General features: G+C 72.2%; 51 protein-coding genes, 1 tRNA gene and 2 pseudogenes. 27 read left to right on the top strand and 27 right to left on the bottom strand.

What is annotated here, in order from left to right; genetic code table 11:
- Positions 1-2 precede the first annotated feature (2 nt).
- Positions 3-533, bottom strand: coding sequence for a peptidylprolyl isomerase (locus tag PKC53_RS09990; RefSeq protein WP_324428341.1), 531 nt, complete (start codon positions 531-533; stop codon positions 3-5).
- A gap of 145 nt (positions 534-678) precedes the next feature.
- Between PKC53_RS09990 and cysS the strand changes: the two genes are divergently transcribed.
- The 6 genes from cysS (at position 679) to PKC53_RS09960 (ending at position 6,515) form a co-directional block, all read left to right on the top strand.
- Entirely contained in the window at positions 679-2,058 is a 1,380-nt protein-coding gene (cysS, locus tag PKC53_RS09985; RefSeq protein ID WP_324428330.1) for a cysteine--tRNA ligase, read from the top strand.
- A 10-nt stretch (positions 2,059-2,068) separates the two neighbouring features.
- Entirely contained in the window at positions 2,069-2,722 is a 654-nt protein-coding gene (locus tag PKC53_RS09980; protein ID WP_324428329.1) for a DNA-3-methyladenine glycosylase, read from the top strand.
- A gap of 19 nt (positions 2,723-2,741) precedes the next feature.
- Positions 2,742-3,713 (top strand): acetyl-CoA carboxylase carboxyltransferase subunit alpha, encoded by a 972-nt coding sequence (locus PKC53_RS09975; protein ID WP_324428328.1) that lies wholly within the window; start codon positions 2,742-2,744, stop codon positions 3,711-3,713.
- Positions 3,682-5,043 carry a tRNA lysidine(34) synthetase TilS gene (gene tilS, locus PKC53_RS09970; protein ID WP_324428327.1) on the top strand — a complete coding sequence of 454 codons (1,362 nt, stop codon included), beginning with the start codon at positions 3,682-3,684 and terminating at the stop codon, positions 5,041-5,043. The genes PKC53_RS09975 and tilS overlap by 32 nt, the downstream gene beginning before the upstream one ends.
- A 58-nt stretch (positions 5,044-5,101) precedes the next feature.
- Positions 5,102-6,376, top strand: a complete 1,275-nt coding sequence (locus PKC53_RS09965) for an aspartate kinase (RefSeq protein ID WP_324428326.1) — start codon at positions 5,102-5,104, stop codon at positions 6,374-6,376.
- Between the two features lie 46 nt (positions 6,377-6,422).
- Positions 6,423-6,515 (top strand) — tRNA-Ser (locus PKC53_RS09960).
- A gap of 49 nt (positions 6,516-6,564) precedes the next feature.
- On the opposite strand, the gene PKC53_RS09955 is transcribed toward PKC53_RS09960, so the two are convergent.
- From PKC53_RS09955 to PKC53_RS09925, 7 genes are all read right to left on the bottom strand, one after another.
- A complete protein-coding gene (locus tag PKC53_RS09955) occupies positions 6,565-7,362 on the bottom strand; it encodes a hypothetical protein (RefSeq protein WP_324428325.1) in 798 nt (265 codons plus the stop codon).
- A gap of 249 nt (positions 7,363-7,611) precedes the next feature.
- The gene (locus PKC53_RS09950) at positions 7,612-8,766 is read right to left on the bottom strand and encodes a hypothetical protein (RefSeq protein ID WP_324428324.1); all 1,155 of its coding nucleotides are present in this window, start codon (positions 8,764-8,766) and stop codon (positions 7,612-7,614) included.
- An 8-nt stretch (positions 8,767-8,774) separates the two neighbouring features.
- The gene (locus PKC53_RS09945) at positions 8,775-9,179 is read right to left on the bottom strand and encodes a hypothetical protein (protein ID WP_324428323.1); all 405 of its coding nucleotides are present in this window, start codon (positions 9,177-9,179) and stop codon (positions 8,775-8,777) included.
- Entirely contained in the window at positions 9,176-9,394 is a 219-nt protein-coding gene (locus tag PKC53_RS09940; protein ID WP_324428322.1) for an AlpA family phage regulatory protein, read from the bottom strand. The genes PKC53_RS09945 and PKC53_RS09940 overlap by 4 nt, the downstream gene beginning before the upstream one ends.
- A 112-nt stretch (positions 9,395-9,506) precedes the next feature.
- Entirely contained in the window at positions 9,507-10,022 is a 516-nt protein-coding gene (locus tag PKC53_RS09935) for a hypothetical protein (protein ID WP_324428321.1), read from the bottom strand.
- A gap of 101 nt (positions 10,023-10,123) precedes the next feature.
- Complete coding sequence (locus tag PKC53_RS09930) at positions 10,124-10,315, bottom strand: hypothetical protein (protein WP_324428320.1); 192 nt, start codon at positions 10,313-10,315, stop codon at positions 10,124-10,126.
- A gap of 37 nt (positions 10,316-10,352) precedes the next feature.
- Complete coding sequence (locus PKC53_RS09925) at positions 10,353-11,621, bottom strand: integrase arm-type DNA-binding domain-containing protein (protein WP_324428319.1); 1,269 nt, start codon at positions 11,619-11,621, stop codon at positions 10,353-10,355.
- A gap of 357 nt (positions 11,622-11,978) precedes the next feature.
- Between PKC53_RS09925 and PKC53_RS09920 the strand changes: the two genes are divergently transcribed.
- A complete protein-coding gene (locus PKC53_RS09920; RefSeq protein WP_324428318.1) occupies positions 11,979-13,265 on the top strand; it encodes an O-acetylhomoserine aminocarboxypropyltransferase/cysteine synthase family protein in 1,287 nt (428 codons plus the stop codon).
- Positions 13,266-13,290: 25 nt separating this feature from the next.
- Here the strand turns inward: PKC53_RS09920 and PKC53_RS09915 are convergent, their stop codons facing one another.
- The 7 genes from PKC53_RS09915 to PKC53_RS09885 all read right to left on the bottom strand — a co-directional run bounded on the left by PKC53_RS09915 (position 13,291) and on the right by PKC53_RS09885 (position 18,473).
- Positions 13,291-13,587, bottom strand: a complete 297-nt coding sequence (locus tag PKC53_RS09915; protein WP_324428317.1) for a hypothetical protein — start codon at positions 13,585-13,587, stop codon at positions 13,291-13,293.
- Between the two features lie 65 nt (positions 13,588-13,652).
- Entirely contained in the window at positions 13,653-14,300 is a 648-nt protein-coding gene (locus tag PKC53_RS09910; RefSeq protein WP_324428340.1) for an ankyrin repeat domain-containing protein, read from the bottom strand.
- A gap of 128 nt (positions 14,301-14,428) precedes the next feature.
- The gene (locus PKC53_RS09905) at positions 14,429-14,923 is read right to left on the bottom strand and encodes a heme-binding protein (protein ID WP_324428316.1); all 495 of its coding nucleotides are present in this window, start codon (positions 14,921-14,923) and stop codon (positions 14,429-14,431) included.
- A gap of 106 nt (positions 14,924-15,029) precedes the next feature.
- On the bottom strand, positions 15,030-15,656 hold the full coding sequence (locus PKC53_RS09900) for a response regulator (RefSeq protein ID WP_324428315.1): 627 nt from the start codon (positions 15,654-15,656) through the stop codon (positions 15,030-15,032).
- A gap of 10 nt (positions 15,657-15,666) precedes the next feature.
- On the bottom strand, positions 15,667-17,169 hold the full coding sequence (locus tag PKC53_RS09895) for an ATP-binding protein (RefSeq protein ID WP_324428314.1): 1,503 nt from the start codon (positions 17,167-17,169) through the stop codon (positions 15,667-15,669).
- Between the two features lie 38 nt (positions 17,170-17,207).
- A complete protein-coding gene (locus PKC53_RS09890; RefSeq protein ID WP_324428313.1) occupies positions 17,208-17,870 on the bottom strand; it encodes a lysoplasmalogenase in 663 nt (220 codons plus the stop codon).
- An 84-nt stretch (positions 17,871-17,954) separates the two neighbouring features.
- The gene (locus PKC53_RS09885) at positions 17,955-18,473 is read right to left on the bottom strand and encodes a peptidylprolyl isomerase (RefSeq protein WP_324428312.1); all 519 of its coding nucleotides are present in this window, start codon (positions 18,471-18,473) and stop codon (positions 17,955-17,957) included.
- Positions 18,474-18,511: 38 nt separating this feature from the next.
- Between PKC53_RS09885 and PKC53_RS09880 the strand changes: the two genes are divergently transcribed.
- The 3 genes from PKC53_RS09880 to PKC53_RS09870 all read left to right on the top strand — a co-directional run bounded on the left by PKC53_RS09880 (position 18,512) and on the right by PKC53_RS09870 (position 20,603).
- Entirely contained in the window at positions 18,512-19,669 is a 1,158-nt protein-coding gene (locus PKC53_RS09880; RefSeq protein ID WP_324428311.1) for a cupin domain-containing protein, read from the top strand.
- Positions 19,666-20,157: a hypothetical protein gene (locus PKC53_RS09875; RefSeq protein WP_324428310.1), complete on the top strand. Its 492-nt coding sequence runs from the start codon at positions 19,666-19,668 to the stop codon at positions 20,155-20,157. The genes PKC53_RS09880 and PKC53_RS09875 overlap by 4 nt, the downstream gene beginning before the upstream one ends.
- A 122-nt stretch (positions 20,158-20,279) precedes the next feature.
- On the top strand, positions 20,280-20,603 hold the full coding sequence (locus tag PKC53_RS09870; protein ID WP_324428309.1) for a hypothetical protein: 324 nt from the start codon (positions 20,280-20,282) through the stop codon (positions 20,601-20,603).
- Between the two features lie 120 nt (positions 20,604-20,723).
- On the opposite strand, the gene PKC53_RS09865 is transcribed toward PKC53_RS09870, so the two are convergent.
- The 6 genes from PKC53_RS09865 to PKC53_RS09840 form a co-directional block, all read right to left on the bottom strand.
- Entirely contained in the window at positions 20,724-21,500 is a 777-nt protein-coding gene (locus tag PKC53_RS09865) for an MBL fold metallo-hydrolase (RefSeq protein WP_324428308.1), read from the bottom strand.
- Between the two features lie 96 nt (positions 21,501-21,596).
- Positions 21,597-22,754, bottom strand: a complete 1,158-nt coding sequence (bamC, locus tag PKC53_RS09860; protein ID WP_324428307.1) for an outer membrane protein assembly factor BamC — start codon at positions 22,752-22,754, stop codon at positions 21,597-21,599.
- Between the two features lie 86 nt (positions 22,755-22,840).
- Complete coding sequence (gene dapA, locus PKC53_RS09855) at positions 22,841-23,722, bottom strand: 4-hydroxy-tetrahydrodipicolinate synthase (RefSeq protein WP_324428306.1); 882 nt, start codon at positions 23,720-23,722, stop codon at positions 22,841-22,843.
- A gap of 63 nt (positions 23,723-23,785) precedes the next feature.
- Positions 23,786-24,337 carry a class I SAM-dependent methyltransferase gene (locus tag PKC53_RS09850; RefSeq protein WP_324428305.1) on the bottom strand — a complete coding sequence of 184 codons (552 nt, stop codon included), beginning with the start codon at positions 24,335-24,337 and terminating at the stop codon, positions 23,786-23,788.
- 138 nt (positions 24,338-24,475) lie between these two features.
- Entirely contained in the window at positions 24,476-24,598 is a 123-nt protein-coding gene (locus PKC53_RS09845) for a hypothetical protein (RefSeq protein WP_324428304.1), read from the bottom strand.
- Positions 24,599-24,601: 3 nt separating this feature from the next.
- Positions 24,602-25,831, bottom strand: a complete 1,230-nt coding sequence (locus PKC53_RS09840; RefSeq protein WP_324428303.1) for an MFS transporter — start codon at positions 25,829-25,831, stop codon at positions 24,602-24,604.
- A gap of 53 nt (positions 25,832-25,884) precedes the next feature.
- Between PKC53_RS09840 and PKC53_RS09835 the strand changes: the two genes are divergently transcribed.
- From PKC53_RS09835 to parC, 3 genes are all read left to right on the top strand, one after another.
- Positions 25,885-27,870, top strand: a complete 1,986-nt coding sequence (locus PKC53_RS09835; RefSeq protein WP_324428302.1) for a DNA topoisomerase IV subunit B — start codon at positions 25,885-25,887, stop codon at positions 27,868-27,870.
- On the top strand, positions 27,863-28,402 hold the full coding sequence (locus PKC53_RS09830) for a GNAT family protein (RefSeq protein WP_324428301.1): 540 nt from the start codon (positions 27,863-27,865) through the stop codon (positions 28,400-28,402). Before PKC53_RS09835 ends, PKC53_RS09830 begins: the two co-directional genes overlap by 8 nt.
- A 76-nt stretch (positions 28,403-28,478) precedes the next feature.
- Positions 28,479-30,773, top strand: coding sequence for a DNA topoisomerase IV subunit A (parC, locus tag PKC53_RS09825; RefSeq protein WP_324428300.1), 2,295 nt, complete (start codon positions 28,479-28,481; stop codon positions 30,771-30,773).
- Between the two features lie 34 nt (positions 30,774-30,807).
- Here the strand turns inward: parC and PKC53_RS09820 are convergent, their stop codons facing one another.
- Positions 30,808-31,278, bottom strand: a complete 471-nt coding sequence (locus PKC53_RS09820; RefSeq protein ID WP_324428299.1) for a disulfide bond formation protein B — start codon at positions 31,276-31,278, stop codon at positions 30,808-30,810.
- A 5-nt stretch (positions 31,279-31,283) separates the two neighbouring features.
- Positions 31,284-31,763, bottom strand: coding sequence for a RidA family protein (locus PKC53_RS09815; protein ID WP_324428298.1), 480 nt, complete (start codon positions 31,761-31,763; stop codon positions 31,284-31,286).
- A 57-nt stretch (positions 31,764-31,820) separates the two neighbouring features.
- Between PKC53_RS09815 and PKC53_RS09810 the strand changes: the two genes are divergently transcribed.
- The 5 genes and pseudogenes from PKC53_RS09810 (at position 31,821) to PKC53_RS09790 (ending at position 41,570) form a co-directional block, all read left to right on the top strand.
- A complete protein-coding gene (locus PKC53_RS09810) occupies positions 31,821-34,238 on the top strand; it encodes a DNA internalization-related competence protein ComEC/Rec2 (RefSeq protein WP_324428297.1) in 2,418 nt (805 codons plus the stop codon).
- A 138-nt stretch (positions 34,239-34,376) separates the two neighbouring features.
- A pseudogene (locus tag PKC53_RS09805) lies at positions 34,377-37,395 on the top strand (transglutaminase family protein).
- Positions 37,396-37,431: 36 nt separating this feature from the next.
- On the top strand, positions 37,432-39,141 hold the full coding sequence (locus PKC53_RS09800; protein WP_324428296.1) for a circularly permuted type 2 ATP-grasp protein: 1,710 nt from the start codon (positions 37,432-37,434) through the stop codon (positions 39,139-39,141).
- Between the two features lie 28 nt (positions 39,142-39,169).
- Positions 39,170-40,606: a circularly permuted type 2 ATP-grasp protein gene (locus PKC53_RS09795; RefSeq protein WP_324428295.1), complete on the top strand. Its 1,437-nt coding sequence runs from the start codon at positions 39,170-39,172 to the stop codon at positions 40,604-40,606.
- A 1-nt stretch (position 40,607) separates the two neighbouring features.
- Positions 40,608-41,570 carry an alpha-E domain-containing protein gene (locus tag PKC53_RS09790; RefSeq protein ID WP_324428294.1) on the top strand — a complete coding sequence of 321 codons (963 nt, stop codon included), beginning with the start codon at positions 40,608-40,610 and terminating at the stop codon, positions 41,568-41,570.
- Positions 41,571-41,573: 3 nt separating this feature from the next.
- Here the strand turns inward: PKC53_RS09790 and PKC53_RS09785 are convergent, their stop codons facing one another.
- The gene (locus PKC53_RS09785) at positions 41,574-43,802 is read right to left on the bottom strand and encodes an ATP-binding protein (RefSeq protein ID WP_324428293.1); all 2,229 of its coding nucleotides are present in this window, start codon (positions 43,800-43,802) and stop codon (positions 41,574-41,576) included.
- Positions 43,803-43,842: 40 nt separating this feature from the next.
- Complete coding sequence (locus tag PKC53_RS09780; protein WP_324428292.1) at positions 43,843-44,577, bottom strand: response regulator transcription factor; 735 nt, start codon at positions 44,575-44,577, stop codon at positions 43,843-43,845.
- A 444-nt stretch (positions 44,578-45,021) separates the two neighbouring features.
- Between PKC53_RS09780 and PKC53_RS09775 the strand changes: the two genes are divergently transcribed.
- Positions 45,022-45,981, top strand: coding sequence for a PEP-CTERM sorting domain-containing protein (locus PKC53_RS09775; protein WP_324428291.1), 960 nt, complete (start codon positions 45,022-45,024; stop codon positions 45,979-45,981).
- 531 nt (positions 45,982-46,512) lie between these two features.
- Here the strand turns inward: PKC53_RS09775 and PKC53_RS09770 are convergent.
- Positions 46,513-47,490 (bottom strand): NADPH:quinone oxidoreductase family protein, encoded by a 978-nt coding sequence (locus PKC53_RS09770; RefSeq protein ID WP_324428290.1) that lies wholly within the window; start codon positions 47,488-47,490, stop codon positions 46,513-46,515.
- Between the two features lie 94 nt (positions 47,491-47,584).
- On the opposite strand from PKC53_RS09770, the gene surE reads away from it, so the two are divergent.
- Genes surE through rlmD form a run of 5 tightly spaced genes read left to right on the top strand, consistent with a single transcriptional unit; the run spans position 47,585 to position 52,502 of the window.
- Complete coding sequence (gene surE, locus PKC53_RS09765) at positions 47,585-48,337, top strand: 5'/3'-nucleotidase SurE (protein ID WP_324428289.1); 753 nt, start codon at positions 47,585-47,587, stop codon at positions 48,335-48,337.
- On the top strand, positions 48,334-49,113 hold the full coding sequence (locus PKC53_RS09760; RefSeq protein ID WP_324428288.1) for a protein-L-isoaspartate(D-aspartate) O-methyltransferase: 780 nt from the start codon (positions 48,334-48,336) through the stop codon (positions 49,111-49,113). Before surE ends, PKC53_RS09760 begins: the two co-directional genes overlap by 4 nt.
- A 19-nt stretch (positions 49,114-49,132) precedes the next feature.
- Complete coding sequence (locus PKC53_RS09755) at positions 49,133-50,083, top strand: peptidoglycan DD-metalloendopeptidase family protein (protein ID WP_324428287.1); 951 nt, start codon at positions 49,133-49,135, stop codon at positions 50,081-50,083.
- Positions 50,084-50,113: 30 nt separating this feature from the next.
- Positions 50,114-51,106: an RNA polymerase sigma factor RpoS gene (rpoS, locus tag PKC53_RS09750; RefSeq protein ID WP_324428286.1), complete on the top strand. Its 993-nt coding sequence runs from the start codon at positions 50,114-50,116 to the stop codon at positions 51,104-51,106.
- Between the two features lie 34 nt (positions 51,107-51,140).
- Positions 51,141-52,502 carry a 23S rRNA (uracil(1939)-C(5))-methyltransferase RlmD gene (gene rlmD / locus PKC53_RS09745; RefSeq protein WP_324428285.1) on the top strand — a complete coding sequence of 454 codons (1,362 nt, stop codon included), beginning with the start codon at positions 51,141-51,143 and terminating at the stop codon, positions 52,500-52,502.
- A 48-nt stretch (positions 52,503-52,550) separates the two neighbouring features.
- Here rlmD and PKC53_RS09740 read toward each other — a convergent pair whose 3' ends face one another.
- Positions 52,551-53,249, bottom strand: a complete 699-nt coding sequence (locus tag PKC53_RS09740) for a Bax inhibitor-1/YccA family protein (protein ID WP_324428284.1) — start codon at positions 53,247-53,249, stop codon at positions 52,551-52,553.
- A gap of 163 nt (positions 53,250-53,412) precedes the next feature.
- Here PKC53_RS09740 and PKC53_RS09735 point away from each other — a divergent pair, with 163 nt between their 5' ends.
- The 3 genes and pseudogenes from PKC53_RS09735 to carB form a co-directional block, all read left to right on the top strand.
- Positions 53,413-53,817, top strand: coding sequence for a heme-binding protein (locus tag PKC53_RS09735; RefSeq protein WP_324428283.1), 405 nt, complete (start codon positions 53,413-53,415; stop codon positions 53,815-53,817).
- 168 nt (positions 53,818-53,985) lie between these two features.
- Positions 53,986-55,137: a glutamine-hydrolyzing carbamoyl-phosphate synthase small subunit gene (carA, locus tag PKC53_RS09730; RefSeq protein ID WP_324428282.1), complete on the top strand. Its 1,152-nt coding sequence runs from the start codon at positions 53,986-53,988 to the stop codon at positions 55,135-55,137.
- A 1-nt stretch (position 55,138) separates the two neighbouring features.
- Positions 55,139-55,704, top strand: a pseudogene (carB, locus tag PKC53_RS09725) (carbamoyl phosphate synthase large subunit); the annotation flags it as partial.

Genomic DNA, 55,704 nt, shown 5'->3' with positions numbered 1-55,704 from the left:
CTTCAGTTCTCCAGGGTGGCCTTCGTGATGACCACGGGTTGCACGGGAACGTTCTGGTGCGGCCCCTTGCTTCCGGTGGGCACGCCCTTGATCCTGTCGACCACGTCCATGCCCTCGACGACCTTGCCGAACACCGCGTAGCCATGCCCGTCGCGCGCGTTGGGCTGGTCGAGGAACGCGTTGTCGACGACGTTGACGAAGAATTGCGCGGTCGCCGAGTCGGGCACGCCGGTGCGCGCCATCGCCACGGTGCCGCGCGCGTTGGACAGGCCGTTGCGGCTCTCGAGCGGGATCGCCGCGCGCGTGGGCTTCTGCACCATGTCGGGAGTGAAGCCGCCGCCCTGGACCATGAAGTTGGGGATCACGCGATGGAACACCGTGCCGTCGTAGTGCCCCGCCTTGACGTACTGCAAGAAGTTGTCCACCGTCTTCGGCGCCTTCGCCGCGTCGAGCTCGAGCACGACGTCGCCCATCGATGTCTGCAGGCGCACCTTCTGCTGCGCCCATGCCGGAGTGCTTGCCAGCGCCGCCATGAGCGCCACGATCGTCATTGCGTGTTTCATCGAAATCGAACTCCCAACCGGCGCGGAGCCGCCGCTATACTGAATCGATTCTACCGAGCGGCCTCCGACACACCCGGGTTCTGGAGGCCGCTGTCTTTCCCCCGTCCGAACCACGATGCTGCGCATCCACAACTCGCTGACCCGTGCGCTCGAGCCCTTCGAGCCGCTCGAGCCCGGCAAGGTGCGCATGTACGTGTGCGGGATCACGGTGTACGACCTGTGCCACATGGGCCACGCGCGCATGATGACCGCGTTCGACGTCGTCTACCGCTGGCTGCGCGCGCTCGGCCACGACGTGATCTACGTGCGCAACATCACCGACATCGACGACAAGATCATCAAGCGCGCACTCGAGCGCGGCATGCCGATACGCCGGCTCACCGACGAGATGATCTCGGCGATGCACGCCGACATCGGCGCCATCGGACTGCTGTCGCCCACGCACGAGCCGCGCGCCACCGACTACGTGCCGCAGATGCTCGAGATGATCGGCACGCTCGAGCGAAAGGGCTTCGCGTACCGCACCCCGGGCGGCGACGTCAACTACGCCGTGCGCAAGTTCGCCGGCTACGGCAAGCTGTCGGGCAAGTCGATCGACGAACTGCGCGCCGGCGAACGCGTGGCCGTGCTCGACGGCAAGGACGACCCGCTGGACTTCGTGCTGTGGAAGGCGGCCAAGGCCGACGAGCCCGACGATGCGAAGTACGCCAGCGCCTTCGGCCCGGGGCGACCGGGGTGGCACATCGAGTGCTCGGCGATGAGCTGCGCGCTGCTCGGCGAGACCTTCGACATCCACGGCGGCGGGCTCGACCTGCAGTTCCCGCACCACGAGAACGAGATCGCGCAGAGCGAGGCCGCCAGTGGCAGGCCGTTCGCGCGTGTGTGGATGCACAACGGCTTCCTCAACGTCGACGACGAGAAGATGTCCAAGTCGCTGGGCAACTTCTTCACGATCCGCGACGTGCTGCGCGTCACCGACGGCGAGACGCTGCGCTTCGCGATGCTGCGCACGCACTACCGCAGCCCCTTCAACTTCAGCGACGCGCTGCTCGACGAGTCGCGCCAGGCGCTGCGCCGGCTGTACACCGCGCTCGATGCCGTTGCACCCGACGACACGCCGCTGGACTGGTCGCAGCCCGCGGCGGCGGCATTCCGCGACGCGATGAACGACGACTTCAACACCCCGGCGGCGCTGGCGGTGCTGTTCGACCTCGCCGGCGCGGTCAACCGCGAACGCTCGCCGTCCGCTGCCGCGCAGCTCAAGTCGCTCGGCGCCGCGCTGGGCATCCTGCAGCAGTCGCCGCGCGTCTTCCTGCAGGGCGCCACGAAGCCCGACGCGCTCGACGCGGACGCCGTCGAGCGGCGCATCGCCGAACGCGCGCAGGCCAAGCGATCGCGCGACTTCGCGCTGGCCGACCGCATCCGCGACGAGCTCGCCGCGCAGGGCGTGATGCTCAAGGACGGACCGCAGGGCACGACCTGGGTGCGGGCCTGATGCGGCGACGATGGACGGCAAGTCGGTGACCACGCTCGTCACGCCCGACTACTGGGACGATGCCTGCAGGCACCTGACCCGGCGCGACCGGGTCATGAAGAAGCTGATCCCGCGATTCGGCCAGGCGCGTCTGCGCAGCCGCGGCGACGCGTTCACGACGCTGGCGAGGTCGATCGTCGGCCAGCAGATCTCGGTGAAGGCGGCGCAATCGGTGTGGGATAGGCTTGCCGACGCCGGCGCGCGCCAGGGCCGGCTCGACCCGCACGTGGTGCTGTCGCTCGGCGTCGACGACCTGCGTTCCACGGGGCTGTCGGCGCGCAAGGTCGAGTACGTGCGCGACCTGGCGGCGCACTTCGTCGACGGCACCGTGCACGAGCGGCAGTGGCCGTCGATGGACGACGAGGAGATCATCGACGAGTTGGTCGCGATCCGTGGCATCGGCCGCTGGACCGCCGAGATGTTCCTGATCTTCCACCTGCTGCGTCCCAACGTGATGCCGCTCGACGACCTCGGGCTGATCCGCGGCATCAGCGTCAACTACTTCAGCGGCGAGCCGGTCACCCGCGCCGAGGCGCGCGAGGTCGGGGAAGCGTGGGCACCGTACCGCTCGGTGGCCACGTGGTACGTGTGGCGCAGCCTCGACCCGGTGCCGGTCGACTATTGACAACCAAGAGGGCCCGCGCATGAGCCGACGCCACTTCCTCGAGTTCGAGCAGCCGATCGCCGAACTCGAGAAGAAGATCGAGGAACTGCGATTCGTGCAGAACGAGTCGGCGGTCGACATCTCCGAGGAGATCGACCGCCTCGACAAGAAGAGCCTGCAGCTGACCAAGGAGATCTACGCCAGCCTGAGCCCCTGGCAGGTGACGCAGATCGCACGTCATCCGCAGCGCCCGTACACGCTCGACTACGTCGCCGACGTGTTCACCGACTTCCAGGAATTGCACGGCGACCGCACATTCGCCGACGACCTGTCGATCGTCGGCGGGCTGGCGCGCTTCAACGGGCAGGCGTGCATGGTGATCGGTCACCAGAAGGGCCGCGACACGAAGGAGCGCGCGGCGCGCAACTTCGGCATGAGTCGTCCCGAGGGCTACCGCAAGGCGCTGCGGCTGATGAAGCTCGCCGAGAAGTTCGCCCTGCCGGTGTTCACCTTCGTCGACACCCCGGGCGCGTATCCGGGCATCGGTGCCGAGGAACGCGGCCAGAGCGAGGCGATCGGGCGCAACATCTTCGAGATGGCGCAGCTCGAGGTGCCGATCGTGGTGACGATCATCGGCGAGGGCGGCTCGGGTGGCGCACTGGCGATCAGCGTCGGCGACCAGGTGCTGATGCTGCAGTTCTCGGTGTATTCGGTGATCTCGCCCGAGGGTTGCGCCTCGATCCTGTGGAAGACCGCCGAGCGTGCGTCCGACGCCGCCGAGGCGCTGGGCATCACCGCGCACCGGCTGAAGGCGCTGGGGCTGATCGACAAGATCGTCAACGAGCCGGTGGGCGGCGCGCACCGCGACCCGAAGGCGATGGCTGCCAGCCTGAAGCGCGCGCTCAACGACGCGCTGCGCCAGGTGTCCGACTTGAAGACGAAGGACCTGCTGCAGCGCCGCTACGAGCGGCTGCAGTCGTATGGCCGCTTCAGCGACACCAAGGAACGCTGAACCTGCGCGCGTCGTCGCCGTCGCCGCCAGCGGCGGACGCGACTCCACCGCACTGCTGCACGCCACGGTGCACGCCGCGGGACCGCTGGGCATCCGCGTCGTTGCGCTGCACGTGCACCACGGGCTGATGCCGCAGGCCGACGCCTGGCTCGCGCACGTCCGTGCGCAGTGCAGGCGCTGGGCCGCAGCGGGCCACCCGGTGTCGTTCGTCGCCCAACGCCTCGCCGGGCAACCGGCGGCCGGCGACAGCGTCGAAGCCTGGGCGCGTCGCGAGCGCTACGCCGCGCTGACGGCGATGGCCGAGGCCGCCGGCGCGACGCTGGTGCTGCTCGCGCACCACCGCCGCGACCAGGCCGAGACCTTCGTGCTGCAGGCGCTGCGTGGTGCCGGGCCGGCCGGGCTGGCGGCGATGCCGCGCCAGGCGCATCGCGCCGGGCTGACGTGGGCGAGGCCTTGGCTCGACGTCGACGACGCGCAGATCGCCGCCTACGTCGCGCGACGCCGGTTGCGCCACGTCGACGACCCGAGCAACGCCGATGCGGCCTACGCGCGCAGCCGCCTGCGCGCCCGCGTGATGCCGGCGCTTCGCGATGCCTTCGCCGACGCCGAGGTCGCGCTGGCCGCGGCGGCGCGGCAGGCGCAGTGGGCGCGACAGTGCCTCGACGAGTGCGGGCGCGACGACCTCGCGCCGCTCGTCGACGACGCGGGGGCGCTGCACCTGCGCCGGTTGCTCGCGCTGGGCGGCGCACGCGCGCGCAACGCGCTGCGCCTGTGGCTGCGCGAGCGGCTGGCGCGCACGGCACCGGCCACGCTGCTCGACCGGCTCGACGCCGAACTGCCGAAAGCGTCGCCCGGATCGCGCTGGCCGCTGCCCGGCGGCGCGTCGCTGGTGCTGCACCGCGCACGGCTGCGGGTGTGCGACGCTGCCGCGGCAGCGCCTGAACGCCCGCGGCAGCTGGCGTTGACGATCGACGCACCCGGCGACGTCGACGTGCCGGCCTGGGGCGGACGGCTGCAGGTGCGTGCCGTGCCGCGCGACGGCGTCGCGCTGGCGACACTGCGCGGCTGCGAGTTGCGCGTGCGCAGCGGCGGCGAGCGGTTCCAGTTCGCTCCGCGGTCGGCGGCGCGCAGCCTGAAGAAGCAGTTCCAGGCCGTCGGGGTGCCGGCAGCCGCACGCGAGGCGCCGCTGCTGTGGTGCGACGACACGCTGGTGTTCGTTCCCGGGCTCGGCATCGACGCGCGCTCGCGCGCCGCCCCCGGGGAGCCGCAGGTGGCGCTGCGATGGCTGTCCGACGTTGCGGCGTCAGGGTCGCGAAGGCGCGCTCGCTAAAATCGCCGGCTTCGCAGCTGCAGCACCCCGGCGAGCGCCGCGCGCACGCCAACGCGTCATGGCACTGATCGTTCACAAGTACGGCGGCACGTCGATGGGTTCGACCGAGCGCATCCGCAACGTCGCGAAGCGGGTGGCCAAGTGGGCACGCGCCGGGCACCGCATGGTCGTCGTGCCCTCGGCGATGAGTGGCGAGACCAACCGCCTGCTCGCCCTGGCCAAGGAACTGCAGCCGGCGCAGGTCTCGAGACCGGCGCTGCGCGAACTGGACATGATCGCGTCGACCGGGGAGCAGGTGTCGGTGGGGTTGCTGGCGCTGGCGCTGCAGGCCGAGGGCGTCGATGCCGTCAGCTACACCGGCTGGCAGGTGCCGGTGAAGACCGACCCGGCGTACACGAAGGCGCGCATCACGAGCATCGACGACCGGCGCGTGCGCGCCGACCTCGACGCCGGCCGGGTGGTCGTCATCACCGGCTTCCAGGGCATCGACGACGCGGGCCACATCACGACGCTCGGCCGCGGCGGCAGCGACACGTCGGCGGTGGCGGTGGCGGCGGCGCTGAAGGCCGACGAGTGCCTGATCTACACCGACGTCGACGGTGTCTACACCACCGACCCGCGCATCGTTCCCGAGGCGCGAAGGCTGCACACCGTCAGCTTCGAGGAGATGCTCGAGATGGCGAGCCTCGGCTCCAAGGTGCTGCAGATCCGCTCGGTCGAGTTCGCGGGCAAGTACCGGGTGCCGCTGCGCGTGCTGTCGAGCTTCACCGACTGGGACATCCCGATCGACGAGGAAGCGAAGTCGGGCACGCTGATCACTTTCGAAGAGGACGAGAAGATGGAACAAGCCGTCGTGTCGGGCATCGCGTTCAACCGCGACGAGGCCAAGGTCACCGTGCTCGGTGTACCGGACAAGCCCGGCATCGCCTACCAGATCCTGGGTGCGGTGGCCGAAGCGAACATCGACGTCGACGTGATCATCCAGAACGTCTCGCACGACGGGCGCACCGACTTCTCGTTCACGGTGCACCGCAACGACCACGCACGCGTGATGGACCTGCTGAAGAACCAGGTGGCGCCGGCGCTGGGCGCCAGCGAGGTGATCGGCGACGCGCGCATCTGCAAGGTCAGCATCGTGGGCATCGGCATGAAGAGCCACGTCGGCGTCGCGGCGAAGATGTTCCGCACCCTCAGCGAGGAGGGCATCAACATCCAGATGATCTCGACCAGCGAGATCAAGACCAGCGTCGTGATCGACGAGAAGTACATGGAACTCGCGGTGCGCGCGCTGCACCGCGCCTTCGACCTGGACCAGCAAGCCGCCGCGGCCTGAGCGCGCTGCGCGCGTCGTTGCGGGCTAGAATGCGCGCCTTCGCGCCGGAGACGTGACCGAGAGGCCGAAGGTGCTCCCCTGCTAAGGGAGTATGCGGGCAAAACCTGCATCGAGGGTTCGAATCCCTCCGTCTCCGCCAGACAGCTAGGATTGATGCGGGTTTCCGGCGTGGCATCTATGCCGTCCCATCATCCGGTCCATCCAAGACTGGGACGCTTAAGGAACCCCCGGCTTCCGCCGTCGCATCCAAGATGTGAAGCCTGCCGTCCAGCCAGCCATTCCCTATTCCAAGCCTGTGCAAGGCCTATCTTTGCCCTGCTCGGGCAGGGTGCCGGCGAAGGCGCGCAGACCGCAACACCAGTCCACAGAAGCCACGCCAAGCCCCCCGCCAGCCCGAAAACTCCGAGCGTCGGCCCGAGCACCGTGATCAACAGCGGAATACTCACCGGTTGACCTTCAATCCGCAGCAGGCGGCAGGCGGTGCGCCCTCGATTCGAGCGTGTCATATCGGCCGGTGCGACGTGCATCGATGGGCGTGAGTCCGATGCCGAGCCCGCAAGACCAGCCGATCCGCTGGGCGGGCGGGCGCGTTCGGATTGCTCGCGACTCAGCATCGATTCCGCTTCGCGCAGCAGTGGTGTCAGGCAGCGTCCTCGCTGCTCGTCGTCATCTGCCGATGCATCCGAGGCCGCACCGGCAGCGCCGACACCATCCGCCGATGCCGGCACAAGCTGAGACTCGCGCCGCAGTTTCAGGATCATGGATATGACGATGAGAAGTCCGATGATCGGAACGAACTGGGCGACCACGATGAGCCACGCCAGTGAGCGCCGCGGATCCAAGCTGATCGACATCTTGTAGACCGCAACCAAGCTCAAGACGACGCCGACCGCGACCGCGATGCCGAGCAATGGTTGCAACAGCGCCCCGAACAACGAACCCGCTTGGCCGTCGGGCGCTACAGCCCATAACCACAGGCTGAACAAGAACGTCAACCCAACAGAGGCAAGGAAGAACTCAGCCCACCTCCACCCGACGCCCACGGACGCGTGGCGAGCTTGCGCTTTGTGCGCAGGCGACAAGTTGGGTGCAGGTTCCGAACGTGTCTGCATGCGGCTGCCTCACGAAGCGTCAACCAATTGGCTTCTGAATGTAGCGGAACGTCGCTTCAGAAGACCATTGGGACAACAGGGGGGCAACGTCCCCCAGCTCAGCCCCGGGAGCCGAGTGCAGCTCTATCGGCCGCCGAGGAGCGGCCCGAGGCGATATCGGCTTGCCACCTTACCGGCGCCTTTCGTCACGAGTTCGAGCAGGCCGTCACGCTCCATGACGCGCAACACCTTGGCGGCGTCGCTGTAGTCAAGGCCAGCTTCCCTCCCTGCCACCCGCACCGAGATGAAGAAGGGCTCGCCAGGCTGCTGCTGGGCCGCCAAGGCGATGCACACCTTCAACAGCCGGCGCTCGTGCTCCCCGTAACCCAGGCGGTCGACCGGGTCCGGTAGTACTACGGAGTTGGCGTGTAGCAGTGCATCGCTCATGACGCCGCCCTTCGTCCACCTCACCTTCTCATACATCCGCCACAGGTCGTCGATGGTCACGGTCAGGCTCTTGGTGCCGATGACATCGTTGAAGGCCGCGTGCCACGCGACCGCCACCGCGCGGACATCCTCATAGGTCGCGTTGGCCTTCTGAGCCTTCAGCCGCTGCGCCAGTTGCCAGAGACATCGGTTTCGCTGGCCGACGCCGGCCGGTATCTCGTCCGGCTCGAACGCAGCTTCACCCACAGAAGAGCACAGAAGAAGAACAGAAGCACACTGAGGAGATACAGAGGAAGACTGAAGACGTAATTGCTGCTGGCCCCCCGCCGTGCTGTTGTGACGCACCGGCCAACTATCGCCCCCCAGAATCTCCACTTGCGAGTACATCGGGGGCGCCAAGACCGGCTGCTCTGGCCGGTAGACGCAGGGATCAAGTTCGACCGCGTCGCCCAGCTCGACGGCGACGAGTTCGGCGAACGAGGCGCCGGCGGCAATGCACTCATCTCTCGTCGCGACCTTGTCGAGCAGGATGATTGCGCGCCTACGCGGCTCGTCTCGGGTGCTGCTGTGGGTGGCCCATTGCAGGCCGCTGAATCGCCCGATCAGGCGGTCCCAGCGCGTCAGCGCGGCACGGTCGATGCGGTCGGCATCGACCGGTAGCCACGAGCGCGGCAGCGCGCTCTCGGCGCGCCTGCGTCCCGACATCGGAGCGCAGATGTAGGGCGCCGTCGACTTCGTCTTCGACCGGTCGGCTTCGAGCTGGTCGGCGAACTCGCGCAGGCTGCCAGCCCTGCGGGCCACGGGGTTGATGTCGCGCAGGTTGCGCCCGCGCGCGTACTCGATGGCGGCCATGCCACCGCTCAATGCACCAGCACGTACAGAACGGTCTCGCGCAGCGCGCCCATCTCGTCCCGCCACACCACTGGTTCCCTCTTGATCGCCGACTTGACCTCTTCGGGCAAGCGACCAACGCAGTCGGAGGGATTCGAGATGAGCAGGAACCGGCGGGCTTCGACTACGGTCACGCCGTCCGCCGCGGCCTCTAGGATGCGCTGCTGTTGGGCGTGGGTCGTCGTGCCCGGGTGACGCTCCCTGATCACCATCAGTTCCCGTTCGCGCTGCCGCGTCGTGGTGGTGATCCTGGCGGGTGCGGCGCGCTCGGCGGCCCTCACCTTCTCGATGACCTCCGTCCGTGAGTCCTTCCGTTGCGAGGGGTGCGCGCCTCGACCTTGGCTGTCTGCGTCTTCTCGGCCGGGCCCGCTCATGACCGATCCTCCTTGCGGGCCTTCAACCACGCCTCAACCTCCCTCAGGTCCCAGGCGACCGAGTTGCGATGGAGGCGAATCGGCGCCGGGAAGTCGCCCGCCTTGACCATCCGCCAGATAGTCGACTCGTGCAGCGGCACGATGCCGCGAATGGGTGGATTTGCGCGCGGGCGGCCCACGAGGTGGGCCATGCGCACAAGTTGAGTGATGCTCATAGGTGGGGGTGCCCTTCGCCGCGTCCAAATGCGGCTCGGCGCAATTCGAGCCCGACGCCCCCAGTCGGCGTGTCAAGTGACAGACCGCGATGTCATCTGACACACGCCGATGTCAGTCGGACCCGCGCTCATCTGGCCGGTCCTCCGGTGGCGTACCCATCAATGTGCTGGCGGCGCTGGAAATCGTGGTGCGAACCCTTGTATGTCCGAGGCCTCTGGGCTTGTGCCCGAGCTTGTTTTCCGTGACCCTGGCGGCTTCCTCCGCTATGGCGGACGCGTTGGGAGAGGTGCCACTTCTGAACTTCGGGTGCTTGTCGGCGAGCAACAGCGCCAGCATTCCGCAGGCCTGAAGTGCGAGGGTACGTTCGCCTTCCGTCTTGGTTGGCGGCGGTGGCGGCGGCGGTGGCGGCGGCAGGGGAGCACCCGATACAGCCGCGCTCAGCTCATCGCGGAGGCTTCGTGCAAAGACGGCGACCGCCGCTCTCTCATGGTCGCTTGTGGCCTGCTCCCAGACCTGATCGCAACGCCGGATGGCCGCGTGAACGTGAAACGCGAGGGCGAAGAGCTGCTCCTGCGGGTCGTATGGGACTTTCCTGGGCGCCTTCTTGGCGTCGGTCTTTTTGGTCAACGTGCTTCCCCAGCGCGTCCCCACGATTGGGACGCCGCGCCAGCCCGCCGGGGACGCGGGCGTTCGGGAGCTACCCTAGGCGCGGCGTCGACCTCATCCGGTCAGGCTGCAACTGCGCCGCGCTCGACGACGAAATCGACCGCCCCGTCGACGCGGCTCATCAGGTACAGGCCCTGCTCGATGGCTCCATCTGGCGTTGGCATGGGCTGCAGCCGAACGCGGTGCAGGTTCTCCGGCTCGTCATCGCCGGCGGTGTTGATCGTCAGGACGGCGGTCCAAGTGGTCAGGCTCATGCTGCTCTCCATCTGTGCCCGTTGCGGGCAGTTGCGGTCAGGCCTTGCGGCGCTGCAACTCTATGACCTGCGCCGGTCGCTCGACGCGAGCAAGGAAGCCAGCCCAGTCGTCCATGAGCTGGCGCCGGCGCTCGAACAGGTCCGACCGGAAGTAGGCGGCTTCAGTCGCGTTGGCGACGATGTGGGCGAGGGCCTGTTCGACCGCTTCCCGCGGGTGCGCGGTGCGTTCGGCGGCCCAGTCTCGAAACGTCGACCGGAAGCCGTGCGGAACGGCAGGCGCGCGGTTGCCGTGCCGGTCGAAGCCGGTGACCTTCGCGCGGCGCATGAGCTGCGTGAGCGTCATGTCCGACAGCTTCGCCCCTGACTTTCGGCTGGGGAAGACCAGCGTCTCGTCTTCGAATCGAGGCAACGCCTTGAGCAGGGCAACAGCGGCGGACGACAACGGGACGCGGTGCGCCCGCTTTGCCTTCATCTTCGGCGCCGGAATCGTCCAGACCTTGGCGTCTAGGTCGATGTCGGTCCAACGTGCCGACCTCGCTTCGCCGCTGCGGGTGGCCGTCATGATGAGGAACTCCAGGCACCGCGCGCCCATGGCGTCGACATCACGCAGATGCGCCATGAAGGCACCTACCTCAGCGACAGGCACCGCGACGAAGTGTTCAACAGGGGCGACTTTGCTCGGCTTCGGCAGTAGCTTGTCGAGCTGGCCGCGCCAGCGCGCCGGGTTCGGCTCGGGACGCAGGCCATGGACGATGGCGTAGTCGAGCACAGACTCGATGCGCCCCCGAACGCGCCCGGCCGTCTCCGTCTTGGTGGTCCAGATGGGGCTCAGGACCTCCATGACCTGGGCCGTGCCGATGTCGCGCACCAGCATCGACCCGATGACCGGGCTCGCGTACGTCTCCAGCGTCGCCCGCCACTGTGCGGCGTGCTTCGCGTTCGACCACTCGCGCTCTTTCAGGGTCAGGAACGCCGCGACGCACTGGTCGAACGTCTTGGCTGCCGCCTGACGGGCTTCCAGGGCGCTCCTGGCGGCCTTCTTGGCCTCGATGGGGTCCACCCCCTTGCTGACCCCGTCGCGTGCCTCCCTGGCCTTCCCGCGGGCCTCCGCGAGCGTCACCGCGGGGTAACCGCCGAGGCCGATGTCGCGCCGCCGGCCGCCCACCTTCATGCGCAGCACCCAGCTCCGCGCCCCAGTGGGCCCCACGTTCAGAGCCAGTCCCGGAACCTCGCCGACGAAGTGCATGCCGGCCACCTTCAGCCGGGACACCTCCAGGGCGGACAGCACCTTCGCGAGCTTTGGCATCCCATCATCCCTTCGTCCGTCCCATCATCAGGGACGCAATCGGATGCTATCGGATGCGAGCGGATGCGACAACGAACCATAGTTGAATCAAGCACTTGTGGACGCTTTCGCGGCACGTTGCCACCGGCTGCAGGGCCATCTCGGCAGACTCCGTCTCCGCCACCCGCCGGCCCGCAGCGTCCGACGCCAGGTGGCTCCGGGGCCCCGATCAGGGGCCTCTCGCCAGGAGGAGGCGCCGTTGCGCGGCGCCGAACCCGCCGCGGCTTGCGATGGCATAAGGTCATGCCGATCCGTTCGTTCCCGTCGCGGCACGCGCGCGTTAGCCTTGCGGGCTTTGCCAACCCCTGACCAGCTGCCATGAGCGAGAACACCCACCGCTTCGAGACCCTGTCCGTGCACGCGGGCTACACGCCCGACCCGACCACCCACGCGGTCGTGCCGCCGATCTACCAGACGGTCGCCTACGCCTTCGACAGCGCGCAGCACGGTGCCGACCTGTTCGACCTGAAGGTGGCGGGCAACATCTACACGCGCATCATGAACCCGACGCAGGCCGTGCTCGAGGCGCGCGTGGCCGCGCTCGAGGGCGGCGTCGGTGCGCTGGCGCTGGCGTCGGGGCAGGCGGCGATCACGTACGCCATCCAGACCATCGCCGAGGCGGGCGACAACATCGTCTCGTCGACCGCGCTGTACGGCGGCACCTACAACCTGTTCGCGCACACGCTGCCGCAGTACGGCATCCAGACGCGCTTCGCCGACTCGTCGCGCCCCGACAGCTTCGAGGCGCTGATCGACGAGCGCACCAAGGCGGTGTACGCCGAGTCGCTGGGCAACCCGCGCGGCAACGTCACCGACATCGAGGCACTCGCGCGCATCGCGCACCGGCACGGCGTGCCGCTGATCGTCGACAACACGGTGCCCAGCCCGTACCTGTGCAGGCCGTTCGAGCACGGCGCCGACATCGTCGTGCACTCGCTGACCAAGTACCTCGGCGGCCACGGCAACAGCATCGGCGGCGCGATCGTCGACTCGGGCCGCTTCCCGTGGGCCGACCACAAGGCGCGCTTTCGCCGGCTCAACGAGCCCGACGTCAGCTACCACGGCGTGGTCTACACCGAGGCGCTCGGCCCGGCGGCGTACATCGGCCGCGCGCGCGTCGTGCCGCTGCGCAACATGGGCGCGGCGATCTCGCCGTTCAACGCGTTCCTGATCCTGCAGGGCATCGAGACGCTGGCGCTGCGCATGGACCGCATCTGCGACAACACGCTCGCCGTCGCCGAGTTCCTGCGCGACCACGACAAGGTCGGCTGGGTCAACTATGCCGGTCTGCCCGACCACCCCGACCACGCGCTGGTGCGCCGTCTGATGCGCGGTCGCGCGTCGGGCCTGCTGACCTTCGGCGTCAAGGGCGGGCGCGCCGCCGGCGAACGTTTCCTCGACGCGCTGCAGCTGTTCACGCGGCTGGTCAACATCGGCGACGTGCGCTCGCTGGCGACGCATCCGGCGTCGACGACGCACCGCCAGCTGTCGCCGCAGGAACTGGCCGCCGCCGGCGTCACCGAGGACACGGTGCGGCTGTGCGTGGGCATCGAGCACATCGACGATCTGCGCGCCGACCTGGCGCAAGCGCTGGCCGCGGCGTAGACGACGGTGCCGCCGCGCGGCGGCGCTAGAGCGCGAGCATCGCCGCGAACCAAGCGACCGAGGCGGTGCGCGTGAGCGGCGCGCAGGCGCGCGAGCGCCACACCGCGGCGACGATGAACACGTTGTACGGGACCGGAGCGAAGTGCAGCGCCAGCGCCAGCCACGCCGGCGCCTTCGCAGCGACCGCGCCGAGCGCCGCGAGCGTCGCCGCGAAGTTCAGCAGCGTCGCCCACAGCAGCATGTCGCGCCAGAACAGCCGGCCGAGCGCGACTTCGCCGCGCCAGCGGCGCGCGAAGAAGCCGGACCCGAGCCGCGCACCCACCCGACGCTGCCTCCGTGGTGACCCGGTGACGTGCCGCGCCACGGGACCCGATTCTGCGCCGGTCGTCACCGCGCCCCGGCGGCGAGCAGCAGGCGCACGATCGCGTCGTGGCCGTGGGCACGCGCGAGCTGCAGCGGCGTGCGCCCGGCCCGGTCGGCGAGGCGGGTGCTCGCGCCGGCGTCGAGCAGCGCGGCGACCGTGGCCTGGTGGCGCGCACCGCCGTCGCCGAGCACGATGGCCTCGATCAGCGCGGTCCAGTGCAGGTTGTTGACGTGGTCCAGCGGCGCGCCGGCGGCGATCAGGCGGCGCACGACGCCGTCGTGCCCGAGATGCGCCGCGGCGATCAGCGCGGTGCCGTCGTACCGGCTGGTCACCAGCGCGGCGCTGGCGCCGTGTTCGAGCAGCACGTGCAGCGTCGCTTCGTCGTCGGCGACCGCGGCGATCGTCACCGCGTCGTAGCGGCCGGACTCGAGCGCGGCGCTGTCGGCGCCGGCGGCCAGCAGCGCGCGCACCGCGTCGCGCCGGCGCGCGAAGGTGGCCACGTGCAGCGGCGTTCGCCCGTGCGCGTCGCGCGCCTCCAGCGCGGCCTTCGTCCCGGCCAGCCGGGCGATCGCCGCGAGGTCGCCATGATGGGCCGCGGCGTGAAGCCCACGGTACGCCGCCACCTCGGCCGGCGTCGGCGGCACCTGTGCGGCGACGGGCGGGGCGTGCATCGCGGTGGCGGCCAGCAGCGCCGCGGCGACGACGGCCCGCGCAGGGCGGGTGAGGCGCACGGCGATCGAAGATCTCGACGCCGCGCCGGCGGCGGCGCCGGCGCGGCGATGGCGGGCCGGCGTGCGGTTCACTGCAGCGAGTCCTTGGCCTGGTCGATGGCCGCGACGGCGCACTGCTCGTCGAGGTGGCCACCGGGGGCACCGCCGACGCCCACCGCACCGATGACGTCGTTGCCGGCCTTCACCGGCACGCCGCCGCCGAGCAGAAGGAAGCCCGGGATGTGCACCAGGTTCGCTGCGCCGGGGTTCTTCTGCGAAGCGTCCATCATCGCCAGGGTCGTGTTGCGCGCCGACGCCGACGTGTAGGCCTTGGCCTGCGCGGCGGCGACGGTGTGCGCACCGGCCGCGTCGGCGCGCTGCAGCGCGCGCAGCTGACCGGCGCGGTCGACGACCGCGGCTGTCACCGCATGGCCGTTGGCCTGGCACGCGGCGACGGTGGCAGCGGCGAGTCGGTTGGCAAGTTCGAGCGACATCGTGCGCTCGGTGCGCACCGCCTGCGCATGGGTGATCGAGGCGACTGCGAGCAGCGCGGCGGCGGCGAGGGTGTGCGGAATACGGATCATGCGGGTCTCCTGGGTGGGCTGCGGCCGGGCTCGGGGCCGTGCGGGCATTCTTCGCGGCGCATCGTCCGACCACCATCCGCGCGAATCGCGCACCGCCTGCGTAGAACTACGCAGCGCCGTCGGCGTCGACCAGGCTCGCGTAGCCGCGGATCAGCTGCGCCAGCGTCTGCACCTGCAGCTTGGCCGACAGATGCAGGCGGTGCGTCTCGACGGTGCGCGGCGACAGCGCCAGCGCCCGCGCGATCTCCTTGCTGCTGAGCCCGGCGACCACCAGCGCGAGCACCTCGCGCTCGCGCGGCGACAGCAGCGCGTAGCGCTCGTGCGCTTCGCGACCGGCGGCGTCACGCTGCCGCGAGCGCACGTGAGAGCGCACCGCGGCCTGCACCGCGTCGAGCAGGTGTTCGTCGTCGACCGGCTTCTCGAGGAACTCGGCGGCTCCGCCCTTGAAGGCCCGCCGGCACATGTCGACGGTGCCGTGCGCAGTGAGCAGGATCACCGGCTGGTCGGCGCCTTCGCGCCGCAGCTGTTCGAGCACCGCGAGGCCCGACATCCCGGGCATGCGCACGTCGAGCACGACCGCGCCGACGGCGTCGCGGTCGAAGCGTTCGAGGAACTGCAGCGGATCGGCCCACGGCGCGACGCGCAGCCCGACGGTGCCGATCAGCAGCGACAGCGCGGCGCGCACCGCGTCGTCGTCGTCGACGAGGTGGATCAGTGGCGAAACCGCGTGCATCGTCGTCGCCTCAGGCGCAGGGGTCCGCCAGCGGCAGCGAGAGCACGAACTCGGCGCCGTGCGGCGCCACGTCGCGCGCGGTCAGCGTGCCGTCCATCGACTGCGCCAGCGACTCGCACAGCGGCAGACCGAGCCCGAGGCCGTCGCCGCGGGTGGTGAAGAACGGCTCGAACACCCGGGGCAGCGCATCGGCGGCGATGCCGGGGCCGTTGTCGCGCACGCTCAGCCGTGCGCGGCGCTCGTCGTGGTCGAGCGTCACGACGATCGCGTGTGCGGCGGCGCTGCCTTCGAGCGCGTGCATCGCGTTGTCCAGCAGGTTGTGCACGATCTGCTCGAGCGCGACGGCGTCGCCGCGCACCGGCGGCGCGTTGCCGCGCAGCTCGACCGCGACGCCGCGCCGGCGCAGCTCGGGTCCCAGCAGGTCGACCAGATCGCGCACCACCGCGTGCAGCGACACCGGCCGGTGCGGTGCGTCGGCACGCGCCGGCTGCACCAGACGGCGCAGGCGCGCGAGCACGTCGGACGCGCGCCGCGCCTGCGCCGCGGCCAGCCGCAGTGCCTCGCGCGCCGTTGCCAGGTCGTCGCCGTCGACGCCGCCGGCGCCGTCGTCGCGCAGCACGCGAAGCGCCGTCTGCGTGCCGGCGAGCGTCGCCGTCAGCGGCTGGTTCAGCTCGTGCGACAGGCCGGCGGCGAGTTCGCCGAGCGCGTTCAGTCGACCGGCGTTCGCCAGGCGCGCCAGCGCGGCCCCGCGCCGGCGCTCGACGCGTGCCGAACGCCACTGCGCGAGCGCCGCCACCGCCGCCGCGCTCGCCAGCGCCCACGCGAGCAGCCGCGGCCACGGCCACTCGGCGGGCCCGGTGGCGCGCTGCAGCCGCAGTTCGAACGGCTGGCTCGCCGTGGCCAGCGTCTGCGCGAACGTGAATCCGGCCGTCAGCCCCTGCGGTCGCTGCGCCGGTGGCGGGCCCGGCTGCAGCACCAGCGAGCCCGTCCGGTGGTGCAGCGTCGCACGCACCGTCGCGTCGCGATGCAGCGGCGTGTCGTCGGCGGCCATGCGGCGCGCGTCGACGAGCATCGCGTAACTCGCCGTCGGGCCGGCGACGACCAGCCAGTACCGGGCCGCAGGGGCATCGACGGGGCCGAGCACCGCGCGCCGCAGCGGCGCCGGCAGCGCGCGCGACGCGGCCTCGGCGTCGTCGAGCCCGCGCGCCGGCCACGGATGGCGGGTGTCTTTGCGCACCACGTCGAGCAGTTGCGGGTACAGCGCCGGCAGGCGGTCCCACGGCCGCTCGGCGTCCGACGCCGCGTCGGCCGCGTCGAGCAGCGTCAGCGTGGCCAGGATCGCGTCGTGCTGCGCGGCGCGCTGTCCGAGCTGGCGGTGCACGTCGGCGGCGTCGGCGGCGAAGTCGGCGCGGCGCGCGGCGATGTCCAGCCGCACGAGCAGCGTCGCGCCGACCAGCGTGAGCAGCAGCCACGCCGCGGTCCAGCCGGCGAAAGCGCGCCAGTCGGTGGGCATGGACGCATTGTCGCCAGGCGCCGTGGCGCGTGGCGCGATCAGCCGCCGGTGCGTCGCGCCGGGGCGAGCCAGCTCGCGATGCACCACTGTGCGCTCCAGTAGGTCGCGAGGATCCACAGCGACGACATCGGCACCGCACTGGCGAAGCGGTTCGTCGCCAGCAGCGCGTCGGAGGCGACGAACAGCGCGCCGCCGAGCGCCAACACGCCTGCGCGTGGCGCGCCGACACGCCACAGCACCGCGGCCTGCGCCGCCATCGTGGCCAGCGCCACGACGTAGGCCAGCACCGGTGCGCGCAGTGCCGGCGGCACGTGCGGCCACAGCAGCGCGAGGATGCCTCCGGCCACCACCGCGTACACCACGAACGGCGCGACACGCGCGGCCAGCCGTGCCGTGCGGGTGAACGCCACCAGGTACGCCACGTGCGCGAGCAGGAACGCGACCAGCCCGGGCACGAAGCCGCGCGCCGGCCACAGCAGCGCGACGTCGCCGGCCAGCGACAGCACCAGTCCCGCGAGCACCCAGCGCCGCATCGCCGGCGCGTCGTGGCCGCGGCCGTGGGCGTAAGCGATCACCGCCAGCGTGGCCAGCGGCTTGAAGACGAAGTTCAGCCATGGCTGCCCCAGCGCCCAAGGCGCCGAGACGATGGCCAGCACGGCGGCGACGGCCGCGGTGGCAGCGAGGGCGGCCGTGCGGTTCATGGGCCGCGCTGCACGACGGCGCCGCGTCGTCGGGGCGTGCGCGGGGGGGCCTGGGCGGTCACGCCGGTGCGACCCGGTCCCGGATCAGTGCAGCGTCGAGCCGGCCACGGGCTGCAGCAGCGTCACCGCGGCGGCGCCGACGCTGCCGCACTCGACCTCGGCGGCGGTGGCTTCGCGCACGTCGCGCACCTTCAGGTGCAGGCGCAGCGCCATGCCGGCCAGCGGGTGGTTGCCGTCGAGCACGACGTGCGACGGGTAGACCTCGGTGACCGTGTACACGCGGTCGGCCGGCATGCCGGGCGTGGCCGCGCCGTCGGGCAGGCCCTCGAAGGCCATGCCGGCCTCGACGTTGCCGGGGAACAGCGACCGTTGCTCGAAGCACACGAGGCCCGGGTCGTAGTCGCCGAAGGCGTGCTCGGGCTCGAGGTGCAGCTGCGCCTCGTAGCCCGCCTCGTGGCCGAGCAGCGACTGCTCGACCATCGGCAGCAGGTCGTCGCCGCCGACGAAAAACTCGACGGGGTCGGCGAGTTCGTCCAGCGGCTCGTTCTGCGCGTTCGACAGCGTCCAGGTCAGGCTGACGACGCATGGGGCGGTGATGACCATCGCAGGATGATGTCACAAGCCGGCAGACAATCGGTCTGATGGCGACCCTCCCGATCGACAAGCCGGCCGCGCTGCTCGGCGGCCTGAGCCCGGCCGCGTTCATGCGCCGCCACTGGCAGAAGAGGCCGCTGCTGGTGCGCCAGGCGCTGCCCGGCGTCGGCGCGCCGGTCACGCGCGCCGAACTGTTCGCGCTGGCGGCGCGCGACGACGTCGAGTCGCGTCTGGTCGTGCGCGACGGTGCGCGTTGGACGCTGCGCCATGGCCCGCTGCCGCGCCGCGCGCTGCCACCGCTGGCGCGCGGCGGCTGGACCCTGCTCGTGCAGGGGCTGGACACCCAGGTCGACGCCGCGCACGCGCTGCTGGCGCGCTTTCGCTTCGTGCCGCAGGCGCGGCTCGACGACCTGATGATCTCCTACGCCACCGACGGCGGCGGCGTCGGCGCGCACGTCGACTCGTACGACGTGTTCCTGGTCCAGGTGCACGGGCGGCGGCGCTGGCGCTGGGGCCGCGTCGACGACGCGTCGCTCGTGCCCGGCGTGCCGCTGAAGGTCCTGCGACGCTTCGCGCCCGCGCACGAGGCGCTGCTCGAGCCCGGCGACGTGCTGTACCTGCCACCCGGATGGGCTCACGATGGCGTCGCGGTCGGCGAGTGCATGACCTGTTCGGTCGGCTTTCGCGCCCCACGCCACGGCGAGTTGGTGCACGAACTGCTGCTGCGCCTGGCCGACGGCGTCGCCGACGACGAGCGGCTGTACCGAGATCCGTCGCAGCCGGCCACCTCGACGCCGGCGCAGGTGCCGGCGGCATTGGCAGCGCACGCGCGCGAGTTGCTGCGCCGCGCGCTGGCCGATGAGCGCGCGTTCGAAGCCGCGCTCGGTGCGTGGCTGACCGAGCCGAAGCCGCAGGTCTGGTTCGAGCCCGGTGCGCGCTGGCGCCGCGGCCAGGGCCTGTGCCTGGACCGGCGCACGCGCATGCTGTACGACCGCCACCACGTGTTCGTCAACGGCGAAGCATTCCGCGCCGCAGGCCGCGACGCGGCGCTGCTGCGCCGGCTCGCCGACCGCGGCGTGCTCGGTGTCGCCGAGGCCGCGCAGCTGTCGGCGCCGGCGCGCACGCTGCTGGCCGCATGGGTCGACGCCGGCTGGCTGGCACCCTGCGACGCCAGCGACTGCGAACCCCCTGGAGACCCCCCATGAGCGATACCTCCGACACCCGCATCGACGGTCGATCGTCGTTCAACGACGCGGTGATCGCGCTGGCCTCGTCGCCCGATGCGACACGCGGCCCAGCGCAGTGGTGGTGGTGCGACCCCGACTTCGCCGACTGGCCGCTCGACGACCCGGCGCTGATCGCCGCGCTGGATGCATGGCTCGAGCGCCCCGGGCGCGAGCTGACGCTGCTGGCCTGCGGGTTCGACGAGCTGGTGCGGCGTCGTCCGCGCTTCGTCGCCTGGCGCCGCTACCAGGCGCACCGCGTGCTCGGCCGCGAGGTCGCGATCGACGCGGCGCAGATGCCGACGCTGTTCGTCGCGCAACCGCCGCACGCGCTCGAACTGCTCGACCGCGTGCGCTGGCGCGGGGTGAAGATCGGCGACGCCGACGACTGGCGTCAACGCCGCGAACTGGTCGATGCGTTGATGCAACAGTCGTCGCCGTCCTTTGCGGCGACGACTCTGGGACTCTAGGGTTTCCCCGGGTCTTCAGTAGAATGGGCATCAGCACGGGGACGTGCGGGTGGCGCCGTGCGCTGCCATGCCCGGTGCCGGTCCCATCCATCACACACCGTCAGAACATTTCGAGGACATCGATGAACAAGTCGCTCCTTTGGGCATCCCTGGTTGCTGCCGTGGCGCTGAGCGCCTGCGGCAAGAAGGAAGAAGCGCCCGCCCCCGCACCGGCGCCCGTGGCCGCCCCCGCGCCGGTCGCCGAGGCGGCGTCGCAGGCTGCGGCCGCCGCGTCGGAAGCGGTGGCGGCGGCCTCGGAGGCCGTCGGTGCCGCGGCCAGCGCGGCCAGCGAAGCGGCGGCGGCCACCGCCGACGCGGCCAAGCAGGCGGCGGACCAGGCGATGGGCGCGGCCAAGGACGCCGCCAACAAGGCGCTCGACGCCGCTTCGTCGGCCGTCAACAAGTAAGGTCCAGGGCGCGGGCGTTCAGGCGTCCGCGCACGCACCGCCGCGCGTTCCGGCGCGGTTGCCGCGTGATCGCACCCAAGCCACCCGCCGGGTGGCTTGTTGCTTTGGGGCGCACGGTCGTCAGCCGAGGTCGAGCCAGTCGCAGCCCTGGGCGGCATCGGCAACGACGACCTCGCTCGCCGGCGCGCCCAGCGCCGTGGCGAGCGCCGCGGCGGCGATCTCCGGCCGGTTGTTCTGCCGGCTCAGGTGTGCTGCGACGACATGGCGCAGCGCGCGGTGCGCGACGCGCCGCAGCAAGTCGGCGGCCTGCTCGTTGGCCAGGTGACCGTGGTCGCCGCCGACGCGGCGCTTCAGGAACGCCGGGTACGGTCCCTGCGCGAGCATCCCGCGGTCGTGGTTGCACTCGAGCAGCAACGCGTCGCAACCCGCCAGCCGTCGCGCGATCTCGTCGTCGGCGTGCCCGAGGTCGGTCAGCAGCCCCAGGCGTCGCCAGCCGTCGCTGCAGGTCAGTTGCAGCGGTTCGCTCGCGTCGTGCGGCACAGTGAACGGTCGCAGCTCGAGCGCGCCGACGGCGATCGCCATGCCGTCGCGTGCGTGGCGCAGCGACGCCGGCGCGTCGACGTCGCCGAGCGCGGCCCAGGTGCCTTCGCTGATCCACAGCGCGGTGCCGTGGCGACGCGCCAGCGCGAGTGCGCAGCCGACGTGGTCGCCGTGCTCGTGGGTCACGAACACCGCGTCGATCGACTCGACGCTCACGCCTCGGCGCGCCAGCCGCCGCGCGAGCTCGCGCAGCGAGAAGCCGCAGTCGACGAGCACGCGCGTCGTGCGCGTGCCGTCGCCGGCTTCGATCAGCGTCGCGTTGCCGCTGCTGCCGCTGCCCAGGCTGCAGAAGCGCATCGCGCGGCCCGGCTCAACGCGCAGCGTCGACAGCGCTCACCTGCGGCACGCGCCCGCCCGCCCGGCCGCAGGCCGCGCCGAAGCCGCCGGGGTGGCTCACTTCAGGTCTTCGACCAGCACCGCGACGATGCGCTGCCCGACCTCGCCGGCCTCGGGCGCACCCGCGGCGTCGAGCACCGACACCGTGGTGCGGTCGCTGCCGTCGCCCTTGACCGCGATGCGGTAGCGCGCCGGCCCGCTCGGGCCGTCGCCGCCGCGGCCGAACAGCCGGCTGAGGAAGCCGGGCTCTGCCTTCGCGGCGTCCTTGGGGTCGACGTAGCGCACGAAGTACAGGCCGCCGGCACGGTCGCGGTCCTCGACGGTGAATCCGGCGCGGTCGAGTGCGACGCCGACGCGGCGCCACGCGCGGTCGAACGGCTCGTCGACCTGCAGCGTCGCGCCGCCCTGGCCGGTGAGCACGCGCGCGCGTTCGGGGCGCTGCGGTGCCTCGGCGACGGCGGCGCGCGCCTGCGGCTCGCTGCCGCCGAGAGCGACCATCAGTCGGGCGATGAAGTCGGCCTCGAGCTGCGGGTCGCTGGGGCGCGTCGTCCACTTCGTCTGGTCGCGCTCGGGCGTGGTGAACACCTCGACCATCCCGCGATGGCTGATGTAGACCTCGCTGCCGCCGTCGGGCGCGCGCTCGATGCGGGTGCGGAACTTGTCGCGTTCGCCGGTCGAGTACAGCACGTCGAGCACGCGCCCGATCGTGTTGCGGATGATGTCGGTCGGGATCTTCGCGCGGTTCTCGGCCCACTCGGTTTCCATCACGCCGGCGTCGGCGTTCTGGTAGGCGATCGCGAAGCCGCGCTCCTCCCAGAACGTCTTCAAGCGCGGCCACAGCACCTCGGGCGGCAGCTTCGTCACCAGCCAGCGCTGGTCGCCGCTGCGCTCGACGCGCAGTTCGCCACGCTGCTGCACCGCCACCGTCGCCGGCCCGCCCGCGGCGACCGGTGACGTCACCGCGGCCGCCGCCGCCGACTGGTAGGTGCTGGCCGTCACGCTGCCCGCCTGCGGCTGGTAGCGCGCGTCGCGCGTGAGCTGCGTCAGGTCGGGAGGCACCTCGAGCGGGGTCGTCTTCACCGCCTTGCTGCGGTAATCGATGCGGTCGCCGCCGAGCAGGTCGCTGGTGGCCGAGCACGCGGCGAGCGACAGCGCGGCGATGGCCAGTGGGATCGAGCGCAGCGAAGGCAGGTGGCGGGGCTTGTCGTGGGGCATGGGGGCGGGGTTGGCCGGGAAGCGGCGATCGTCAGGAGCCGGGAGGCGGCGGTGCGCGGCAGCGATGCGACCGCCGGCCCCGCGGGTCACAGCAGGCCGCCGTCGCGCAGCGCGCGCTCGACCAGCGGCTGGGCGGCGTCGGTCAGCGGCACCAGCGGCAGGCGCAGCACGCCGCCGCAGCGCCCCAGCCGCGCCAACGCCCACTTGACCGGCACCGGGTTGGGTTCGACGAACAGTTGCTTGTGCAGCGGCAGCAGCTTGAGGTGGATCTCGGCGGCGCGCTTCGCGTCGCCGGCCATCGCCGCGGCGCACAGCTCGTGCATCGCGCGCGGCGCGACGTTCGCCGTGACGCTGATGTTGCCGTGGCCGCCGAGCAGCATCAGCGCCACCGCGGTCGGGTCGTCGCCGGAGTAGATCGCGAAGCCCTTCGGCGCCTCGCGGATCAGCCACGCCGCACGCGCGATGTCGCCGGTGGCCTCCTTGATGCCGACGATGCCGGGCACCTGTGCCAGCCGCAGCACGGTGTCGTGCTGCAGGTCGGCCACCGTGCGCCCGGGCACGTTGTACAGCACGACCGGCAGGTCGGCTGCCTCGGCGACCGCGCGGAAGTGCCGATACATGCCTTCCTGCGTCGGCTTGTTGTAGTACGGCACGACCTGCAGCGTGCAGTCGGCGCCGACCTGCTGCGCGTAGCGGGTCAGCTCGATCGCCTCGGCGGTCGAGTTGCCGCCGGTGCCGGCCATGATCGGCACGCGCCCGGCGGCGTGCTCGACGGCGACCCGCACCACCTCGCAGTGCTCCTCGACGTCGAGCGTCGGCGACTCGCCGGTGGTGCCGACGACGGCGATGCAGGCCGTGCCCTCGGCGACGTGCCAGTCGATCAGGCGACGCAGCGCGTCGTGGTCGACGCGCCCGTCGTCGTGCATCGGCGTCACCAGCGCGACGATGCTTCCGGTGATCGGTTTCATCGTGGGTCCTCGAAAAGCGGCATTCTAGCGAGCGGGTCCGGGCCGCCGGCCCGCTGCGCACGCCTACAGCGGGTAACGCACCGGCGTCGCGTCCGGTGCACCTTCGCGCGCTGCGGCGATGCGCTGCACGAAACGCGGCGGGTCGTCGACGAAGCCGTCTTCGTAGGCGATCACGCGCAGATCCGCGGCGGCCTGCAGCAACTCCCCGGGGCGCAACAGGAAGTCGGGGTTGGCCGGCCGGCCGACGGTCTCGTTGCCGACGGCGAAGGTCTCGTAGATCAGCACGCCACCAGCGGCGACGCTGGCGACGACGGTCGGCAGCAGTGCCCGCCACAGGTAGTTCGTGACGACGACCGCGTCGAAGGCCTCGCCGGGCAGCGGCCAGCCGTCGGCTTCGATGTCGGCGACGACCACGCGGGCGAGGCCGTGCAGCGGCCCGAGCGCCGCGGCGTCGCGGTCGATGCCGGTGACGGCACACCCGCGCCCGGCGAACCAGCGGACGTGGCGGCCACCGCCGCAGGCCACGTCGAGCACGCGCGCCCCTGCGGGCACGAGCACGCTCCACCGGCGCACCCATGGCGAGACCGTGTCGCGCAACCCTGGGCCCGCACGCATCTCAGCGGCCCGCGTTGCCGAACGGCAGGCCGGCGGCACGATGCCGGCGGCTTGCGGTGGCTGCTGTGGATTCGGCCATGCCGGGCTGCAGGCGGCGCCCCCCGGCGCGAGTCGGGCCGACGACGCTGCAGGGCGGGGTCAGAAGCACGACCAGAGGAAGTCGCTGACGTCGCGCATCAGGTCGGGGCGCAGGTACGCGCCGAACACCGCGGCGAGCACTGCCAGCACCACAGCCCAGGCCAGCGCACGTCTCAGCGCCATCGCTCAGGCTCCGGCCCGCGCCGGCCGCGCGATGGCCTGCTCGCGGATCGGCAGGTTCACCGCCGCGGCCATCACGCCGAGCGCGATCGCGATCCACCAGACGACGTCGTAGCTGCCGGTGCGGTCGTACAGCAGGCCGCCGAGCCACACGCCGAGGAACGAGCCAACCTGGTGACTGAGGAACACGAAGCCGCCGAGCATCGACAGGTACTGCACGCCGAAGATCTGCGCCACCACCGCGTTCGTCGGCGGCACCGTCGACAGCCACAGCAGCCCCATCACGGCGGCGAACACGTACACGCTCCACGGCGTCAGCGGCAGCGCGAGGAACGCGACGATCGCCACCGAGCGCAGCAGGTAGATCGACGCGAGGATGTACCTCTTCGCCAGCTTCTGGCCGAGCACGCCGGCGGCGTAGGTGCCGAACACGTTGAACAGGCCGATCAGCGCCAGCGCCACCGTGGCCACCTGCGGCGACAGCCCCTGGTCCTTCAGGTAGCTCGGCAGGTGCACGCCGATGAACACCACCTGGAAGCCGCAGACGAAGTAGCCGGCCATCAGCAGCCGGAAGCTCGGGTACGCGAAGGCCTCGCGCACCGCCGCGCCGATCGTCTGCACCGGGCCGCTGTGCGCGGCCACCTGAGGTTCGCGCAGCCCGAGCGCGAGCGGCGCGATCGCCAGCGCCGCGCAGCCGAGGATGAACAGCGCCGACTGCCAGCCGAGGCCGGCGATCAGCCAGTTCTCGACCGGCACCATCAGGAACTGGCCGAACGAGCCGGCGGCGGCGGCCACGCCCATCGCCCACGACCGCTTCGCCGGATCGACCTGGCGGCCGATCACGCCGTAGATCACCGCGTAGGTCGTGCCCGCCTGGGCCATGCCCAGCAGCACGCCGGCGCTGCCGGTGAAGGCCAGCCCGGACGTCGCCATCGCCATCAGCACGAGGCCGAGCGCGTACAGCACGCCGCCGGCCGCGAGCACGCGGAAGGCGCCGAAGCGGTCGGCGAGCATGCCGGCGAACGGCCCGGCGAGGCCCCAGGCGAGGTTCTGCACCGCCAGCGCGAAGGCGAAGGTCTCGCGCGTCCACCCGCGCTCCATCGTGATCGGCTGCAGCCACAGGCCGAAGCCGTGGCGGATGCCCATGCTCAGCGTGACGATCGCGGCGCCGCACCACAGCACCTGCGCCATCGACAGCCGCGGCGCGGCACCCGTCGTGCCCGGGTTTGTACTCATGCCAGCATTGTCCAGGAATCGGGCGCGCGCTGCCGGCTTCCTAGAATGCCGCGATGCCCAGCAGCAAGACCCCCCGCTACGAGGAAGCCTCGATCCGCGTGCTCAAGGGCCTCGAGCCCGTGAAGCAGCGCCCGGGCATGTATACGCGCACCGACAACCCGCTGCACGTCGTGCAGGAGGTCATCGACAACGCCGCCGACGAGGCGCTCGCCGGCTTCGGCAAGCGCATCGGCGTGACGCTGCACGCCGACGGCTCGGTCAGCGTCGACGACGACGGGCGCGGCATCCCGTTCGGGTTGCACCCCGACGAAGGCGTGCCGGTGGTCGAGATCGTGTTCACGCGGCTGCACGCCGGCGGCAAGTTCGACAAGGGCGCCGGCGGCGCGTACAGCTTCTCCGGCGGCCTGCACGGCGTCGGCGTCAGCGTGACCAATGCGCTGGCGAAGAAGCTGCAGGTCACGGTGTGGCGCGACGCCGAGGTGGCGACGATCGGCTTCGCCGGCGGCGACGTCGCGCAGCCGCTCGGCAGGCGCAGGGCGCAGCCCGGCGAGCGAAGGCACGGCACGCAGGTGCGCGTGTGGCCTGACCCGAAGTACTTTGACGGCGTCGAGCTGCCGAAGCACGAGCTGACGCACCTGCTGCGCAGCAAGGCGGTGCTGATGCCGGGCGTGACGGTGACGCTGAGCGTCGAGAAGAGCGGCCAGAAGGAGCCCGAGGTTCAGACCTGGCTGTACAAGGGCGGCCTGCGCGACTACCTGCTGCAGTCGCTGCCGGCCGAGCCGCTGATCCCGCTGTTCGAGGGCGAGCACTACGCCGGGGAGGGCGAGACCGAGAACTTCGCCGAAGGCGAGGGCGCCGCGTGGTGCGTCGCCTTCACCGACGAGGGCGCGGTGCTGCGCGAGAGCTACGTCAACCTGATCCCCACGGTGGCCGGTGGCACGCACGAGGCGGGCCTGAAGGACGGCCTGTTCGCCGCCGTCAAGGGCTTCATCGAGATGCACGCGCTGCTGCCCAAGGGCGTCAAGCTGATGAGCGACGACGTGTTCTCGCGCGCCAGCTTCGTGCTGTCGGCCAAGGTGCTCGACCCGCAGTTCCAGGGCCAGATCAAGGAGCGGCTGAACAGCCGCGACGCGCTGCGGCTGGTGTCGAGCTACGTGCGCCCGGCGCTCGAGCTGTGGCTGAACCAGCACGTCGAGGTCGGCAGGAAACTGGCCGAACTCGTGATCCGCCAGGCGCAGGTGCGCCAGCGTGCGGCGCAGAAGGTCGAGAAGAAGAAGGGCTCGGGCGTGGCCGTGCTGCCGGGCAAGCTCACCGACTGCGAGAGCCGCGACCTGAGCCGCAACGAGGTGTTCCTCGTCGAGGGCGACAGCGCCGGCGGCAGCGCGAAGATGGGACGCGACAAGGAGACACAGGCGGTGCTGCCGCTGCGCGGCAAGGTGCTCAACGCCTGGGAGGTCGAGCGCGACCTGCTGTTCCGCAACAACGAGATCCACGACATCGCGGTGGCGATTGGCGTCGACCCGCACGGGCCGAACGACGCGCCCGACCTGTCGGGGCTGCGCTACGGCAAGGTGTGCATCTTGAGCGACGCCGACGTCGACGGCTCGCACATCCAGGTGCTGCTGCTGACGCTGTTCTTCCGCCACTTCCCGACGCTCGTCGAACGCGGGCACGTGTACATCGCGCGCCCGCCGCTGTACCGCGTCGACGCGCCGGCGCGCGGCAGGAAACCGGCGGCGAAGATCTACGCGCTCGACGACGGCGAGCTCGAGGCGGCGCTCGACAAGCTGCGCAAGGAAGGCGCAAGGGACGGCAGCTGGACGATCAGCCGCTTCAAGGGCCTCGGCGAGATGAACGCCGAGCAGCTGTGGGAGACCACGCTGAACCCCGACACGCGGCGGCTGCTGCCGGTGTCGTTCGCGGCGCTCGGCTTCGACGCGACGGTGAAGTCGCTGAACCGGCTGATGGGCAAGGGCGAGGCGGCGGCGCGGCGCGAGCTGATGGAACTGCGCGGCGACGCGGTCGAAGTCGATGTCTGAGGCCCTGCTGCGCGTGCGGCTGCGCCCGACGATGCTGTCGGACCTGGACTTCGTGCACCAGGTCGAGGTCGACAGCCACAACCTGCCGTTCATCACGCCGTGGGAACGCACGCAGCACGAGGGTGCGGTGCGCTTTCCGGACTTCCGCCACTTCATCGTCGAGTGCGGCGAACACTTCGCCAGCGCCGGCTTCGTGATCCTGCAGGGCTGCCGCAGCCCGCACCGCTCGGTCGAGCTCAAGCGCATCGTGCTGCAGCCCAAGGGCCTGGGCTACGGCCGCGCCTGCGTGCGCCTGCTCAAGCGCATCGCGTTCCGCGACCTGCACGCGCACCGCTTCTGGCTCGACGTGAAGAGCCTGAACCGGCGTGCGCTCGCGCTGTACGCCAGCGAGGGTTTCGTCGAGGAGGGGCGGCTGCGCGAGAGCGTGCGCGTGTCGTCGGACCTCGCCGACGGCTACGACACGCTGGTCGTGATGAGCATGCTCGACCGCGAGTACGAGGCGCGCGTCGCGCTCGGCGACGAAGACGGCTGAGCGCCACGCGCGCGCGGCCTGGCCGACAATCCCGGCCCCGGTGTGCACCCGGTGACCACCGACCCCCCTTGCGACGATGAACGATCTCTTCTCCGCTGCCGCCGCGTCGGACGACGACGCGCTCGCGCTGGCCGACTACGCCGAGCGCGCGTACCTGGAATACGCGCTCAGCGTGGTCAAGGGCCGCGCGCTGCCCGACGTCTGCGACGGCCAGAAGCCGGTGCAGCGCCGCATCCTGTATTCGATGCAGCGCATGGGGCTGGCGGCCAACGCCAAGCCCGTCAAGAGCGCGCGCGTGGTCGGCGACGTGCTCGGCAAGTTCCACCCGCACGGCGACACCGCCGCCTACGACGCGCTGGTGCGCATGGCGCAGGGCTTCAGCCTGCGCTACCCGCTGATCGACGGCCAGGGCAACTTCGGCAGCCGCGACGGCGACGGCGCCGCGGCGATGCGCTACACCGAGGCGCGACTGAGCGCCATCGCGCGGCTGCTGCTCGACGAGATCGACGAAGGCACGGTCGACTTCCAGCCCAACTACGACGGCTCGACCGACGAGCCGAAGCTGCTGCCGGCGCGGCTGCCGTTCGTGCTGCTCAACGGCGCCAGCGGCATCGCGGTCGGTCTGGCCACCGAGATCCCCAGCCACAACCTGCGCGAGGTCGCCGCCGCGGCGGTCGCGCTGATCCGCGACGAGAAGCTCGCCGACGACGAGCTGTTCGCGTTGCTGCCCGGCCCCGACTACCCCGGCGGCGGGCAGATCATCAGCGCCGACGCCGACATCCGCGACGCCTACGCCGGCGGCCGCGGCAGCCTGAAGGTGCGCGCGCGTTGGACGATCGAGGACCTCGCGCGCGGGCAGTGGCAGCTCGTCGTCACCGAGCTGCCGCCGGGCACCAGCGCGGCGAAGGTGCTCGAGGAGATCGAGGAGCTGACCAACCCGAAGGTCAAGGCGGGCAAGAAGGCGCTCGGCGCCGACCAGCTGCAGCTCAAGCAGACCGTGCTCGCGGTGCTCGACGCGGTGCGCGACGAGTCGAGCAAGGACGCGCCGGTGCGCCTGGTGTTCGAGCCGAAGAGCCGCAGCGTCGAGCCGCAGTCGCTCGTCAACACGCTGCTCGCGCACACCAGCCTCGAGACGAGCGCACCGATCAACCTGACGATGGTCGGCGCCGACGGCCGCCCGACGCTCAAGGGCCTGCGCCAGGTGCTCGTCGAGTGGATCGGTTTTCGCCGCGACACGGTGCAGCGCCGAACGCGCCACCGGCTGGCCAGGGTGCTCGACCGCATCCACGTGCTCGAGGGCCGGCAGCTGGTGCTGCTGAACATCGACGAGGTGATCCGCATCATCCGCGAGTCGGACGAGCCCAAGCCGGCGCTGATCGCCGCCTTCGAGCTGAGCGACCGGCAGGCCGAGGACATCCTCGAGATCCGGCTGCGCCAGCTGGCGCGGCTCGAGGCGATCCGCATCGAGCAGGAACTCAAGGACCTGCGCGGCGAGCAGGGCAGGCTCGAGGAGATCCTGGGCAGCGCGGCCGCGCTCAAGCGCACGCTGATCCGCGAGATCGAGGCCGACGCGAAGCAGTTCGGCGATGCGCGGCGCACGCTGATCCAGGCCGACAGGCGTGCCGTGGCCGAGGTGCGCGTGGTCGACGAGCCGGTGACGGTGGTCGTCAGCCGCAAGGGCTGGGTGCGCGCGCTCAAGGGCCACGAGGTCGACGTCGCGACGCTGGGCTTCAAGGCCGGCGACGCGCTGTACGGCGTCTTCGCGTGCCGCAGCGTCGATGTGCTGATCGTGTTCGGCAGCAACGGGCGCGTGTACACGGTCGCGGTGGCCAACCTGCCCGGCGGGCGCGGCGACGGCGCGCCGATCACGACGCTGATCGACCTCGAAGCCGGCACGCAGCCGGCGCACTACGTCGCCGGCGCCCCGGACACCACGCTGCTGCTCGCCGGCAGCGGCGGCTTCGGGCTGCTCGCGCGCATCGGCGACCTGACCAGCCGCCCGCGCGGGGGCAAGACCTTCCTCAGCGTCGACGCCGGCGAGCAGGTGCTCGCGCCGGCCGTCGTGCAGCCCTCGCACGACCGCGTCGCGTGCCTGGCCGGCGACGGCCGGCTGCTGGTGTTCGGCCGCGACGAGCTCAAGCTGCAGCCCAACGGCGGGCGCGGTCTGACGCTGATGGACGTCGACGCGAAGGCGCCGCTGCAGGCGGTCGCGACCTGCGCCGACGCGCTCGCGGTGCAAGGCAGCGGCCGGGGCGGCAAGGCGCGCGAGGCGGTGCTGCGCGGCGCCGCACTGGCGTCGCACCAGGGGCGGCGCGCGCGCAAGGGACACAAGGTCGACGGGTTCGCGAAGGTGACGCACGTCGCCGGGTAGACCCGCCCGGCGGACGGCGCGCGCCGTCGATGCGTCAGCCCCGGCGCAGCAGTGCGATCGACCCGGCGCCGATCAGCAGGAACAGCGCCAGGCTGTAGAACTCGTACGGCACGCCGAGCAGGTCGACCGCGGCGTCGATGCAGCTGGCGCGCGCCTGGAACACGTCGGGCAGCCAGCCGTCGAGGCCGGTGGCGGCGATGAAGCGTTCTGGGAACGTGAAGGCGCACGACTCGCTCTTCGCCGCGACCTGGTTCTGGTAGACCGCCGACGCGACGCCGCCGGCGGCCAGCGCCAGCGTGAGCAGCGCCGCCGCCGCGCGCCCGGCGCGGCCGGTCCACAGCAGCCCGAGCACGCAGGCCGCGGCGATCGCGACGAACACCAGCCGCTGCAGCACGCACCACGGGCACGGCTGCATGTCGTACACATGCTGCGACACCAGCGCGGCGCCGACCGCGGCCACGCTCAGCAGCGCACCGACGGCGAAACCGGCTCGCGGCGACGGCATCGTGTTCAGCGCAGCTCGGCGATCAGCTCGATCTCGACGCACGCGCCCATCGGCAGCTGTGCCACGCCGAACGCGCTGCGCGCATGCGCGCCGGCATCGGCGAACACCTGTGCGAGCAGTTCGGAGCAGCCGTTGGTCACCAGGTGCTGCTCGGTGTAGGTCGGCGTGCTGTTGACCAGGCCGAGCACCTTGACGATGCGCGCGACGCGGTCGAGGTCGCCGTCGACCGCGGCGGCGAGCGTGCCCATCAGGTCGATCGCGACCGCGCGCGCCGCCGCCCGGCCCTCGTCGGTGCCCATCGTCAGGCCGAGCTGCCCGACCCAGGGCTTGCCGTCGCGGCGCGCGATGTGGCCGGAGACGAACACCAGCGAACCGCTGCGCACGAACGGCACGTACGCCGCGGCTGGCACCGCCAGCGGCGGCAGCGTGATGCCCAGCGAGCGCAGGCGGGCGGCGACGGAGGGGGTGGCGGTCGGGTCGGCCATGGTCTGGCCCCTGTCGGAGGGGGGTCTGGCGGAAGGCGCGAATCCTACACTGGCCCGATGCAGGCCCTGCGCGGCGACGCCCCGGGCGGCGGCACGCTCGCCGCGCTGGCGTTCGCTTGGCTGGCCGGGATCGGCGTGCAGTTGCAGCAGCGCGAGCTGGCCGACTCCGCGACGCTCGCCGCGCTGCTCGGCGCGGCGCTGGCGGGCATCGCCACGGCGGCGCTGGCGCGCCGTCGCGCGTGGCGCGGGCTGGCACTGCCCGCGGTGGCCGCGCTGGGCTTCGCCTGGGCCAGCACGCTCGCCGCGCAACGGCTGCAAGAGGCGCTGCCTGAGTCGCTCGAGGGGCAGGACCTCGAACTCGTCGGCGTCGTCGCGAGTCTGCCGCGGCAGGTCAGCGCCGGCGTGCGCTTCACGTTCGAGGTCGAGCGCGCGCATCGTCACGGCTGCCCGGTGGACGTGCCGCGGCGCGTGTCGCTGGGCTGGTACGGCGACCGCGCGCAGGGCTCGACGGCGGGCCCGGGGTCCGACCTCGAGGCCGGGCAGCGCTGGCGGCTGACCGCGCGGCTGCGCGCGCCGCACGGGCAGGTCAACCCGCACGGGTTCGACTTCGAGCTGTGGCTGTTCGAGCGCGGCGTGCGCGCCACCGGCTACGTGCGCGACGGCGCCGCCGCGCCGCCGCCGGTGCGGCTCGCGTCGCGCGTCGGCCAGCGCGTCGAGCGCTGGCGTCAGCGCGTGCGCGATGCGGTGTTCGCGCGCGTCGCGGACGACCCGCGCGCCGCCGGCGTGCTGGCCGGCCTGTCGGTGGGCGACCAGGCGGCGATCGACCGCAGCGACTGGGACGTGTTCCGCGCCACCGGCACCGCGCACCTGGTGGCGATCAGCGGACTGCACGTCACGATGTTCGCCTGGGGCGCCGGCGCGCTGGTGGCCGCCGCCTGGCGGCGCAGCGCGCGGCTGGTGCTGTGGCTGCCTGCGCCGACCGCGGCGCGCTGGGGCGGTGTCGGCGCGGCCGCGGCCTACGCGCTGCTCGCCGGCTGGGGCGTGCCGGCGCAGCGCACCGTGTGGATGCTGGTCACCGCAGCGGCACTGGCCAGCCTCGGGCGGCAATGGCCCTGGCCGCTGGTGCTGCTCGCCGCCGCGGTGGCCGTCAGCGCCGTCGACCCCTGGGCGCTGCTGCAACCGGGGTTCTGGCTGTCGTTCGTCGCCGTCGGGCTGCTGATGGGGTCGCAGCCGGCGGCGGCGTCAAACGACAGGGTGGCGTCGCGCGCCGCACGGCTGTGGCGCGCGGTGCGCGGCGCGCTGCGAACGCAGGTCGTCGCGACCGTCGGGCTGGCCCCGCTGACGCTGGTGCTGTTCCAGCAGGTGTCGCTGGTGGGTTTCGTCGCCAACCTGGTCGCGATCCCCGTCGTCACGCTGGTCGTCACGCCGCTGGCGCTGCTCGGCGCCATCGTGCCTGCGGCGTGGGACCTGGGCGCCGTCGTCGTCGGCGCGCTGTCCATCGCGCTGGGATCGCTGGCGGCGTGGCCGGCGGCGGTGCACGTCGCCGCCGCGGCACCCTGGTGGACGCAGCTTGCGGGGTTGCTGGCGGCAGCGCTGCTGATCGCGCCGCTGCCTTGGCGCTTGCGCGCGCTGGCGTTGCCGCTGGTGCTGCCGTTGCTGTGGCCTGCGGTCGAGCGACCGCCGCACGGGCGCTACGAACTGCTGGTCGCCGACGTCGGGCAGGGCAGCGCGGTGCTGCTGCGCACCGCGCGCCACGCCTTGCTGTACGACGCCGGGCCGCAGTACTCGCGCGACAGCGACGCCGGGCAGCGTGTGCTGGTGCCACTGCTGCGTTCACTCGGTGTGCGGCGGCTCGACGCGCTCGTGCTCAGCCACCGCGACACCGACCACGTCGGCGGCGCCGCAGCGGTGCTCGCGGCGCTGCCGGTGCGGCGCGTGATCGGCGCCGTGCCCGAGGGCGCCGCGGTGCCCGTCGCCGCGGCGGCGCGCCGCTGCGAGGCCGGCGAGCGCTGGCGCTGGGACGGCGTCGAGTTCGAGCTGCTGCACCCGCCGGCCGACGACCACACGCGCGGGCTCAGGCCCAACGCGCTGAGCTGCGTGCTGCGTGTGGTCGACGAGCGCGGCCGCGCCGTGCTGCTCGCCGGCGACATCGAGGCGGCGCAGGAGGCGGCGCTGGTGCGTCGCGTCGGCGAACGCCTGCGCAGCGACGGGTTGCTGGTGCCGCACCACGGCAGCCGAACGTCGTCGAGCGCCCTGTTCCTGGACGCCGTCGCGCCGCGGGTGGCCTGGGTGCAGGCCGGGTACCGCAACCGCTTCGGCCACCCGGCCGACGAGGTGCTGCAGCGCTACGCCGAACGCGGCATCGAGGTCGTGCGCAGCGACCGCTGTGGCGCCTGGCGCTGGCGTGGAGCCGACGACACGGTGCCGACCTGCGAGCGCGATCGCGCGCGACGATACTGGCATCGCCGGTTCTGACGCGACGCGACGCGACGCGACGTCGCACCGCACCGCACCGCACCGCACCGCACCGCACCGCACCGGTGCGCGCCGGCAGGCGCGGGGCAGTGGCCCGGAGGTTGCTGCGAACCTTCGATTCCTTCCGGGGGGACGCCGGTGGCCATCCACGTCGCACTGAACCACGTCACGCGGTACTGCTACGACCGGCGCGTCTCGCTGTCGCCGCGCGTCGTGCGCCTGCGCCCGGCGCCGCACAGCCGCACGCCAGTGCTCGCGTACTCGATGCGCATCGAGCCGGTGGAGCACTTCGTCAACTGGCAGCAGGACCCGTTTGCCGACTACCTCGCGCGGCGAGTGTTCCCCGCGACGACGACGCAGTTGCGCATCACCGTCGACCTCGTCGCCGAGATGTCGATCCATAACCCGTTCGACATGTTTTACTCGACCCCGACTTCGAGCAAGTGCCGTTCGAGTACGCGGCCGGGCTGAAGCACGACCTGCTGCCGTACCTGGCCACGGGGCCGCCGACACCGCGCTTCCAGGCGTTCCTGCGCACGGTTCCGCGCGAGCGCCGGCGCGGCATCGACTTCCTCGTCGGCCTGAACCAGCGGCTGCTGCGCGAGATCGCGTACCTGATCCGGATGCAGCCGGGTGTGCAGACGCCCGAGACGACGCTCCAGAACGGGTGCGGCTCGTGCCGCGCACCGGCTGGCTGCTGGTGCAACTGCTGCGCTACCTCGGGCTCGCGGCGCGATTCGTCTGCGGCTAGCTCGTCCAGCTCGAGCCGGACGGCAGGGTCATCGACGGCCCGAGCGGCGCCGAGGTCGAGTTCGAGCACCGCATGGCGGTCACGCGCATCCACGAGTCGCCGCGCGTGACGCGGACGTACGGCGACGCGCAGTGGCAGCGCATCCTGAACCTGGGCGACGAGCTGCGCGACCGCTACGGCAGCGGCGGCTTCCTGCGCTTCGTCCAGGGCACGTGGTACCCCGGCGAGCAGCTGCCCCGCTGGGCGCTGACGGTGGCATGGCGCGACGACGGGCAGCCCTGCTGGCACGCCCTGACGCTGTTTGCCGACGAGCGCGAGCCGCCGCGCGTCACGGACGCCGATGCGAGGCGGTTCATCGCGGCGCCGGCCACGCGCCTCGGACTGGACCGCAGGCACGTGACGCCGGGCCACGAGGAAGCCGGGTACTTCCTGTGGCGCGAGCGAAGGCTGCCGGTCAACGTCGACCCGTTCGACTCGAAGCTCGACGACGAGCTCGAACGCGCGCGGCTGCGCCGCGTGATCGACCAGAGGCTGGACCACGTCGGCTACGTGTTGCTGCTCGAGCGCGGGTGGCAGGCGGGGCCTCGGGGCCGAAGTGGATCAGCGGGCGCTGGTTCGTTCGCGACGAGCGGCTGTACCCGACCCCCGGCGACTCGCCGATCGGCTGCGGCCTGCCGCTGGACTCGCTGCCGACCGTCAAGGCCGGCGAGACCGCGTTGCACCTCGAGCACGACGCGTTCGCGCCCCGCGGCGATGGCGCGCCGTGGTCCGCGGGCGCCGGCCACGTGCCGGTGACGCCGCACCTGCGCGCCGACGTGCCGCCGCAGCGCGGCGAAAGCGCGCCCTGGATCGTGCGCACGGCGCTGTGCGTCGAGATGCGCGACCCGCAGCGCATGAACGGGCCGAAAGCCGGGGCGCAGCACGGCGGCCGATCGATCGGCGACGGCGGCGTGCTGCCCGTGTTCATGCCGTCGCAGGTGCACCTCGAGGACCACCTCGCTCTGGCCGGCACGGTCGAGGCCACGGCGGCCGAGCTGGGCCTGAAGATCGTGTTCGAGGGCGACCCGCCGCCGCGCGACCCGCGGCTGAAGGTGCTGCAGGTCACGCCCGACCCGGGCGTGATCGACGTCAACATCCACCCGGCATCGAACTGGGACGAACCCGTCGACCACACCGAGTTCGTCTACGAGGCTGCGCACCGGACCCGGCTTGGCACCGGGAAGTTCATGCTCGACGGTCGCCACACCGGCACCGGCGGCGGCAGCCACTTCGCGCTCGGCGGCGCGGCGCCGGCCGACAGCCCGTTCCTGCGCCGCCCCGCCCTGCTCGCCAGCCTGCTCGGCTTGTGGCACAACCACTCGAGCCTGAACTGCCTGTTCTCGGGCCTGTTCGTCGGGCCGACGAGCCAGAGCCCGTGCTTCGACGAGGCGCGCGACGACCAGGTCTACGAGGTCGAGATCGCGCTGAACGAGATCGAGCGCCAGGCGGGCCAGTGCCGCCGGGCGGCGGGCGACGCCGAGGCGGGCGTGCCGCCGTGGCTGGTGGACCGCACGCTGCGCCACCTGCCGATCGACGTCACCGGCAACACGCATCGCACCGAGTTCTGCATCGACAAGCAGTCCTCGCCCGACGGCGCCACCGGGCGGCTCGGGCTGCTCGAGCTGCGCGCCCTCGTCGCGTGGTTCTGGCGCCAGCCGTACACCGCGGCCGGCGCGACGCGGCTCGCGCGTTGGGGCACGGCGCTGCACGACCGCTTCGTGCTGCCTACCTTCGTGCAGATGGACCTCGACGACGTGGTCGCCGAGCTGGCGCGGGCCGGCTTCGGGTTCGGCGCGCAGTGGTTCGCGCCGCACTTCGAGTTCCGCTTCCCGCCGATCGGCGAGATCGCCGTCGCCGGCCTCGGGCTGAGCCTGCGCAGCGCGCTCGAGCCTTGGCACGCGATGGGCGAGGAAGGTGCCGTCGGCGGCACGGTGGGCTACGTCGACTCGTCGCTCGAGCGACTCGAGGTCAAGGTCACGGGCCGCAACGGCAGCCGCCACGCGGTCACCGTCAACGGCCGTGCACTGCCGCTGCGGCGCACGGGCCACTTCGGCGAGTCCGTCTGCGGCGTGCGCCGCCACGCGTGGCAGCCGCCTTCGGCGCTGCACCCGACGATCGGCGTGCACGCGCCGCTGACGTTCGACGTCGTCGACAACTGGCCGCGGCGCTCGCTCGGCGGCTGCCGCCACCACGTCGCCCACCCCGGCGGGCGCAACGACGACAGCTTCCCGGCCAACGCCCACGAGGCCGAGAGCCCGCGGCTGGCGCGCTTCTTCCGCTTCGGCCAAACGCCGGGGGGCGATGCAGGTGGCGCCCGCGGCCGCGAGCCGGGAATTCCCGTTCACGCTCGACCTGCGCCTCGGCTAAGGTGGCCCGCATGCCGTCGACCGCGTCCGCACCACCATGACCGCGTTCTGTCCGACGTTGCCCGAGGCGCCGGGCGCGCGCGTCCTCGCGGCCCTGCTGCGCACCGACCGCGACGCCGGCGCGCACGACGAACTGCACGGCGCCGACGGCCGGCTGCGGCCCAGCTGGCAGCGCTTGTTCGCGACGCTGCCGGCCGACGTGGCCGACGCGCGCGCCGAGATCGACGCGCGCGCGCGCCAACTCGCCGAGGAGGTCCACGCCGACGGCATCACGCACAACGTGCACGGCGGCACCGGCACGCGCGGGCCGGCGCGGCTGTGGCCGCTCGAGGCGCTGCCGCTGATCGTCGAGCCCGGCGACTGGGTGGCGATCGAACGCGGCGTGGTGCAGCGCGCGCGGCTGCTCGACGCGACGATGGCCGACCTGTACGGGCCGCAGCGCCTGCTGCACGACGCGTTGCCGCCGGCGACACTGCCGTACCGGCGCCCCGGCTACCTGCGCGCGCTGCACGGCACCGTGTCGCCGGGCGGTCTGCACCTGCACATCGTCGCCTTCGACCTGGCGCGCGGGCCCGACGGCCACTGGTGGGTGGTCGCGCAATGCTGCGAAGACCCCTCGGGGCAGGGTCACGTGCTGCACAACCGGCTGATCGTCTCGCGGCTGTTCCCCGACGCGTTTCGCGAGCTGCGCGTGCAGCAGATCACGTCGGCCTACCGCCGGCTGCTCGACACCGTCGAGGCGCAGGCCGCCGAGGTCGCCGCAGCCGGGTCGCCGCGCATCGCGCTGCCGACCGCAGGCCCTTACAGCGAGACCTGTGACGAGCATGCGCTGCTGGCGCGCTACCTCGGCGTGCCAGTGGTCGAGGGCGACGACCTGACGGTGCGCGACGACCGCGTGTTCCTGAAGACCGTCGGGGGGCTGGAGCCGGTGCACGCGCTACTGGGCCGCCTCGACGACGCGTGGTGCGACCCGCTCGAGCTGCGCGCCGACTCGACGCTGGGAGTGCCCGGGCTGCTGGAGGCCGTGCGTGCCGGGCGTGTCGTCGTCGCCAACGCGCTGGGCAGCGCGTGTCTCGAGACGCCGGCGCTGCAGGGCATCCTGCCGGCGGTGTCGCGAGCGCTGCTCGGCGAGGACCTGGCGACGCCCTCGCTGCCGACCTGGTGGTGCGGCGAGGCCGCCGCCGCGTGGCACGCCTGGATGCGCTGCGCGACCACGCGCTGGCGTCGCTCACCGCGGGGCGCCCGGCGGCCGAGGCGGCGCGCGCTGATGCGCCGCGTGCACGCCGACATCGCCTACGTCGCCGCCAGCACCCGCGTCGACACGCCGCTGGCGCAGGTCTGGCGCGAGCGCCGCGGCGTGTGCCAGGACTTCGCGCACCTGCCGATCGGCGCGTTGCGCATGCTGGGGCTGGCGGCGCGCTACGTCAGCGGCGACCTGCTGACGCAGCCGCCGCCCGGCGAGGCGGCGCTGGTCGGCGCCGACGCGTCGCACGCCTGGGTGCCGCTGTGGTGCCCGCACGCCGATGGTGCGCGCGACTGGCTCGAACTCGACCCGACCAACGAACGCGTCCCCGATCTGGATCACGTGCGCCTCGCGGTGGGGCGCGACTTCGGCGACGTCACGCCGCTCAAGGGCGTGATCCGCGGCGGCGGCGCCCAGGACCTGGCGGAGCGCGTGACGACCCGCCGGCTCGACGCCGGCGTCCGTGATGCCTGCGCCCCAGCGTGGGGCACGCAAGTTGCTTGATCGCCCTGGCACGACGGAGCTGTCGACGATGACTGCCGCTTACGACGAGATGCACGACGCCGCGGGCGGCGTGCGCGAGCACTACCGCGCCTTCGCGCAGTGGCTGCAGCAGCAGCCGCACGAGGCGATGGCCGCCCGGCGCGAGGAGGCCGAGGTGATCTTCCGGCGCGTGGGCATCACCTTCGCCGTCTACGGCGAGAAGGACGAGGACGGTGCCGGCACCGAGCGGCTGATCCCGTTCGACCTGATCCCGCGCATCATCCCCAGCGCCGAGTGGCGCGAGATCGAGCGCGGGCTGCGCCAGCGCGTGGCCGCGCTCAACCGTTTCGTCGACGACGTCTACCACGACCAGGAGATCCTGAAGGCCGGCGTCGTGCCCGGCGAGCCGGTGCTCGCCAACGCGCAGTTCCGCCGCGAGATGACGGGCGTCGACGTGCCCGGCGGCGTGTACGCGCACGTCGCCGGCATCGACATCGTGCGCGCCGCCAACGCCGACGGCAGCGCCACCACCTACGTGCTCGAGGACAACCTGCGCGTGCCGTCGGGCGTGAGCTACATGCTCGAGAACCGCAAGATGACGATGCGGCTGTTCCCCGAGCTGTTCGCGTCGCACCGCATCGCGCCGGTGGCGCACTACCCGGACCTGCTGCTCGACACGTTGCGCGCGGTGGCGCCGGCCGGCGTCAACGAGCCGACGGTGGTGGTGCTCACGCCCGGCATGTACAACAGTGCGTACTTCGAGCACGCGTTCCTCGCGCAGCAGATGGGCGTCGAGCTGGTCGAGGGACAGGACCTGTTCGTGCGCGACGGCTTCGTCTACATGCGCACGACGCAGGGCCCGCGGCGCGTCGACGTGGTCTACCGGCGCGTCGACGACGACTTTCTCGACCCCGCCGCGTTCCGCGCCGACAGCACGCTGGGCTGCGCCGGCCTGCTCGACGTCTACCGGCGCGGCAACATCAACCTGGCCAACGCGATCGGCACCGGGGTCGCCGACGACAAGTCGATCTACCCGTACGTGCCGAAGATGATCGAGTTCTACCTCGGCGAGAAGCCGATCCTGGCCAACGTGCCGACCTGGCTGTGCCGCGAGAGCGAGCACCTGAAGTACGTGCTCGACCACCTCGAAGAACTGGTCGTCAAGGAGGTGCACGGCGCCGGCGGCTACGGCATGCTGGTCGGGCCGGCGGCGACCCGCGCCGAGATCGCCGCGTTCCGCCGCGCGCTCGAGGCGCACCCGCAGCACTACGTCGCCCAGCCGACGCTCGCGCTGTCGAGCTGCCCGACCTTCGTCGACGCCGGCATCGCGCCGCGCCACATCGACCTGCGCCCGTTCGTGCTGTCGGGCCAGAGCGTGCAGATGGTGCCCGGCGGGCTGACGCGCGTGGCGCTGAAGGCCGGGTCGCTGGTCGTCAACTCGTCGCAGGGCGGCGGCACGAAGGACACCTGGGTGCTGGAGGACTGACGTGCTGTCACGAACCGCCGACCACCTGTTCTGGATGGCGCGCTACATGGAGCGTGCCGAGAACACCGCGCGCATGCTCGACGTCAACTACCAGATGTCGCTGCTGCCGCAGTCGGCCGACAAGGCCGAGCAGGGCTGGCGCGGGCTGCTGTCGATCTCCGAGCTGACCGGCGGCTTTCGCGAGCGCTACGGCGAGGTCGCGCCGACGAACCTCATGCGCTTCATGGTGCGCGACGAGGCCAACCCGTCGAGCATCGCCTCGTGCCTGCGCGCCGCGCGCGAGAACGCGCGCGCGGTGCGCGGCACGCTGACCACCGAGGTCTGGGAGACGATCAACCAGACCTGGCTCGAATTCAACCGCATGCTGCGCACCGCCGGCCTCGAGCGCGACCCCGGCGCGATCTTCGAGTGGGTGAAGTTCCGCTCGCACCTGACGCGCGGCACGCAGGTGGGCACGATGCTGATGGACGAGTCGCTGCACTTCGTGCGCATCGGCACCTTCCTGGAGCGCGCCGACAACACCGCGCGGCTGCTCGACGTGAAGTTCCAGGGTCGCGCCAGCGAGTTCTTCGGCGTGGGTCCGGCGCACCCGGCGCAGGAGGTGGACTTCTACCACTGGAGCGCGATCCTGCGTTCGGTCTCGGGTTTCGAGGTCTACCGCAAGGTGTACCGCAACGTGATCCGCCCCGACAAGGTCGCCGAGCTGCTGATCCTGCGCGCCGACATGCCGCGCTCGCTGGCGGCGAGCATGAACGAGGTCGTCGGCAACCTGCGGCTGGTGGCCAACGAGCACAGCCACGAGACGCTGCGCCGCGCCGGCCGGCTGCAGGCCGACCTGCAGTACGGGCGCATCGACGAGATCCTGGCCACCGGCCTGCACGCGTACCTGACGCAGTTCCTCGATCGCGTCAACGACGTCGGCGCGGGCATCGGCCGCGACTTCCTCGTGCCGGTGGCGGCGTAGGCGTCAGCGCGGCGGGTCGTCGCGCGGCGCCGCCGCGACGCTGGCCGCCGGCAGCGGCACGACGACGCGGCAGCGGATGCCCTGCGGCGGCACCGTGCACCACTCGACGCTGCCGCCGAGCTGGCGCACGCGCTTGCGCACGCTCGACAGCCCGAGGCCGGCGGCCCAGCCGCGCGGGTCGCCGCCGTCGCCGTCGTCGGTGACCTGCAGCGTCAGGTGCGCGCCGTCGACGGCGATTTCGACGTCGACGCGCGTCGCGTGCGCGTGCGCGATGACGTTGGTCACCAGTTCGCGCAGCAGCCGCGTCAGCGCCGACCAGGCGACGACGCCGAGCTCGACCTCGCGGTCGGCCGCGAGCGACCACGCGAGCTCGACGTGCGCCACCTGCAGGCGCTGGCCGAGGTCGGTCTTCCACTCGGCGCCTGCGTCGTCGAGCCCGCGCCCCGACGCCGCGAGACCGCGGGTCAGCGTCTTCAGGTCCTGCAGGGTGTGGCGCAGGTAGTCCTCCATCTGCGGCGTCGGCGCCTGGTACATCAGCGTCAGCAGCCGCGCGCCGATGTCGTCGTGCAGGTCCTGCGCCAGGCGCACGCGCTCCTCGCGGCGTCCCTGCTCGACGGCGTCATCGAAGCTCACGGCACGCGCCAGCTGCGCCAGCGCCCGCTCGGCCAGCCGGATGTCGCCGCGCGTGAACAGGCGCTGGCCGCGCTGCGCGTGGCTCAGCACCAGCGCGCGCGCGCCGGCGTCGCCACCCTGCACCCACGCGGGCACCGGCACCACCAGCGTCGCCCCCCCGCCGCGCACGCGCGCGCCACGAGGCGCGTCGGCCGAGACGACGACCTCGCCGGGGTCGAACAGGGCGACGCACAGCGCCCGCAGCGCCTGGACGCCGCCGCGTGGCTGCGACTCGATCGTGCGCGCGGCCTGCAGCAGGTGGTCGAACATGCGCACCGGGTCGGGGCCGCGCGGGCCGGCCAGCGGGCGCGCCAGCCATCGCCGCGCGCCGGCGTACAGCGCCAGCGCGGCGCCGATCGCCGCGGCCACCGACGTCGGCGCGTCGAGGTCGAACAGCGGGCCGAACAGCAGCTGCATCGCCATCGCGACGGCCGCCACCCCGGCGATCAGCACGAACTCGCGCAGCGGCCTTCGCGTGACGGGCAGCAGCGGCAGCGCCAGCAGCAGCGCGGCGACGAACACGTGCCACGCCGAGACGCCCACCAGCGGCAGCGGTGCGAGGGTGTCGCCGTGCCGCGGCTGCACCAGCGCGGCCACGCTCAGCAGCGCGAGCGCGCCGACGGCGATCGCGCCGAAGCGCTGCAGCACCGGCGCCACCGGGTGCGGTCGCCGTGCATGGCTGAAGCCGAGCAGCGCCACGGCACAGACGCCGAGCGCGAGCATCGCCGGCTGCGCGCCGTCCCACGGGGCGACCCGGCCGGCAGCGACCAGCGCGGCCACGGCCAGCGCCACCGCCCAGGCGGCGGCGGCCAGCACGCTCGCACGCGCCAGCACCCGCGGGTGCATCGCGGCGCCGTGCACCGCGGCCGCGGCGCCGATCAGGTCGAGCGCGGCGTGCGCCTTGCCGATCGATCCGCCCAGGCCGAGCGCGACGCCGGGCCCGGGCACCGACGCGACGGCCAGCAGCAGCAACGCCGCCGATTGCGCCCACGCCAGCGCCAGGTAGGGCGCGAGCCGCCACTGAAGGCGCGCCAGCAGCATGACCCATCCCCCGGCCCACAGCAGCGCGGCAAGCGCGGCGAGCGGCCAGAACGCGAGACCGATGCCGCCCAGGCCTCTGGCGGCGGCGCGCACGCTCGCCTCGCCGCCGTCGGCGAAGCGCAGCACGGCAGCGCCGCCGGCCAGCGCGGCGCGCCAGGCGCGTTCCTGACGCAGCCGGCGTTCGCGGGCCGCGTCGTCGGGCAGCCAGCGCGGCAGGTGCTGCAGCGCCAGCGCGTCGAGCGGCACCGGCGACGCGCCGGCGACGACGAGCGCGTTCACCGGCTGGCCGCGACGCGCGGCCAGCGCGCGGTCGTGGGCGTCGAGCAGCAGCAGCCGCCCGGCGGCGTCGGCGCGCCACTGCGCCGCCACGTGCGGCTCGACGGCGAGCATCCTGACGAGCACGACGAGGCCGACGGCAAACGCCAGCATCGCCAGCAGCAGCACGCGCAGCCGCCAGCCGAGCCACCAGGACGCTTCGATCCCACCACCGGCCGGCACGGCGCGCGGCGAGGGGGTCAACGTGGGGCTGTCGGCGGCCATCGCCGCGCAGGATGGTCGGTCAGACCAACCCGTGTTTGGTCGCCAGCACCGCCGCCTCGGCGCGGCTGGACACGTTGAGCTTGCGGTAGATGGACTTGATGTGGTCGTTGACGGTGAACCACTTGATGCCCATCAGGCTCGCGATCTCCTTGATCGTGAAGCCCTTGCTGAGGTAGGTCAGCACCTCGGTCTCGCGGGGCGTCAGGCGCTCGTGCTCGGGCGCCGGCCCGATCGCGACCGGCCGCGCGGCCGAGCTTGCGCTGCTCGACAGCCCCGGCGCCGGCGCCGCGCCGTCGCCCGGGTTCGACGGCCGGAAGTGCATCAGCAGCCGCCGCGCGATGGCCGGCGACAGCGGCGGCTGCCCGCGCACGATCTTCTGCAGTTCCTCGACGAGCACCTCGAAGCGATCTTCCTTGAGCAGGTAGCCGTCGGCGCCGCACTGCAGCGCGGGGAACAGGTGGTCGTCGTCGGAGTACAGCGTGGTGACGATCTTCGTCGCCGGGTACTGCGTCAGCGCCGACAGCAGCTCCATGCCGTTGCCGTCGGGCAGTTCGAGGTCGACGAGGATCAGCTTGAACGGGTCGGTGCCGTGCAAACCGTCGCTGCCGCCGGTGAGCTCGATCTGCCGGCGCGCGGACTCGAGGTCGGCGGTTTCGACGATCGCGATCGGGTCGCTGAAGCTCTCGCGCACGACCCGGCACAGGAAGCTGCGCGCCACCGGGTTGTCCTCGACGATCAGCACCTTGACGGCCATGCGTGCATCCCTCGCGGAGTCCGCCGCGCGCCGATGCGGCGCCGCAGGCGACGGGGCCGGCGCTCGGCCGGCGACTCCGACGCCGCGCACTGTAGCGCATGGACGCGCGCGGCGGCGCCATACCGCGGTGCCGCTCGCCTGCGTGGATCGTGCTCCGTGCGCCCCACCGCTGCGAGCAGCGAGCGAACCAAAGCCCGGCGATCGAGGTCGCGGATACGGGCCACAGGATGGGCCGCGATGGCTGTTTCCCTTCGCGACAGTATGCCCGACAGCGAGATCCTGCGCTGTCGGACTTCTTGACACGCGTGGCCTCATCGAATCCGTGACGGACACCAAGTCCTTGATTCGAATCAACTTCATCAATCGACGCTGCATTGGCGCTTTTCTTGCTTGCGCCCGGCGGCGCGGGTCACCGAGTCCGCGGTCAACCACAAAGGGGGAAGCATGCGTCAACTGAGTGCTGTTCTCGTCGCCGGTGTCCTTGCAGCGGCCGGCTTTGCGCCGGGCCTGATGCCATCCGCGCACGCCGTGGCCGTGGTTGTGGAGGCGGACCTGGCCACCCCGCTCGAACAGGACGCGGCGTTGGAATCGGGGCCCGGCTACACGCGGTCCGCCGACGCCCGGGCCGAGGCCGGCTATGGCTTCGGCAAGCTCGTCGCCAACGCCAGCGTGAATTGGGACATCCAAGGCGGGCAGAGCGCTGGCGGCATCGGCGCCAGCGCGACGGCACGCGCGTCCTTCCTTGACACCCTGACCATCGACAGCACAGTCGCCCCGACGGGTGACAACGGCGTGCTCTGGTTCGACGTGCTGCTGACCTTCAGCGCGGCCTTCCTGGAGGATGTGCGCGGAACCAACGTCTCCAATGCCGGCACGGTCAGCTTCTCGACCTATTGGGACGCCTATCTGGCTAGCGGCCTTCAAACGGTCGGGGATGGCTGCAACATCTACCTGGGCAACTGGTCGACTCCTGGTCTGTACTGCGGGAACCTGGATGTCGTCGAGGTCGCCCCGGGCAGCTACGAGGCCCGCGCCCGCTACGGGCTCGGCTTCGTGTTCGGGCTGGAGTTCGGACTGGGCATGCGGACCGCGGCCGTGACCCAGGCCGGCGTCGGCTTGCAGGCCGCCGACTCCGGCGGCTCTGCCTCGATGCTGTTCGACGCCGGCAATTCCATCTACTGGGACGGCATCGCCGACGTCACCTGGAACGGGGAGTCCGTGCCGTACACGATCCGCTCGGCGTCCGGGAGCAACTACCGGGATAGCTTCGCGCCGACCGCGCAGCCTGTGCCGGAGCCCTCGACGCTGTTGCTGCTGCTCGCCGCGACGCTCGGCTTGACGGTGACGCGCGGCGCGCGAGGCACGCGACCCGACCCATCCGTCGCTGCCGCCGCGCACGCCTGACGACGTCAGCCAGGCCCTCGGCGCGAGAACCGCACCTCATCGCGCATCGGACCCGGCCCCGGAGCGTGGGTCCGCTCCGCTCGTTTCGCAGTTTCGTGATTCGCGTGCCGAAGGGCTGCCGAGACTGGCCCGCATCGAGCACGACGCGCCACTGCACGAGATCGGCGCGATCAGGTGATCGGCGGCGAGGTCGCTCGCCCCTTGGGCCTGGCTGAACGTCAGCAGCGATTGATGCGGCCACCCTGGCGGTGCCAGGGGTTCGGTGCCTCGCTGGTGCGGCGCGTTGAGGCGTGAGCGTGGGTGACTTTACGCTGTGGCTCCACCGTCGTTGGTGGAAGCCGCGACAGACGAACCGCATGGCTTCAAGCGACCAGCCGAGGATCCGGCCCGGGCTGCGGCGGCACTTCACGGCGATGCCAAGCTTCGCCGAGACACAAGCGCCTTGCCGGGGCGCTGGGGTTGTGCGCCCAGGGAACCGAAAGGGCCCTGCGAAACCCGGGGGGCAGGGGCCGAAGGCGGATCAGCGGGCGCTCATCGGTTGACCAGCAGCACCTTGCCGCGCACCTGGCGCGAGGCCATGCGCGCGTAGGCGTCGCGCAGCGCGCTCATGGGCAGGCGCTGGTCGATCACCGGCTTGACCTTGCCCTGCGCGTGCCACTGCGCCAGCTCGCGCATCGCCACCGCGAAGGCCTGCGGTTCGCGGCGCACGAACTCGCCCCAGAACACGCCGACGATCGAGCTGCCCTTGAGCAGCGGCAGGTTCCACGGCAGCGCCGGGATCGTGCCGCCGGCGAAGCCGATCACCAGGTAGCGCCCGCGCCAGCCCACCGCGCGCAGCGCCGGCTCGGCCAGCGCGCCGCCCACCGGGTCGTAGACGACGTCGAGGCCACGCGATCCGGTCAACGCCTTCAGGCGCTCGCGCAGGTCCTCGCGGCCGTAGTCGATCGTTTCGTCGGCACCGATCTCGCGGCACAGCGCGCACTTGTCGGCGTTCGACGCGGCGGCGATGACGCGCGCGCCCGCGGCCTTGGCGACCTGCACCGCGGCGGTGCCGACGCCGCCGGCCGCGCCGAGCACCAGCACCGTCTCGCCGGCGCGCAGCTGGCCGCGGTCGATCAGCGCGTGGTGAGCGGTGCCGTAGGTGAACGCGAAGGCCGCGGCGTCGTCGAGCGCGAACCCCGGCGGCAGCGGGATCACGCGCGACGCGTCGACCAGCGCGTGCGTCGCAAAGCCGCCGTGGCTGCCGATCACCGCCACCGCGTCGCCGACGCGCGGCGTTTCGACGCCCGGGCCCACCGCGTCGACACGACCCGAGAACTCGCTGCCGGGCACGAACGGCAACGGCGGGCGCATCTGGTACTTGCCCTCGACGATCAGCAGGTCGGGAAAGTTCAGGCTGGCGGCGTGGATGGCCACGCGCACCTGGCCCGCCTGCGGCTGCGGCGTGGGCATCTCGCGCCACTGCAGCGCGTCGACTCCGTCGAGCGTCTCGCACAGCCAGCCTTGCATCGTCGGTCTCCCGGTGTCGTCGTCGAAGCCGCGATGATAGGCAGCCGCGGTGCGGCGGCCGTCACCTCGGCGACGGCTCCTACAATCGTCGCGCATGCGCATCCTCATCGCTAACGACGACGGTTACCTCGCTCCCGGACTGGCCGCCCTCGTCGAGGCGATGCAAGGCCTCGGCGAGGTCGACGTCATCGCCCCCGAGCAGAACGCCAGCGGCACGTCGAACGCGCTGACGCTGAACCGCCCGCTGACCGTGTTCCGCGCCGGCAACGGCGCGCAGGTGGTCAGCGGCACGCCGTCGGACTGCGTGCACGTCGCGCTCACCGGGCTGCTGCCGCAGCGCCCCGACCTGGTGCTGTCGGGCATCAACAACGGCGCGAACATGGGCGACGACACGCTGTACTCGGGCACCGTCGCCGCGGCGATGGAGGGCTACCTGTTCGGCATCCCGGCGATCGCGTTCTCGCAGGTGCAAAAGGGCTGGGCGCACCTCGACGCCGCGGCGCGCGTGGCACGCCAGGTGGTCGAGCAGGTGCTGGCCGCGCCGCCGGCGCCGGGGCCGTGGCTGCTCAACGTGAACATCCCGAACCGCGCCGACGCCGACCGGCTCGCGCGCCGGGTGACGCGGCTGGGGCGCCGCCACGCGAGCGAGCCGGTGATCCGCCAGGTCAACCCGCGCGGCGAGACGATCTACTGGATCGGCCCGGCCGGCGACGCGCGCGAAGGCGGCGAAGGCACCGACTTCCACGCCGTCGCTGCCGGCCTCGTCTCGGTGACCCCGCTGCAGGTCGACCTGACCGACCACGAGGCGCTGCCGCACTGGCGCGACGTCGTCGAGGGCCGGCGGTGAGCGGCCGCGCGCCGCGATTTCCGCTGTCGCTCGACCGGATCTCCTCCTCGCCGGCGTCGGCGACGCGGCGCACCGCCGCGCCGGCGGCGCGCACGGCCGCCGATGCACCCGCCGGCGTCGGGCTCGACTCCAGCGGCGTGCGCCAGCGCATGGTGCAGCGACTGCGCGCCGGCGGCGTGCGCCACGAGGCGGTGCTCGCGGCGTTCGCCGCGGTGCCGCGTCACCACTTCGTCGACACGGCGCTGGTGCCGCAGGCCTACGAGGACACCGCGCTGCCGATCGGCCACGCGCAGACGATCTCGAAGCCGTCGGTCGTCGCACGCATGCTCGAGCTGCTGTTCGACGGCCGCAACGCGGCCGCCGGCGGCTCGCTGGGGCGCGTGCTCGAGATCGGCACCGGCTGCGGCTACCAGGCGGCGCTGTTGGCGCGACTGTCGCGCCAGGTGGTGTCGATCGAGCGGCTGCGCGCGCTGCACGACAAGGCGCGCGAGCTGCTGGCCTCGCAGCCGCGCGACAACGTGCGCCTGGTCTATGGCGACGGCCGCATGGGCCACCCGCCGAACGCGCCGTACGACACGATCATCGCCGCCGCAGGCGGCGAGGCGCTGCCCGACGCCTGGCTCGACCAGCTCGCGGTGGGTGGGCGCCTGGTGGCGCCGCTGCGCGCCATCGGCGGTGGTCAGGTGCTGGTGGTCGTCGACCGCGACGAGCGCGGGCTGCGTCGGCAGGCGCACGAGGCGGTGCAGTTCGTCCCCCTACAATCCGGCGTCTTCTGACGAAGGCAGATTGCAGGGCATGACACAGACTTCACGCAGAGGCTGGGCCCCGGTCGCCATCGCACTGGCGATGTTCGTCGGGGGCTGCGCCTCGCCGCATCGCCAGGCACCGGTCGAGGCCCGCGCACCGACCGCGCGCGCCCCTGCCGCGCCGGTGCCCAGCGGCGCGGCCGAAGCGCTCGCGGTGTCGCCGGGGCAGGCGGCGCCGCTGCCCGGCGCCGAGCACGCGGGCAAGCCGGGCTACTACACCGTCAAGCCGGGCGACACGATGATCCGCATCGGCCTCGAGACGGGCCAGAACTGGCGCGACATCGCGCGCTGGAACAACCTCGAGAACCCGAACGTGATCGAGGTCGGGCAGGTGCTGCGTGTCACGGCACCGACCGAAGCGCCCGCAGCGGCGCGTGCCCAGGCCACCGCGCCGGCGCCGGCCGCGTCGACCCCGCCGGCGTCGTCCGCGGCGCCGAACGCCACCACGCAGGGCACCGCGCCCGCGAGCGCCGGCGCGGTGACACAGCCGGTGGGGTCGGGCGCCGCGGCGCCGGCGGTCGTCGCCACGGCGCCGACGACGACTGCGCCGCCCGCGTCGCGCGACCCCGACGAAGACATCGCCTGGACCTGGCCGGCTGCTGGCCCGGTCGCGTCGCCCTTCGACGACGCCCGCAACAAGGGACTGTCGATCCTCGGCAAGGCGGGCGACCCCGTGTTCGCCGCCGCCGACGGCCGCGTGGTGTATTCGGGCGCCGGTCTGCGCGGCTACGGCAACCTGGTGATCGTCAAGCACAACAACACCTACCTCAGCGCGTACGCCCACAACCAGTCGTTGCTCGTCAAGGAGGACCAGGTCGTGCGCCGCGGGCAGAAGATCGCCGAGATGGGGTCGACCGACGCCGAGCGGGTGCAACTGCACTTCGAGATCCGTCGCCAGGGTCGGCCGATCGATCCGTCCAAGCTGCTGCCGCCGCGTTAGGCCGCGGCACGCCGTCACACCTGTCCCGCCATGCCCCGCACCCGGATGTCACACGAGCGGGGCGGCAACGGGCGCGACGAGCCACCCACTGCGCCGGTCGACGGCGACGCGCTCGCCGATGCCGCAGCGGGCGCCACGGCCGACCCCGCGGCGCTGCTCGCCGATGCCGGTGACGCCGCCGATGCGTTGCAGGCCTACCTTCGCGTCATCCGGCGTGCGCCGCTGCTCACCCCGCAGCAGGAGTACGACACCGCGGTGCGCGCGCGCGCCGGCGACTTCGATGCCCGCCAGGCGATGATCGAGCACAACCTGCGGTTGGTCGTCAGCATCGCGAAGAACTACCTCGGTCGAGGACTGCCGCTGGGCGACCTGATCGAGGAGGGCAACCTCGGGCTGATGCACTCGATCGCCAAGTTCGAGCCCGAGCGCGGCTTCCGCTTCTCGACCTACGCGTCGTGGTGGATCCGCCAGAGCATCGAGCGCGCGATCATGCAGCAGGCGCGGCTGGTGCGCCTGCCGGTGCACGTGGTGCGCGAGCTCAACCAGGTGCTCAAGGCACGCCGCGCGCTCGAGGCGCGCGACGGTCGCGACCCCGCGGCCGGCGACCGCGCGATCAGCGTCGAGGAGATCGCCGCGGCCACCGAGCGCACGCCCGCCGAGGTGGCCGAACTGCTGAGCTATGCCGAACACCCGGCGTCGCTCGACGCGCCGCTGGAGCGCGACGGCGTCGAGTCGATGCTCGACCAGGTCGTCGACGACCAGGCCGACGACCCCGCCGGAGCGATGCTGCACCACGAACTGGCGCAGCTGATCGGCTCCGGGCTGGCGCAGCTCAACGAGCGCGAGCGCGAGGTGGTCGCGGGGCGCTTCGGGCTGGCCGAACGCGAGCCCGAGACGCTCGAGGTGCTGGCCGAGCGCCTCGGGCTGACGCGCGAGCGCGTGCGCCAGATCCAGCAGGAGGCGCTGCTGAAGCTGCGCCGAGGCATGGCGCGCCACGGCGTCGACCGCGATTCCGTGTTCTGAACCACCGGCCTGGAGGCCGGGATAATCGCCGCGCATGACGGCAGACGACGAGTGGCTGCAGGTCGAGTCGCTCGACCTCGACGCGCAGGGCGTGGCGCACGACGCGCAGGGCAAGGTGGTGTTCATCGAGGGCGCGCTGCCCGGCGAGCGCGTGCAGGTGCGCGTGACGCGGCGCAAGGCGCAGTGGGAGCAGGCGGTGATGTCGGCGCTGCAGCGAGAGAGCGCGCAGCGCGTGCGCCCCGCGTGCCCGCACTTCGGGCTGCACGCCGGCGCCTGCGGCGGCTGCAAGATGCAGCACCTGCACCCTGCCGCGCAGGTCGCGGTCAAGCAGCGCGTGCTCGAGGACCAGCTGTGGCACCTGGGCAAGGTGCGCGCCGAGCGTGTGCTGCGCCCGATCGAGGGGCCCGCCTGGGGCTACCGGCGTCGCGCTCGGCTGTCGGTGCGTCACGTGCCGAAGAAGGGGGGGGTGCTGGTCGGCTTCCACGAGCGCAAGTCGAGCTACGTCGCCGACATGTCCCGCTGCGAGGTGCTGCCGGGCGCGGTCAGCGCGCTGCTGCCGGCGCTGCGCGCGCTGGTGGCGACGATGGATGCACGCGACCGCGTGCCGCAGATCGAGGTCGCGGTCGGCGACGCCGCCGACGGCGTGGTGGTCGCGCTGGTGTTGCGTCACCTCGAGCCGCTGGGGGCGGGCGACCTCGCACGATTGCGCGCCTTCGCGCGCGAGCACGGCGTGCAATGGTGGCTGCAGCCCAAGGGCCCCGAGACGGTGCACCGGCTCGACGACGACGGGCCCGAACTGGCCTACGCCCTGCCCGAGTTCGGCGTCGTGATGCCGTTTCGGCCGACCGACTTCACGCAGGTGAACCACGCGGTCAACCGCGTGCTGGTCGTGCGTGCGCTGGGCTTGCTCGGCGTGCGGCCCGGCGAGCGGGTGATCGACTGGTTCTGCGGGCTGGGCAACTTCGCGCTGCCGCTGGCGCGGCTGGGCGGCGAGGTGCTGGGCGTCGAGGGCAGCGCAGCGCTGGTGCAGCGCGCGCGCGACAACGCGGCGCGCAACGGCCTGGCGCCGCGCACGCGCTTCGAGGCGCGCAACCTGTTCGAGATCGATGCCGTCGCGCTCGCCGAGCTCGGTGCCGCGGCGCGCTGGCTCGTCGACCCGCCGCGCGAGGGCGCGTTCGCGCTGGTCAAGTCGCTGGTCGATCTGCAGCGCGATGCGCCCGTCGGCTGGACTCCGCCGCGACGCATCGTCTACGTCAGTTGCAACCCGTCGACGCTGGCGCGCGATGCCGGGCTGCTGGTGCACCAGGGCGGCTGGCGCTGCAGCGCCGCAGCCGCCGTCAACATGTTCCCGCACACGGCGCACGTCGAGAGCCTCGCGGTCTTCGACCGGCTCTGAAAACGCCGACGGGGCCTTGCGGCCCCGTCGTCACGGCGCGAAGCGCCCTTATTCCCGGTCGCCGCCGAAGATGCCGAGCAGCATCAGCAGGCTCTGGAACACGTTGTACAGGCTCAGGTACAGCCCCAGCGTCGCGGTGACGTAGTTCGTCTCGCCGCCGTCGATGATGCGCTTGAGGTCGTACAGCATGAACGCCGAGAAGATTCCGATCGCCAGCACCGCCAGCGTGATCATCAGCGCGCCGGACTGGAAGAAGATGTTCGCGATGCCGGCCACCAGCAGCAGGATCGCGCCGACGAACAGGAACTTGCCCATGTTCGACAGGTCGCGCTTGATCGTGGTGGCCAGTGCCCCCATGCCGAGGAAGATCGCCGCGGTGCCGCCGAAGGCGTACATGATCAGCGTCGCGCCGTTGCTCAGGCCGAGCACCATGCCGACGAGGCGCGACAGCATCAGCCCCATGAAGAACGTGAAGCCCAGCAGCAGCAGCACGCCGGTCGACGAGTTCTTGAACTTCTCGATCGCGAACATGAAACCGAACGCGCCGCCGAGGAAGACGACGGCGCTCATGCCCACGCCCATCGCGGCGACGATGCCGGTGGTCACGCCGATCCACGCCCCCAGCACGGTGGGCACCATCGACAGCGCCAGCAGCCAGTAGGTGTTGCGCAGCACGCGGTTGCGCTGCTCGGCCAGTGCACCCGGCTGGGCGTATCCGGTGAAGACGGGCTGGACTCTTTCGTTCATTGGACCTCCGGGACTCAGGGGGTGGACGATAGCGGGCTCTGACCCGGAAACGCATTCTAGGTTCCCGAGCGGTTCGCTCGGGCATCGGTGATGTCGCGCGGGCCGGCACCGTCGGCGGCTGCACTACAGTGGCGCCGACGAACCGACACACGAGGTACCTGCGATGAAGCAAAAGTCCTGCCTGACGCTCGACGACGTGCGCCGCGTCGCGGCAGCCGCCGAGGCCGAGGCGACGCGCCATGGCTGGGCGGTGACGATCGCGATCGCCGACGACGGCGGCCACCTGCTGTGGCTGCAGCGCCTGGACGGCGCGGCGCCGATCTCGGCGCAGATCGCGCCGGCCAAGGCGCGCACCGCCGCGCTGGGGCGGCGTGAGAGCCGATCGTACGAGGAGATGATCAACCAGGGTCGCCACTCGTTCCTCAGTGCGCCCGGGCTCGAGGCCATGCTCGAAGGCGGCATGCCGATCGTCGTCGGCGGCGATTGCGTCGGCGCGGTCGGCGTCAGCGGCGTCAAGTCCAGCGAGGACGCGCAGATCGCGCGCGCCGGCATCGCTGCACTCGGCTGATGCCCTCGGCCCGGCCGCTATAATTTGCGGGTTTGCCCGCCCCTGGACGCGCGCCGCGTTCGCAGCAACCACCCCCGGCCTGACCCCCGACCCGCGCGGGCGATCCGCGCGGGCTGCTGCGCGGCCGCCGACGGCGCGGCGGGCGCCCGCCCACCACGGAGTCCCGCCTTGCTGCCCGTCCTGCCCCCCGCATTGCTCGCCCTCGCAGACGGCTCGGTGTTCCAGGGTGCCTCGATCGGCGCCGAAGGCGCCACGGTCGGCGAGGTGGTGTTCAACACCGCGCTGACCGGCTACCAGGAAATCCTCACCGACCCGAGCTACTGCCGGCAGATCGTCACGCTGACGTATCCGCACATCGGCAACACCGGCGTCAACGAGGAGGACGTCGAGGCGGCCCGGGTGCACGCTGCCGGCCTGATCGTCAAGGACCTGCCGCTGCGTGCGTCGAGCTTCCGCCAGTCCGACGCGCTCGACGCCTTCCTGAAGCGCGAGGGCACCGTGGCAGTGGCCGGCATCGATACGCGCCGGCTGACGCGCATCCTGCGCACCGGTGGGGCGCAGAACGGCTGCATCGTCGCGCTGCCGGCGGGCGCCGCGTTGACTCCCGGTCATTTCGAGGAGGCGGTCGCCGCGGCGCGCGGCGCGCCGAGCATGGCCGGGCTCGACCTCGCGAGCGTGGTCTCGGTGCGCGAGCCCTACGCCTGGGGGCAGACCGAGTGGCGGCTCGGCAGCGGCTACGGCGCGCTCGACGCGCCGCGGTTCCACGTCGTCGCCTACGACTTCGGCGTCAAGTTCAACATCCTGCGCATGCTCGCCAGCCGCGGCTGCCGCGTCACCGTGGTGCCGGCGCACACGCCGGCAGCACAGGCCTTGGCACTCGAGCCCGACGGCATCTTCCTGAGCAACGGGCCGGGCGACCCCGAGGCGTGCGGCTACGCGGTCGACGCGGTGCGCGCGCTGGTCGACACCGGGATCCCGACCTTCGGCATCTGCCTGGGGCACCAGATCATGGCGCTGGCCTCGGGCGCGAAGACCTTCAAGATGAAGTTCGGCCACCACGGCGCGAACCACCCGGTGAAGGACCTCGACTCGGGCCGGGTGAGCATCACCAGCCAGAACCACGGCTTCGCCGTCGATGGGGGCTCGTTGCCGCCACACCTGCGTGCCACCCACGTCAGCCTGTTCGACGGCACGCTGCAGGGGCTGGCGCGCACCGACCGCCCGGCGTTCTGCTTTCAGGGACACCCCGAGGCCAGCCCCGGCCCGCACGACATCGCCTACCTGTTCGACCGCTTCGTGGCGTTGATGGAGAAACACTGAGATGCCCAAGCGCACCGACCTGAAGACCATCCTGATCATCGGTGCCGGCCCGATCGTCATCGGCCAGGCCTGCGAGTTCGACTACTCCGGCGCGCAGGCGTGCAAGGCGCTGCGCGAGGAGGGGTACCGTGTCGTGCTCGTCAACAGCAACCCCGCGACGATCATGACCGACCCGGGCATGGCCGACGCGACCTACATCGAGCCGATCAACTGGCAGGTGCTCGAGCGCATCATCGCCAAGGAACGGCCCGACGCGGTGCTGCCGACGATGGGCGGGCAGACGGCGCTCAACTGCGCGCTCGACCTGCATCGCCACGGCGTGCTCGACAAGCACGGCGTCGAGATGATCGGCGCCAACGAGCACGCGATCGAGAAGGCCGAGGACCGCCTGAAGTTCAAGGACGCGATGACCTCGATCGGGCTGGGCTCTGCCAAGAGCGGCATCGCGCACAGCTGGGAGGAGGCGCAGTCGGTGCGCGAGCGCATCGCCGCGCAGACCGGCGGCACGGGCTTTCCGGTCGTCATCCGGCCGAGCTTCACGCTCGGCGGCACCGGCGGCGGCATCGC

The organism is Azohydromonas sp. (assembly GCF_035325925.1).
Taxonomy (GTDB): Bacteria; Pseudomonadota; Gammaproteobacteria; order Burkholderiales; family Burkholderiaceae_C; genus Calidifontimicrobium.
Note: the sequence above shows the minus strand (reverse complement) of the source record. Positions and strands in the feature narration are given on the sequence as shown.

Bases quoted from the DNA above. Each gene is read 5' to 3' on its own strand.
- PKC53_RS09990 (WP_324428341.1), bottom strand. From the start codon at position 533: ATGGCGGCGCTGGCAAGCACTCCGGCATGGGCGCAGCAGAAGGTGCGC.
- cysS (WP_324428330.1), top strand. From the start codon at position 679: ATGCTGCGCATCCACAACTCGCTGACCCGTGCGCTCGAGCCCTTCGAG.
- PKC53_RS09980 (WP_324428329.1), top strand. From the start codon at position 2,069: ATGGACGGCAAGTCGGTGACCACGCTCGTCACGCCCGACTACTGGGAC.
- PKC53_RS09975 (WP_324428328.1), top strand. From the start codon at position 2,742: ATGAGCCGACGCCACTTCCTCGAGTTCGAGCAGCCGATCGCCGAACTC.
- tilS (WP_324428327.1), top strand. From the start codon at position 3,682: ATGGCCGCTTCAGCGACACCAAGGAACGCTGAACCTGCGCGCGTCGTC.
- PKC53_RS09965 (WP_324428326.1), top strand. From the start codon at position 5,102: ATGGCACTGATCGTTCACAAGTACGGCGGCACGTCGATGGGTTCGACC.
- PKC53_RS09950 (WP_324428324.1), bottom strand. From the start codon at position 8,766: ATGGCCGCCATCGAGTACGCGCGCGGGCGCAACCTGCGCGACATCAAC.
- PKC53_RS09945 (WP_324428323.1), bottom strand. From the start codon at position 9,179: ATGAGCGGGCCCGGCCGAGAAGACGCAGACAGCCAAGGTCGAGGCGCG.
- PKC53_RS09940 (WP_324428322.1), bottom strand. From the start codon at position 9,394: ATGAGCATCACTCAACTTGTGCGCATGGCCCACCTCGTGGGCCGCCCG.
- PKC53_RS09930 (WP_324428320.1), bottom strand. From the start codon at position 10,315: ATGAGCCTGACCACTTGGACCGCCGTCCTGACGATCAACACCGCCGGC.
- PKC53_RS09925 (WP_324428319.1), bottom strand. From the start codon at position 11,621: ATGCCAAAGCTCGCGAAGGTGCTGTCCGCCCTGGAGGTGTCCCGGCTG.
- PKC53_RS09920 (WP_324428318.1), top strand. From the start codon at position 11,979: ATGAGCGAGAACACCCACCGCTTCGAGACCCTGTCCGTGCACGCGGGC.
- PKC53_RS09910 (WP_324428340.1), bottom strand. From the start codon at position 14,300: ATGCACGCCCCGCCCGTCGCCGCACAGGTGCCGCCGACGCCGGCCGAG.
- PKC53_RS09905 (WP_324428316.1), bottom strand. From the start codon at position 14,923: ATGATCCGTATTCCGCACACCCTCGCCGCCGCCGCGCTGCTCGCAGTC.
- PKC53_RS09900 (WP_324428315.1), bottom strand. From the start codon at position 15,656: ATGCACGCGGTTTCGCCACTGATCCACCTCGTCGACGACGACGACGCG.
- PKC53_RS09895 (WP_324428314.1), bottom strand. From the start codon at position 17,169: ATGCCCACCGACTGGCGCGCTTTCGCCGGCTGGACCGCGGCGTGGCTG.
- PKC53_RS09890 (WP_324428313.1), bottom strand. From the start codon at position 17,870: ATGAACCGCACGGCCGCCCTCGCTGCCACCGCGGCCGTCGCCGCCGTG.
- PKC53_RS09885 (WP_324428312.1), bottom strand. From the start codon at position 18,473: ATGGTCATCACCGCCCCATGCGTCGTCAGCCTGACCTGGACGCTGTCG.
- PKC53_RS09880 (WP_324428311.1), top strand. From the start codon at position 18,512: ATGGCGACCCTCCCGATCGACAAGCCGGCCGCGCTGCTCGGCGGCCTG.
- PKC53_RS09875 (WP_324428310.1), top strand. From the start codon at position 19,666: ATGAGCGATACCTCCGACACCCGCATCGACGGTCGATCGTCGTTCAAC.
- PKC53_RS09870 (WP_324428309.1), top strand. From the start codon at position 20,280: ATGAACAAGTCGCTCCTTTGGGCATCCCTGGTTGCTGCCGTGGCGCTG.
- PKC53_RS09865 (WP_324428308.1), bottom strand. From the start codon at position 21,500: ATGCGCTTCTGCAGCCTGGGCAGCGGCAGCAGCGGCAACGCGACGCTG.
- bamC (WP_324428307.1), bottom strand. From the start codon at position 22,754: ATGCCCCACGACAAGCCCCGCCACCTGCCTTCGCTGCGCTCGATCCCA.
- dapA (WP_324428306.1), bottom strand. From the start codon at position 23,722: ATGAAACCGATCACCGGAAGCATCGTCGCGCTGGTGACGCCGATGCAC.
- PKC53_RS09850 (WP_324428305.1), bottom strand. From the start codon at position 24,337: ATGCGTGCGGGCCCAGGGTTGCGCGACACGGTCTCGCCATGGGTGCGC.
- PKC53_RS09845 (WP_324428304.1), bottom strand. From the start codon at position 24,598: ATGGCGCTGAGACGTGCGCTGGCCTGGGCTGTGGTGCTGGCAGTGCTC.
- PKC53_RS09840 (WP_324428303.1), bottom strand. From the start codon at position 25,831: ATGAGTACAAACCCGGGCACGACGGGTGCCGCGCCGCGGCTGTCGATG.
- PKC53_RS09835 (WP_324428302.1), top strand. From the start codon at position 25,885: ATGCCCAGCAGCAAGACCCCCCGCTACGAGGAAGCCTCGATCCGCGTG.
- PKC53_RS09830 (WP_324428301.1), top strand. From the start codon at position 27,863: ATGTCTGAGGCCCTGCTGCGCGTGCGGCTGCGCCCGACGATGCTGTCG.
- parC (WP_324428300.1), top strand. From the start codon at position 28,479: ATGAACGATCTCTTCTCCGCTGCCGCCGCGTCGGACGACGACGCGCTC.
- PKC53_RS09820 (WP_324428299.1), bottom strand. From the start codon at position 31,278: ATGCCGTCGCCGCGAGCCGGTTTCGCCGTCGGTGCGCTGCTGAGCGTG.
- PKC53_RS09815 (WP_324428298.1), bottom strand. From the start codon at position 31,763: ATGGCCGACCCGACCGCCACCCCCTCCGTCGCCGCCCGCCTGCGCTCG.
- PKC53_RS09810 (WP_324428297.1), top strand. From the start codon at position 31,821: ATGCAGGCCCTGCGCGGCGACGCCCCGGGCGGCGGCACGCTCGCCGCG.
- PKC53_RS09800 (WP_324428296.1), top strand. From the start codon at position 37,432: ATGACCGCGTTCTGTCCGACGTTGCCCGAGGCGCCGGGCGCGCGCGTC.
- PKC53_RS09795 (WP_324428295.1), top strand. From the start codon at position 39,170: ATGACTGCCGCTTACGACGAGATGCACGACGCCGCGGGCGGCGTGCGC.
- PKC53_RS09780 (WP_324428292.1), bottom strand. From the start codon at position 44,577: ATGGCCGTCAAGGTGCTGATCGTCGAGGACAACCCGGTGGCGCGCAGC.
- PKC53_RS09775 (WP_324428291.1), top strand. From the start codon at position 45,022: ATGCGTCAACTGAGTGCTGTTCTCGTCGCCGGTGTCCTTGCAGCGGCC.
- PKC53_RS09770 (WP_324428290.1), bottom strand. From the start codon at position 47,490: ATGCAAGGCTGGCTGTGCGAGACGCTCGACGGAGTCGACGCGCTGCAG.
- surE (WP_324428289.1), top strand. From the start codon at position 47,585: ATGCGCATCCTCATCGCTAACGACGACGGTTACCTCGCTCCCGGACTG.
- PKC53_RS09755 (WP_324428287.1), top strand. From the start codon at position 49,133: ATGACACAGACTTCACGCAGAGGCTGGGCCCCGGTCGCCATCGCACTG.
- rpoS (WP_324428286.1), top strand. From the start codon at position 50,114: ATGCCCCGCACCCGGATGTCACACGAGCGGGGCGGCAACGGGCGCGAC.
- rlmD (WP_324428285.1), top strand. From the start codon at position 51,141: ATGACGGCAGACGACGAGTGGCTGCAGGTCGAGTCGCTCGACCTCGAC.
- PKC53_RS09740 (WP_324428284.1), bottom strand. From the start codon at position 53,249: ATGAACGAAAGAGTCCAGCCCGTCTTCACCGGATACGCCCAGCCGGGT.
- PKC53_RS09735 (WP_324428283.1), top strand. From the start codon at position 53,413: ATGAAGCAAAAGTCCTGCCTGACGCTCGACGACGTGCGCCGCGTCGCG.